This window comes from Pseudomonas sp. C 49-2, assembly GCF_003970195.1.
Taxonomy (GTDB): domain Bacteria; phylum Pseudomonadota; class Gammaproteobacteria; order Pseudomonadales; family Pseudomonadaceae; genus Aquipseudomonas; species Aquipseudomonas canadensis.
The window spans coordinates 57,672-115,342 of record NZ_RXYG01000008.1; the positions used below are offsets into that span (position 1 = coordinate 57,672).

49 protein-coding genes and 1 other RNA gene (2 of these 50 cut by a window edge) are annotated in these 57,671 nt (G+C 59.3%); 25 read left to right on the forward strand and 25 right to left on the reverse strand.

Annotated elements, in window-relative coordinates; all coding sequences use genetic code 11:
• The 6 genes from carB to grpE form a co-directional block, all read right to left on the reverse strand.
• Nucleotides 1–1,207 carry the 5' end (the start) of a carbamoyl-phosphate synthase large subunit gene (carB, locus tag EJ576_RS16990; protein ID WP_126570738.1) on the reverse strand. Its footprint begins 2,015 nt before the window's first position, so only the first 1,207 of its 3,222 coding nucleotides appear in the window; it begins with the start codon at nucleotides 1,205–1,207; its stop codon lies beyond the left edge, outside the window.
• Between the two features lie 105 nt (nucleotides 1,208–1,312).
• On the reverse strand, nucleotides 1,313–2,449 hold the full coding sequence (gene carA / locus EJ576_RS16995; RefSeq protein ID WP_068935247.1) for a glutamine-hydrolyzing carbamoyl-phosphate synthase small subunit: 1,137 nt from the start codon (nucleotides 2,447–2,449) through the stop codon (nucleotides 1,313–1,315).
• A 258-nt stretch (nucleotides 2,450–2,707) separates the two neighbouring features.
• Entirely contained in the window at nucleotides 2,708–3,514 is an 807-nt protein-coding gene (gene dapB, locus EJ576_RS17000; RefSeq protein WP_033898256.1) for a 4-hydroxy-tetrahydrodipicolinate reductase, read from the reverse strand.
• Between the two features lie 10 nt (nucleotides 3,515–3,524).
• Complete coding sequence (gene dnaJ, locus EJ576_RS17005) at nucleotides 3,525–4,649, reverse strand: molecular chaperone DnaJ (RefSeq protein ID WP_016976814.1); 1,125 nt, start codon at nucleotides 4,647–4,649, stop codon at nucleotides 3,525–3,527.
• Nucleotides 4,650–4,967: 318 nt separating this feature from the next.
• Nucleotides 4,968–6,884: a molecular chaperone DnaK gene (dnaK, locus tag EJ576_RS17010; protein ID WP_028617977.1), complete on the reverse strand. Its 1,917-nt coding sequence runs from the start codon at nucleotides 6,882–6,884 to the stop codon at nucleotides 4,968–4,970.
• 102 nt (nucleotides 6,885–6,986) lie between these two features.
• Nucleotides 6,987–7,547 carry a nucleotide exchange factor GrpE gene (gene grpE / locus EJ576_RS17015; protein ID WP_016976812.1) on the reverse strand — a complete coding sequence of 187 codons (561 nt, stop codon included), beginning with the start codon at nucleotides 7,545–7,547 and terminating at the stop codon, nucleotides 6,987–6,989.
• A 254-nt stretch (nucleotides 7,548–7,801) separates the two neighbouring features.
• Between grpE and recN the strand changes: the two genes are divergently transcribed.
• Complete coding sequence (gene recN / locus EJ576_RS17020) at nucleotides 7,802–9,475, forward strand: DNA repair protein RecN (RefSeq protein WP_122728084.1); 1,674 nt, start codon at nucleotides 7,802–7,804, stop codon at nucleotides 9,473–9,475.
• Between the two features lie 86 nt (nucleotides 9,476–9,561).
• Here recN and fur read toward each other — a convergent pair whose 3' ends face one another.
• Nucleotides 9,562–9,966: a ferric iron uptake transcriptional regulator gene (gene fur / locus EJ576_RS17025; RefSeq protein WP_003194220.1), complete on the reverse strand. Its 405-nt coding sequence runs from the start codon at nucleotides 9,964–9,966 to the stop codon at nucleotides 9,562–9,564.
• A 98-nt stretch (nucleotides 9,967–10,064) separates the two neighbouring features.
• On the opposite strand from fur, the gene EJ576_RS17030 reads away from it, so the two are divergent.
• Nucleotides 10,065–10,592 (forward strand): outer membrane protein assembly factor BamE, encoded by a 528-nt coding sequence (locus tag EJ576_RS17030; RefSeq protein ID WP_016976810.1) that lies wholly within the window; start codon nucleotides 10,065–10,067, stop codon nucleotides 10,590–10,592.
• A 78-nt stretch (nucleotides 10,593–10,670) separates the two neighbouring features.
• Here the strand turns inward: EJ576_RS17030 and EJ576_RS17035 are convergent, their stop codons facing one another.
• Both EJ576_RS17035 and EJ576_RS17040 read right to left on the reverse strand, forming a co-directional pair.
• Entirely contained in the window at nucleotides 10,671–10,973 is a 303-nt protein-coding gene (locus EJ576_RS17035) for an RnfH family protein (protein WP_126570739.1), read from the reverse strand.
• Entirely contained in the window at nucleotides 10,966–11,400 is a 435-nt protein-coding gene (locus tag EJ576_RS17040; RefSeq protein WP_005791512.1) for a type II toxin-antitoxin system RatA family toxin, read from the reverse strand. Before EJ576_RS17040 ends, EJ576_RS17035 begins: the two co-directional genes overlap by 8 nt.
• Nucleotides 11,401–11,568: 168 nt before the next feature.
• On the opposite strand from EJ576_RS17040, the gene smpB reads away from it, so the two are divergent.
• A complete protein-coding gene (gene smpB / locus EJ576_RS17045; protein WP_005791513.1) occupies nucleotides 11,569–12,051 on the forward strand; it encodes an SsrA-binding protein SmpB in 483 nt (160 codons plus the stop codon).
• Between the two features lie 36 nt (nucleotides 12,052–12,087).
• Here smpB and EJ576_RS17050 read toward each other — a convergent pair whose 3' ends face one another.
• Nucleotides 12,088–12,855 carry an FCD domain-containing protein gene (locus EJ576_RS17050; protein WP_122728080.1) on the reverse strand — a complete coding sequence of 256 codons (768 nt, stop codon included), beginning with the start codon at nucleotides 12,853–12,855 and terminating at the stop codon, nucleotides 12,088–12,090.
• 249 nt (nucleotides 12,856–13,104) lie between these two features.
• Between EJ576_RS17050 and EJ576_RS17055 the strand changes: the two genes are divergently transcribed.
• The 5 genes from EJ576_RS17055 (at nucleotide 13,105) to EJ576_RS17075 (ending at nucleotide 19,237) form a co-directional block, all read left to right on the forward strand.
• Nucleotides 13,105–14,799: a lactate permease LctP family transporter gene (locus EJ576_RS17055; protein WP_122728078.1), complete on the forward strand. Its 1,695-nt coding sequence runs from the start codon at nucleotides 13,105–13,107 to the stop codon at nucleotides 14,797–14,799.
• A gap of 57 nt (nucleotides 14,800–14,856) precedes the next feature.
• Nucleotides 14,857–17,667: an FAD-binding and (Fe-S)-binding domain-containing protein gene (locus EJ576_RS17060; RefSeq protein WP_126570740.1), complete on the forward strand. Its 2,811-nt coding sequence runs from the start codon at nucleotides 14,857–14,859 to the stop codon at nucleotides 17,665–17,667.
• Nucleotides 17,668–17,817: 150 nt separating this feature from the next.
• Complete coding sequence (locus EJ576_RS17065; protein ID WP_010206635.1) at nucleotides 17,818–18,096, forward strand: hypothetical protein; 279 nt, start codon at nucleotides 17,818–17,820, stop codon at nucleotides 18,094–18,096.
• Between the two features lie 104 nt (nucleotides 18,097–18,200).
• Nucleotides 18,201–18,597: a transfer-messenger RNA gene (gene ssrA, locus EJ576_RS17070) on the forward strand.
• Between the two features lie 388 nt (nucleotides 18,598–18,985).
• The gene (locus tag EJ576_RS17075) at nucleotides 18,986–19,237 is read left to right on the forward strand and encodes a DUF6124 family protein (protein ID WP_122728074.1); all 252 of its coding nucleotides are present in this window, start codon (nucleotides 18,986–18,988) and stop codon (nucleotides 19,235–19,237) included.
• Nucleotides 19,238–19,279: 42 nt separating this feature from the next.
• Here EJ576_RS17075 and EJ576_RS17080 read toward each other — a convergent pair whose 3' ends face one another.
• From EJ576_RS17080 to EJ576_RS17090, 3 genes are all read right to left on the reverse strand, one after another.
• Nucleotides 19,280–21,688, reverse strand: coding sequence for a TonB-dependent siderophore receptor (locus EJ576_RS17080; protein ID WP_126570741.1), 2,409 nt, complete (start codon nucleotides 21,686–21,688; stop codon nucleotides 19,280–19,282).
• 109 nt (nucleotides 21,689–21,797) lie between these two features.
• Entirely contained in the window at nucleotides 21,798–22,766 is a 969-nt protein-coding gene (locus EJ576_RS17085; RefSeq protein ID WP_126570742.1) for a DUF4880 domain-containing protein, read from the reverse strand.
• Nucleotides 22,763–23,272, reverse strand: a complete 510-nt coding sequence (locus EJ576_RS17090; RefSeq protein ID WP_122728068.1) for a sigma-70 family RNA polymerase sigma factor — start codon at nucleotides 23,270–23,272, stop codon at nucleotides 22,763–22,765. Before EJ576_RS17090 ends, EJ576_RS17085 begins: the two co-directional genes overlap by 4 nt.
• Before the next feature lie 406 nt (nucleotides 23,273–23,678).
• On the opposite strand from EJ576_RS17090, the gene EJ576_RS17095 reads away from it, so the two are divergent.
• The 4 genes from EJ576_RS17095 to EJ576_RS17110 all read left to right on the forward strand — a co-directional run bounded on the left by EJ576_RS17095 (nucleotide 23,679) and on the right by EJ576_RS17110 (nucleotide 27,338).
• Nucleotides 23,679–24,266 (forward strand): DUF433 domain-containing protein, encoded by a 588-nt coding sequence (locus tag EJ576_RS17095; protein ID WP_178083552.1) that lies wholly within the window; start codon nucleotides 23,679–23,681, stop codon nucleotides 24,264–24,266.
• A complete protein-coding gene (locus tag EJ576_RS17100) occupies nucleotides 24,263–24,670 on the forward strand; it encodes a hypothetical protein (RefSeq protein WP_071493603.1) in 408 nt (135 codons plus the stop codon). Before EJ576_RS17095 ends, EJ576_RS17100 begins: the two co-directional genes overlap by 4 nt.
• Nucleotides 24,671–24,762: 92 nt before the next feature.
• The gene (locus EJ576_RS17105) at nucleotides 24,763–25,788 is read left to right on the forward strand and encodes a hypothetical protein (RefSeq protein ID WP_122728064.1); all 1,026 of its coding nucleotides are present in this window, start codon (nucleotides 24,763–24,765) and stop codon (nucleotides 25,786–25,788) included.
• Nucleotides 25,789–25,904: 116 nt separating this feature from the next.
• Nucleotides 25,905–27,338 (forward strand): glycosyltransferase family 39 protein, encoded by a 1,434-nt coding sequence (locus EJ576_RS17110; RefSeq protein WP_126570743.1) that lies wholly within the window; start codon nucleotides 25,905–25,907, stop codon nucleotides 27,336–27,338.
• A gap of 15 nt (nucleotides 27,339–27,353) precedes the next feature.
• On the opposite strand, the gene EJ576_RS17115 is transcribed toward EJ576_RS17110, so the two are convergent.
• Nucleotides 27,354–27,842: a TIGR00645 family protein gene (locus EJ576_RS17115; RefSeq protein WP_017253710.1), complete on the reverse strand. Its 489-nt coding sequence runs from the start codon at nucleotides 27,840–27,842 to the stop codon at nucleotides 27,354–27,356.
• A gap of 166 nt (nucleotides 27,843–28,008) precedes the next feature.
• On the opposite strand from EJ576_RS17115, the gene EJ576_RS17120 reads away from it, so the two are divergent.
• Entirely contained in the window at nucleotides 28,009–29,832 is a 1,824-nt protein-coding gene (locus EJ576_RS17120) for a hypothetical protein (RefSeq protein WP_126570744.1), read from the forward strand.
• Between the two features lie 3 nt (nucleotides 29,833–29,835).
• Here the strand turns inward: EJ576_RS17120 and EJ576_RS17125 are convergent, their stop codons facing one another.
• Both EJ576_RS17125 and EJ576_RS17130 read right to left on the reverse strand, forming a co-directional pair.
• Nucleotides 29,836–30,144 carry a hypothetical protein gene (locus EJ576_RS17125; RefSeq protein WP_126570745.1) on the reverse strand — a complete coding sequence of 103 codons (309 nt, stop codon included), beginning with the start codon at nucleotides 30,142–30,144 and terminating at the stop codon, nucleotides 29,836–29,838.
• A 367-nt stretch (nucleotides 30,145–30,511) separates the two neighbouring features.
• Entirely contained in the window at nucleotides 30,512–32,950 is a 2,439-nt protein-coding gene (locus tag EJ576_RS17130; protein ID WP_126570746.1) for a Lon protease family protein, read from the reverse strand.
• 267 nt (nucleotides 32,951–33,217) lie between these two features.
• On the opposite strand from EJ576_RS17130, the gene EJ576_RS17135 reads away from it, so the two are divergent.
• The 4 genes from EJ576_RS17135 (at nucleotide 33,218) to EJ576_RS17150 (ending at nucleotide 36,758) form a co-directional block, all read left to right on the forward strand.
• Complete coding sequence (locus EJ576_RS17135) at nucleotides 33,218–33,706, forward strand: DUF3015 domain-containing protein (RefSeq protein WP_016976782.1); 489 nt, start codon at nucleotides 33,218–33,220, stop codon at nucleotides 33,704–33,706.
• 92 nt (nucleotides 33,707–33,798) lie between these two features.
• The gene (locus EJ576_RS17140) at nucleotides 33,799–35,652 is read left to right on the forward strand and encodes a DUF4105 domain-containing protein (protein WP_126570747.1); all 1,854 of its coding nucleotides are present in this window, start codon (nucleotides 33,799–33,801) and stop codon (nucleotides 35,650–35,652) included.
• A gap of 191 nt (nucleotides 35,653–35,843) precedes the next feature.
• Nucleotides 35,844–36,200, forward strand: coding sequence for a hypothetical protein (locus EJ576_RS17145; RefSeq protein ID WP_126570748.1), 357 nt, complete (start codon nucleotides 35,844–35,846; stop codon nucleotides 36,198–36,200).
• Nucleotides 36,201–36,269: 69 nt separating this feature from the next.
• Nucleotides 36,270–36,758, forward strand: a complete 489-nt coding sequence (locus tag EJ576_RS17150; RefSeq protein ID WP_126570749.1) for a GreA/GreB family elongation factor — start codon at nucleotides 36,270–36,272, stop codon at nucleotides 36,756–36,758.
• Here the strand turns inward: EJ576_RS17150 and gdhA are convergent.
• The gene (gdhA, locus tag EJ576_RS17155; protein ID WP_126570750.1) at nucleotides 36,755–38,092 is read right to left on the reverse strand and encodes an NADP-specific glutamate dehydrogenase; all 1,338 of its coding nucleotides are present in this window, start codon (nucleotides 38,090–38,092) and stop codon (nucleotides 36,755–36,757) included. The two genes, EJ576_RS17150 and gdhA, sit on opposite strands and share 4 nt — an antisense overlap.
• Nucleotides 38,093–38,338: 246 nt before the next feature.
• Nucleotides 38,339–40,003, reverse strand: a complete 1,665-nt coding sequence (gene ettA / locus EJ576_RS17160; protein WP_028618004.1) for an energy-dependent translational throttle protein EttA — start codon at nucleotides 40,001–40,003, stop codon at nucleotides 38,339–38,341.
• Between the two features lie 159 nt (nucleotides 40,004–40,162).
• Between ettA and EJ576_RS17165 the strand changes: the two genes are divergently transcribed.
• From EJ576_RS17165 to EJ576_RS17180, 4 genes are all read left to right on the forward strand, one after another.
• Nucleotides 40,163–40,774 (forward strand): LysE family translocator, encoded by a 612-nt coding sequence (locus EJ576_RS17165; protein ID WP_126570751.1) that lies wholly within the window; start codon nucleotides 40,163–40,165, stop codon nucleotides 40,772–40,774.
• 116 nt (nucleotides 40,775–40,890) lie between these two features.
• Nucleotides 40,891–44,742 carry a bifunctional diguanylate cyclase/phosphodiesterase gene (locus EJ576_RS17170; protein WP_126570752.1) on the forward strand — a complete coding sequence of 1,284 codons (3,852 nt, stop codon included), beginning with the start codon at nucleotides 40,891–40,893 and terminating at the stop codon, nucleotides 44,740–44,742.
• Between the two features lie 230 nt (nucleotides 44,743–44,972).
• Nucleotides 44,973–46,226, forward strand: a complete 1,254-nt coding sequence (glyA, locus tag EJ576_RS17175) for a serine hydroxymethyltransferase (protein WP_017737423.1) — start codon at nucleotides 44,973–44,975, stop codon at nucleotides 46,224–46,226.
• A gap of 152 nt (nucleotides 46,227–46,378) precedes the next feature.
• Nucleotides 46,379–46,879, forward strand: coding sequence for a hypothetical protein (locus EJ576_RS17180; RefSeq protein ID WP_122728044.1), 501 nt, complete (start codon nucleotides 46,379–46,381; stop codon nucleotides 46,877–46,879).
• A 31-nt stretch (nucleotides 46,880–46,910) separates the two neighbouring features.
• Here the strand turns inward: EJ576_RS17180 and yjiA are convergent, their stop codons facing one another.
• From yjiA to EJ576_RS17195, 3 genes are all read right to left on the reverse strand, one after another.
• A complete protein-coding gene (yjiA, locus tag EJ576_RS17185; protein WP_126570753.1) occupies nucleotides 46,911–47,870 on the reverse strand; it encodes a GTPase in 960 nt (319 codons plus the stop codon).
• A gap of 78 nt (nucleotides 47,871–47,948) precedes the next feature.
• Nucleotides 47,949–48,146 carry a YbdD/YjiX family protein gene (locus EJ576_RS17190; protein WP_033901562.1) on the reverse strand — a complete coding sequence of 66 codons (198 nt, stop codon included), beginning with the start codon at nucleotides 48,144–48,146 and terminating at the stop codon, nucleotides 47,949–47,951.
• Nucleotides 48,147–48,161: 15 nt separating this feature from the next.
• The gene (locus EJ576_RS17195; RefSeq protein ID WP_122728040.1) at nucleotides 48,162–50,228 is read right to left on the reverse strand and encodes a carbon starvation CstA family protein; all 2,067 of its coding nucleotides are present in this window, start codon (nucleotides 50,226–50,228) and stop codon (nucleotides 48,162–48,164) included.
• 174 nt (nucleotides 50,229–50,402) lie between these two features.
• Between EJ576_RS17195 and EJ576_RS17200 the strand changes: the two genes are divergently transcribed.
• Nucleotides 50,403–50,768, forward strand: coding sequence for a PilZ domain-containing protein (locus tag EJ576_RS17200; protein ID WP_126570754.1), 366 nt, complete (start codon nucleotides 50,403–50,405; stop codon nucleotides 50,766–50,768).
• On the opposite strand, the gene radA is transcribed toward EJ576_RS17200, so the two are convergent.
• From radA to katB, 3 genes are all read right to left on the reverse strand, one after another.
• A complete protein-coding gene (radA, locus tag EJ576_RS17205) occupies nucleotides 50,757–52,124 on the reverse strand; it encodes a DNA repair protein RadA (protein WP_016976768.1) in 1,368 nt (455 codons plus the stop codon). The genes EJ576_RS17200 and radA overlap by 12 nt on opposite strands.
• Before the next feature lie 35 nt (nucleotides 52,125–52,159).
• On the reverse strand, nucleotides 52,160–52,699 hold the full coding sequence (locus EJ576_RS17210; RefSeq protein ID WP_123475689.1) for an ankyrin repeat domain-containing protein: 540 nt from the start codon (nucleotides 52,697–52,699) through the stop codon (nucleotides 52,160–52,162).
• Between the two features lie 107 nt (nucleotides 52,700–52,806).
• Nucleotides 52,807–54,348, reverse strand: a complete 1,542-nt coding sequence (katB, locus tag EJ576_RS17215) for a catalase KatB (RefSeq protein ID WP_122728034.1) — start codon at nucleotides 54,346–54,348, stop codon at nucleotides 52,807–52,809.
• A 287-nt stretch (nucleotides 54,349–54,635) separates the two neighbouring features.
• Here katB and mscL point away from each other — a divergent pair, with 287 nt between their 5' ends.
• Nucleotides 54,636–55,055, forward strand: a complete 420-nt coding sequence (gene mscL / locus EJ576_RS17220; protein WP_010206685.1) for a large-conductance mechanosensitive channel protein MscL — start codon at nucleotides 54,636–54,638, stop codon at nucleotides 55,053–55,055.
• Between the two features lie 44 nt (nucleotides 55,056–55,099).
• Here the strand turns inward: mscL and EJ576_RS17225 are convergent, their stop codons facing one another.
• Nucleotides 55,100–55,876: a ferredoxin--NADP reductase gene (locus EJ576_RS17225; protein WP_122728032.1), complete on the reverse strand. Its 777-nt coding sequence runs from the start codon at nucleotides 55,874–55,876 to the stop codon at nucleotides 55,100–55,102.
• Nucleotides 55,877–56,272: 396 nt separating this feature from the next.
• On the opposite strand from EJ576_RS17225, the gene EJ576_RS17230 reads away from it, so the two are divergent.
• Both EJ576_RS17230 and EJ576_RS17235 read left to right on the forward strand, forming a co-directional pair.
• Nucleotides 56,273–56,983: a LuxR family transcriptional regulator gene (locus EJ576_RS17230; protein ID WP_126570755.1), complete on the forward strand. Its 711-nt coding sequence runs from the start codon at nucleotides 56,273–56,275 to the stop codon at nucleotides 56,981–56,983.
• 157 nt (nucleotides 56,984–57,140) lie between these two features.
• Nucleotides 57,141–57,671, forward strand: partial view of a methyltransferase gene (locus tag EJ576_RS17235; RefSeq protein WP_122728028.1) — the 5' portion only. Its footprint extends 594 nt past the window's final position; only the first 531 of its 1,125 coding nucleotides appear in the window; its start codon is at nucleotides 57,141–57,143; its stop codon lies off the right edge, out of view.

Consider the following 57,671-nt stretch of genomic DNA (forward strand, 5'->3'; position numbering starts at 1 on the left):
CCAGACCGCGCAGGGCTTTCTGCAGGGATTCCTGGAAGGTCCGGCCGATGGCCATGACTTCACCGACCGACTTCATTTGAGTGGTCAGGCGTGCGTCGGCTTTCGGGAATTTCTCGAACGCGAAACGTGGCAGCTTGGTGACGACGTAGTCGATCGATGGCTCAAAGGACGCCGGAGTAGCGCCGCCGGTGATTTCGTTCTGCAGTTCGTCCAGGGTATAGCCGATCGCCAACTTGGCAGCGATACGCGCAATCGGGAAACCGGTAGCTTTAGAGGCCAGGGCCGAGGAACGGGATACCCGCGGGTTCATCTCGATGACTACCATGCGCCCCGTGTTCGGGCATATGCCGAACTGGACGTTGGAGCCGCCGGTTTCCACGCCGATTTCACGCAGTACCGCCAGCGAGGCGTTACGCATGATCTGGTATTCCTTGTCCGTCAGGGTCTGCGCCGGCGCAACCGTGATCGAGTCACCGGTGTGCACGCCCATCGGATCGAAGTTTTCGATGGAACAGACGATGATGCAGTTGTCCTTCTTATCGCGGACAACCTCCATCTCATACTCTTTCCAGCCGATCAGGGACTCGTCAATCAGCAGCTCTTTGGTCGGCGACAGGTCCAGGCCACGAGAACAGATTTCTTCGAACTCTTCACGGTTGTAAGCGATACCGCCACCGGTGCCGCCCATGGTGAAGGACGGACGGATAATGCACGGGAAGCCCAGCTTCTCGAGCACTGTGTTGGCCTCTTCCATGCTGTGGGCGATGCCCGAGCGCGGGCAGTCCAGGCCGATGGACTTCATCGCCTTGTCAAAGCGCGAACGGTCTTCGGCCTTGTCGATGGTGTCGGCATTGGCGCCGATCATTTCTACGCCGAATTTCTCCAGGACGCCTTCGCGCTCCAGATCCAGGGCGCAGTTCAGAGCGGTTTGACCACCCATGGTTGGCAGCAGCGCGTCCGGACGCTCTTTCTCGATGATCTTGGCAACAGTCTGCCACTTGATCGGCTCGATGTAAGTGGCGTCAGCCATGTCCGGGTCGGTCATGATGGTGGCCGGGTTGGAGTTCACCAGGATGACGCGGTAACCCTCTTCGCGCAGGGCTTTACAGGCCTGCGCGCCGGAGTAGTCGAATTCGCAGGCCTGGCCGATCACGATCGGGCCAGCGCCGAGAATCAGGATGCTTTTTATGTCTGTACGTTTTGGCATGGGTTTGTCACTCAAATCCGCAGGTCAGTCGGCAAGCCGTCTTGAACAATCTTTGAAGAGCCTGCGGGGGCCGCCGACGTTCGGGGCCGCCCGCAGGCCGCTCAGTCAGCGTCGCTTGGCCATCTCATTGATGAAACGGTCGAACAGCGGCGCTACGTCGTTCGGGCCCGGGCTCGCTTCAGGGTGGCCCTGGAAGCTGAACGCGCTCTTGTCGGTGCGCTCGATGCCCTGCAGGGAACCGTCGAACAGCGACTTGTGAATGGCGCGCACGTTGCTCGGCAGGGATGCTTCATCTACCGCAAAACCGTGGTTCTGGCTGGTGATCATCACAACACCGGTGTCCAGGTCTTGAACCGGGTGGTTGGCACCATGGTGGCCGTGGCCCATTTTCAGGGTCTTGGCACCGGAGGCCAGCGCCAGCAGTTGGTGGCCAAGGCAGATACCGAACACCGGAATCTCGGTTTCCAGTACTTCCTTGATCGCCTGGATGGCATAGTCGCATGGCTCAGGGTCACCTGGGCCGTTGGACAGGAACACGCCGTCCGGCTGCAAGGCGAGCACTTCGCTGGCAGGCGTTTGCGCCGGTACCACGGTCACGCGGCAGCCGCGCTCGACCAGCATGCGCAGGATGTTGTATTTGACGCCGTAGTCGTAGGCCACTACGTGGTAAGGCAGGTCCGCAGCTTCGATAGTTGCATGGCTGTCGGTCTTCAGGTCCCAGACAGTGGAGCGCCACTCGTACTTCTCTTTGGCACTGACGACTTTGGCCAGGTCCATGCCTTTCAGGCCTGGGAAACCTTGCGCTGCGGCAATCGCCGCCTCTTCGGAGATATTGTCACCGACCATGATGCAGCCGTTCTGCGAGCCTTTTTCACGCAGGATGCGCGTGAGGCGGCGGGTATCGATACCGGCGATCGCCACAACGTTGTTGGCTTTCAGGTAATCGGACAGCGACATCGTGTTACGCCAGTTGCTCGCAACCAGTGGCAGGTCACGAATAACCAGACCGGCCGACCAGACGCAATCAGACTCGACGTCTTCCGGTGTAGTACCGGTGTTGCCGATGTGCGGATAAGTCAGGGTAACGATCTGTTGGGCGTAGGAAGGATCGGTAAGGATTTCCTGATAGCCGGTCATGGCAGTGTTAAACACTACCTCTCCAACGGTCTGACCGTCGGCTCCAATGGCTTCGCCGCGAAAAATGCTGCCATCAGCAAGGGCGAGTATGGCTGGCTTAGTCAAGAAGACCTCCCGTAAATAAAGCCTGAAAGGGCGATCGCAGGTGTAAAAAAGCGGAGTGACGTATGGACACGTCACTCCGCTTATTCACTGAATTATTCTGCGCGCTTTTAGTGAACACACTAAAGCTGTAGCTTACAGAAAAAGGCTTTTTTGGTCCACCGCTAATGAGCCTAAAAGGCAGGGGAATGCGACAGGACGTCGCTTAGCGGGTAAAAACGGGGCCTCAGCATAAGCTTGAGGCCCTGCTTTAGCTACTGATCAGTGCAGATCCAGCACATCGCGCATGTCATACAGACCAGGCGTACGACCTTCCAACCAGAGCGCCGCACGTACCGCGCCCTTGGCAAAAGTCATGCGACTGGAGGCTTTGTGCGTGATTTCCAGGCGCTCACCTTCAGTGGCGAACAACACAGTGTGATCACCCACAACATCACCACCACGCACGGTTGCGAAACCAATGGTGTCCCGCGCCCGCGCACCGGTATGACCTTCACGGCCGTACACCGCGACTTTCGACAGGTCACGACCCAACGCATCGGCAATCGCCTCACCCATGCGCAGCGCAGTGCCCGACGGCGCGTCGATCTTGTGACGGTGATGGGTTTCGATGATCTCGATATCCGCCTCATCACCCAGCACGCGCGCCGCCAGATCCAGCAGCTTGAGCGACAGATTCACACCGACACTGAAATTGGCGGCGAACACGACAGGGATATCCTTGCCCGCCTCCACCAGCAACTGCTTCTGCTCAGCCGTCAAACCGGTGGTGCCGATCACCATGGCCTTGCCCGCCTTGCGGCAGAACGCCAGGTTTTTCAGCATCACGTCCGGCAGGGTGAAATCGATCAGCACATCGAATTCGTCCGCCACCTGCTCCAGATTGCCGGACAACGACACACCAATGCGCCCCAACGATGCTAGCTCACCAGCATCCGCACCAATCAATGTGCTGCCAGGACGAACAATCGCTGCAGTCAGCCCAGAGGCCGGCGAGCGCTGCTGCACCGCCTCGACCAGTGTCTTGCCCATGCGCCCGGCAGCGCCCATTACGGCTATACGTCGCATACTCAATTCCTTACAGGTCGCCGAAGAAGCGCTTCACGCCATCGAAAAAGCCCGCAGTCTTCGGCGAGTGGGAGTCATCACCCTCCATCGAGCTACGGAACTCTTCAAGCAATTCACGCTGACGACGGTTCAGGTTGACCGGTGTTTCTACCGCCACACGGCACATCAGGTCGCCAGCACCGCCGCCGCGCACCGGCGCAACGCCTTTGCCACGGATACGGAACTGCTTGCCGGTCTGGGTACCCTCAGGGATCTTGAGCTTGACTCGACCATCCAGAGTCGGAATTTCCAGCTCGCCGCCCAAGGCAGCATCGACAAAACTGATAGGCACTTCACAGAACAGGTGCTTGCCGTCACGCTGGAAGATCGAGTGCTCGCGCACATTGATCACCACGTACAGGTCACCCGTCGGACCGCCCTGAGTACCGGCTTCGCCTTCACCCGACAGACGAATGCGATCACCCGTGTCCACGCCCGCTGGCACTTTCACCGAAAGGGTTTTGTACTCTTCGACGCGACCTTCGCCGTGACAGGAATCGCACGGATCGGAAATGATCTTGCCCTGGCCATGGCAGCGCGGGCAGGTCTGCTGCACCGAGAAGAAGCCCTGCTGCATGCGGACCTGACCAATACCACCACACGTCGGACACGTGATGGGCGAGGAGCCCTTCTTGGCACCCGAACCATCGCACGGTTTGCAGTTGACCAGCGTCGGCACACGGATATTGACGCTGGTGCCACGCACGGCTTCTTCCAGGTTCAATTCCAGGGTGTAGCGCAAGTCGCTGCCACGCTGGGCGCCGCCACGCTGACCACCGCGGCCACCGCCGAAGAAGTCGCTGAACACGTCACCGAAAATATCGGAGAAGTTCTGACCGCCAAACCCGGCGCCGCCGCCACCCATGCTCGGGTCGACGCCGGCATGGCCGTACTGGTCGTACGCCGCACGCTTGTTGGGATCAGACAGACATTCGTAGGCCTCATTGGCCTCTTTGAACATTTCTTCGGATTCTTTGCTATCCGGATTACGGTCCGGGTGGTGCTTCATCGCCAAGCGACGGTAGGCCTTCTTCAGGTCCGCCTCGCTGGAACCGCGCTCCACACCCAATACTTCGTAATAGTCACGCTTTGCCATAAGTCTTTGCACTCTTAAGGACGTTCAGCCAGACCCTCCTGAGCCTTGCCAAACTCGTTGAGCCCCAATACAGGCCCGGACCCAACTCACGTCAATTCAACGATCCTGGTCGTTACTACTTTTTAGCCAGGGACCCGGCCAAAAGTGCGGTATTTACTGCTCGGAAAGCAGGAGCATTCCCGATCACACCGCCAGCATCCGAACACTGTCGCATGCTGTAAAAATTCGCATACCCCAGACACGCCAACGCGGGAGCAAGCTCCCGCGCGGCGACATCCTACCAGTCACCGCTTGATAGCGGTCAACCGGGTGACCAACTTACTTCTGGTCTTTGACTTCTTCGAACTCGGCATCGACAACATCGTCGTGCTTGGCTTCAGGCTCTGCCTGTTGCGCAGCACCGTCAGCTGGCTGACCTTGTTCGGCGTACATTTTCTGAGCAACCGGTGCAGAGACTTTCGACAACTCTTCGATCTTGGCTTCGATAGCGGCCTTGTCGTCGCCTTTAACAGCAGCTTCCAGGGCAACTACAGCAGCTTCGATGGCGGTCTTCTCTTCAGCCGTTACTTTATCGCCAGCGTCAGCGACCATTTTGCGAGTCGAGTGAACCAGTGCATCACCCTGGTTACGGGCGCCAGCCAGCTCGGCAAACTTGGCATCCGCATCAGCGTTGGCTTCAGCATCACGGATCATCTGTTGAATTTCTTCATCAGACAGACCGGAGTTGGCCTTGATGGTGATCTTCTGCTCTTTGCCAGTCGCCTTGTCTTTCGCGCCGACGTGCAGGATGCCGTTGGCGTCGATGTCAAAGGTTACTTCGATTTGCGGCACGCCACGTGGTGCTGGTGGAATCTCGGCCAGGTCGAACTTGCCCAGGGACTTGTTCTGAGCAGCCTGCTTACGCTCACCTTGCAGCACGTGGATGGTCACGGCGCCCTGGTTGTCATCGGCAGTCGAGAACACCTGGGATTTCTTGGTAGGAATCGTGGTGTTTTTCTCGATCAGCGCAGTCATTACGCCGCCCATGGTTTCGATACCCAGGGTCAGCGGGCTGACGTCCAGCAGCAGCACGTCTTTCACATCACCGGCCAATACCGCGCCCTGGATGGCAGCACCCATGGCAACCGCTTCGTCCGGGTTCACGTCTTTACGTGCTTCTTTACCGAAGAACTCGGTCACTTTCTGCTGAACCAGTGGCATACGGGTCTGACCGCCGACCAGGATCACGTCGTTGATAGAACCAACGTCGATACCAGCGTCTTTCAGCGCAATGCGGCAAGGTTCGATGGTGCGCTGAACCAGGTCTTCAACCAGAGCTTCCAACTTGGCGCGAGAGATCTTCACGTTCAAGTGCTTAGGCCCGGTGGCATCTGCAGTGATGTACGGCAGGTTCACGTCGGTCGACATGCTCGAGGACAGCTCGATCTTGGCTTTCTCAGCAGCTTCTTTCAGGCGCTGCATCGCCAGCGGGTCACCCTTGAGGTTCATGCCGCTTTCTTTCTTGAATTCGTCAACGAGGTAGTCGATCAGACGAATGTCAAAGTCTTCACCGCCCAGGAAGGTGTCACCATTGGTGGCCAACACTTCGAACTGGTGCTCGCCATCAACTTCAGCGATCTCGATCACCGAGACGTCGAACGTACCGCCACCCAGGTCATAAACGATCACGGTGTGGTCGCCTTTGGCCTTGTCCATACCGTAAGCCAGAGCAGCTGCGGTTGGTTCGTTGATGATACGTTTTACGTCCAGGCCCGCGATGCGGCCGGCGTCTTTGGTCGCTTGGCGCTGGCTGTCGTTGAAGTAAGCCGGAACGGTGATCACCGCTTCGGTCACAGCTTCACCCAGGTAGTCTTCGGCAGTCTTCTTCATCTTTTTCAAGACTTCAGCCGAGATCTGCGGTGCCGACATCTTGTTGCCATTTACTTCTACCCAGGCGTCACCGTTGTCAGCCTTGGCGATTTTGTAAGGCACCATCTTGATGTCTTTCTGCACGACTTCTTCATCGAACTTACGGCCGATCAGACGTTTTACCGCGTACAGGGTGTTGTGCGGGTTAGTGACAGCCTGGCGCTTGGCCGACTGACCAACCAGGATCTCGCCATCATTTGCGTAAGCAATGATCGACGGCGTAGTACGCGCGCCTTCGGCGTTTTCGATAACTTTGGCTTTGCCGTTTTCCATGACGGAGACACAGGAGTTGGTGGTCCCCAGGTCGATACCGATAATTTTGCCCATGATTTACTCTCCCGAAACTTGAATTTGGATGCCGCAGCAGTGGTGGCTAACTGCGGTAGCACTTAAACGCTTGACTTATAGATGGGGGCCTTGCGGCGTATTTCAAGCCTGCTCATCAATAGAAGGCGAAACCGGTGCAGGCGCCTTGCTCACTACGACCATCGCCGGGCGCAGCAAGCGACCATTGAGCAGATAACCCTTCTGGAACGTTTTGAGCACGCTGTTCGGCTCCAGGTCATGGCTTTCCTGCATGGCCATGGCCTGATGATGCTCAGCGTTGAACGGTTCGCCGCCTTGTGGATCGATCGCTTCCAGCTGATAACGCTTCAGGGTGTCCTGGAACATTTTCAGGGTCAGCTCGATCCCTTCGCGCATCGGGCGGATGTTTTCGTCGTCCGGGTTGGACAATTCAAGGCCACGTTCCAGGCTGTCGATGATCGGCAGCAAGTCATTGGCGAATTTTTCCAGCGCGAACTTGTGAGCCTTTTCTACATCCTGCTCGGCACGGCGGCGGACGTTCTGCAGATCAGCGGCAACACGCAAAGACTGGTCCTGCGCAGCGGCCAATTGCTCTTCGAGCACTTGCACACGAGTCGCCAGCTCATCGCCGACAGCCGAATTGGCGTCTGGAGTTTGCGTATCCTGCGTCTGTTCGTCAGCCATAGTTTTCTCCTTTCAAAATCATGCGCGAACTCAACTCGCGCTTCTGTTCGGGTATATGGGGCCACAATTTCCAGGTTCAAGGGCGCAAGCGTTACCAAAAGTCTTTCGACTGACCTTCATCAATTCCTGCTTGATCATTCCTGGTTGCGCTAAAAAAAATCCAGGTTCAAGCAAATCGAGCTAAGCACCAGGATTGTCAGCCTCAGACAAAACACTGTATAAATAACCAGACCTAAAGCCTGGGAGCGGCCGTCATGCTCGTGCACCTGTCCGTACATAACTACGCCATTGTTGAACACCTGGATCTCGAGCTGGATCGTGGGATGAGCGTAATCACAGGCGAAACCGGCGCCGGCAAGTCGATCATGCTCGACGCCTTGGGCTTAACCCTGGGTGATCGCGCCGACAGCGGCGTGGTGCGCCCCGGTGCGGACAAGGCCGACATCCTGGCCACCTTCGACCTGGCGGATATTCCCGAGGCAGAGGCCTGGCTGGCCGAGCGCGACCTTAATAATGAAGGCCCGTGCATCCTTCGGCGGGTCATCACAGCGGAAGGTCGGTCCCGCGGCTACATCAATGGCACCCCCTGCCCGCTTGGCGACCTAAAAGCCCTGGGCGAACTGCTGATCGATATCCACAGCCAGCATGAACACCAGTCCCTGCTGAAAACCGATACCCATCGCCGCCTGCTTGATGAGTACGCTGGCGCCACAGACCTTGCCCGCCAGGTGCAACTCGCCGCCCAGCGCTGGCGCCAGACTCGCCAGGAGCTGGAGCGACTCTCCAACTCCGGCGATGAACAACGAGCTCGCCATCAATTGCTCAGCTATCAACTCGAAGAGCTGGAAAGTCTGGGCTTGGGCGAAACCGAACTGGAGCAGCTTGAGCAGGAACACAAGAACCTCACCAACGCGGAAACCTTGCTGGGCATTTGCCGCCAAGTGGTAGAGCAATGCAGTGAGAGTGACTCCGGCAATGTACTTAACGCACTGACCGCCAGCCTCAATCGCCTCTCTAGCGTGAACAGCGCCTCCGGCTCACTCAGCGAGGCCACGACCCTGCTCACCAGCGCACAGATTCAAGTAGAGGAAGCCGTCGGTGAGCTGAATCGCTTCCTGGACCACTTCGATGCCGACCCCGCACGCCTTCAGGACATAGAAGAACGCCTCGACACTATCTATACCCTGGCGCGCAAACATCGCATCCAGCCCACCGAAGTGGCGACGATGCAGCAAAAGCTGCTGGATGAAATCGAGACCCTGAACGCCAACGATGAATCCATCGAGCGCCTGGGCGACGAGCTCGCCTCTTTCGCTCGCCATTACCAAGAGAAGGCGCGCGAACTCAGCGACTTGCGCCAGCAAGCAGCGACGAGCCTGGCCAGCGCGGTGGAGCTGGAGATCCAACGCCTGGGCATGCCCGGCGGTCGCTTCACCATTGAATTGCGCACCAACGCCAGTAACGAACTGCAGCCCCACGGGCTGGAGCAGGTCGAGCTACTGGTCAGCGCCAACCCCGGGCAACCGCTCAAGGCACTGGCAAAAGTGGCCTCCGGCGGTGAACTGTCGCGAATCAGCCTGGCTATCCAGGTGATTACTGCGCAAACCTCTCGGGTGCCGACACTGGTGTTCGACGAAGTCGATGTGGGGATCGGTGGGCCGACAGCAGAAATTGTTGGCCAGTTGTTGCGACGCCTGGGGGATCGTGGCCAGGTACTGACGGTCACCCACTTGCCACAGGTTGCAGCCCAGGGGCATCAGCACCTGTTTGTGCACAAGGTGCGCGGCAGCGATGCAACACACACAGCCGTGTCCAAGTTGAATAAGTCGGAACGCGTTGAAGAAGTGGCACGCATGCTAGGCGGGATCGACTTGACCAAGGAGTCCTTGGCGCACGCGAAAAAAATGGTCGTGGCGGCGAAGGCCTGACCGGATAATTTTCGCTTCTATAGAAAGCACGAAGGCGACCCTGAGGTCGCCTTCGATCATTTTGCAGCGCGAATCTGCAGCGCTTGTTACTTTTTCTTACGGATGTACAAGACCAGATTATGGTCAACCAGATCGAAGCCATGCTCCTCAGCAATCTTGTGCTGCAGCGCTTCGATTTCCGGACTGGTGAACTCGATAACCTCATTGGTATCCAGGTCAACCATGTGGTCGTGATGACCACCGTCAGCCAGTTCAAATACTGCATGACCGCCGTCGAAATTATGACGAACCACCAGCCCTGCGGCTTCAAACTGGGTCAGTACACGGTAAACCGTGGCCAGGCCGACGTCCTCGTTAGACTCCATCAGCGCCTTATAGACATCCTCGGCACTCATGTGACGCTGCTCAGCAGAATCGAGCATTTGTAGAATCTTGACTCGTGGCAGAGTCACTTTGAGACCGGCTTTGCGTAGTTCGCTATTTTCAACCATGGTTAGCTTTCTCGCGGATGCTGCTTCGCAGCTTCTCTTAATACGGGTATGATCGGCGTTTACGTTGTCCCAGCCAAGATAGTGGAAGTCGCCCACCGATGCAAAACACCAAGCTCTTGCTAACCAGTTTCACCTTTGTGGGACTGCTCGCACTCGCCGGTTGTTCATTCCCCGGGGTTTACAAAATCGACATCCAGCAGGGCAATGTCGTCACGCAGGACATGATAGACCAGTTACGCCCCGGAATGACCCGACGGCAAGTACGGTTTATCATGGGTAACCCCCTGCTGACCGACACATTCCATGCCGATCGCTGGGATTATCTCTACAGCCTGCAGCCTGGTGGCGGTGAACGCCAACAGGAGCGCGTCAGCGTCATTTTCAATGGCAATGACCAGCTTGTCAGCCTGTCAGGCGACTTCATGCCCGGCGTAAGCCGTGATGAAGCCTTGCTTGGCAAAGACAATGGCACCAACGTCACTGCGCCGGCGCAGGAAGGCGAGAAGCCGAAGTCCGAAGTGCCGGCCAAGCCAGGCTCTCTGCTCGACAAGATCCAGAAAGACGTCGACGGCGTGGAAACGGTTCCCGTCCCGACGCCACAGCCTCTGGATACCAGCCCGCAGTAATCCAGCCCGCAGTAATTTTGCGGCGCTCAACAAAAAGCCCGGCATGCCGGGCTTTTTGTTGCCTGCCATTTGGCCGACCTATGAATTCTGTTGCTTGGCCAGCGCCGCCTTGGCTGCGCGCAACCTGCGTATTTCTTTTGGGTCTGCCAGCAAGGGGCGGTAAATCTCAATGCGCTCACCCGCCTGCACACAACGCACTTCAGCGTCCGCGACCACTTTGCCGAATATACCCAAAACGCAGTCAGCCAGATCCAACTCAGGGAATTGCGCCGCAATACCTGACGCCTGCACCGCCGAACGCAGGCTAGTGCCGGCTGGCACCGTCACCGCCAATAGAACCTGGCGATCCACGCCGGCGTACACCACCTCAATCTCAACCATGCAGTTGCTTGGCTCGCTGACAGAATGCATCCACCAGGGTATTGGCCGCCTGATTGAACAAAGGCCCCAACGTCGCGCGCACGATAGGCCCCGCATAATCAAAGGAAAGGTCCAGGCTGATCTTGCAGGCCTTGTCCGTTAAGGCCTTGAATACCCATACCCCGTGGAGCTGGGTAAACGGCCCCTCCTGTAAATTCATTTCAATGGATTTCCCAGGCACCAGCACATTGCGCGTAACAAAATGCTGGCTCAGGCCGCCCTTCGCGACCCCCACACTGGCGACCATGTGCTCATCACTGCTTTCCAGCACCTCGGCCGTTGAGCACCACGGCAGGAATTCCGGGTAACGCGCCACGTCGTTGACCAGGTCATAGAGCGCCTGTGCCGGATAGGGCAGCAGCGCTGAACGTTGAATATGCGTCGTCATGTGTGCGTCATTTCCACAGCTGAGCAGCAAACATCGCGGAAGAACAGCCCGATCCGCGAAAGAAAAAAACCAGAGAACTGCCCGCATTGTCCGGGATTCGTCCAACACGCTCAAGCACGCAGGTTGACCGTAGCCGACAGGCTCGCAACTCCCTATAATGCCGCCCCTATGGCTAAACAAAAGAAACACCCCACAGGGACCATCGCGCAAAATAAAAAGGCGCGACACGATTACTTCATCGAACATCGGTTCGAGGCTGGTCTGGTCCTGGCCGGCTGGGAAGTAAAGAGTCTGCGTGCCAGCAAGCTGCAACTGGTCGACAGTTACGTGCTGCTCAAGGATGGCGAGGCATGGCTGCTTGGCAGTCATATCACCCCGCTGACCACTGCGAGCACTCACGTGATTGCCGATCCGGTGCGCACGCGCAAGCTGCTGCTCAATGCCCGCGAACTGGAAAAGCTCGCCGCCGCCGTACAGCAGAAGGGCTACGCCTGCGTCTGCCTGTCCTGGTACTGGAGCAAGCACCTGGTCAAGTGCGAGATTGCCCTGGGCAAGGGCAAGAAGGAATACGACAAGCGCGATACCGAGCGTGAGCGCGACTCCAATCGCGAATTGCATCGCGCCGTGCGCAACAAGGGCAAGGAAGACTGATCCTTGCCGTGATGTAGCCTTGGGAGGCCCCCTCGGCTACATCCCCTTGCGCCGCTCCGCACGCGCCACGCGCTGAACTTCCTGACGCACTTCTTCCAACACTTCCTGCACATACAGCAGGTGACGTGTTGAGACTTCCCGCGCCTGCTCGGCGCGCCCTTCGAGAATCGCCAGGTACAGATCCCGGTGCTGACTGATCAGCATGTCGCGGGTTTCCGTTCGCTGCTGATACATGCCGCCGATGTTGGTTACCACGTTACGTTTGAGCAGGTCGAACAGACCGCGAATGGTGTGCAGCAACACGGCGTTGTGGCTGGCCTCGGCGATAGCCAAGTGAAACCGCGCATCCGCTGCGCCCTCCTCGGCCCGACTCACCTCATCGGACCGGGTGTAGCAATCCTGTAGCGCTTCGAAGGCAGCCGTAAGGCGCTCGCGATCAACCTCCGTCGCGCGCAACGCGGCGTAGTAGGCGCAAGAGGCCTCAAGGGTCTGACGAAACTCCAGCAGATCACGCTGAGCCTCGGGGTTGTTCTCCAACAGGTGCAACAGCGGGTCACTGAACGTAGAGCCCAATGATTCAGCCACGTAGTTACCACCGCCCTGGCGGCTGACGAGCAAACCTTTGGCTGACAGTTTCTGGATCGCCTCCCGCAAAGAAGGGCGCGATACCCCGAATTGCTCAGCCAACGCACGCTCGGCCGGCAAGCGCTCACCCGACTTCAGCGTGCCCTCAAGGATCATGCCCTCAAGCTGCTCGACAATGTCATCGGACAAGCGGCGCTGACGCACCTGATCAAACCCCATCACTTACTCTCCACCATCCCGACCACTCGCCGGGGCCCTATTCTGGCGTATCGCAGCGCCTGCGGCACCTATCAGAACGTCTTCATTTCAACCGATCAGAACTCCTGCACACCGACCTACGACCAAAGTTTCGCAAGCGGCAAATTGACACGCCCCTGGCAAGGCTTTTACTCTAGCCAACAGCGATTGTAAATTGGTATTACCAATTATCCAAGCTGACCAAACAACAACAATCAGGGGCCACCCCATATGCAAACCTGGCAACAGCTCTACAGCCCGCTCGGCAGCCTCGGCCTGTCCGCACTGGCGGCCGTCATCCCGATCGTATTCTTCTTCCTGGCCCTGGCCGTGTTTCGCCTCAAAGGCCACGTGGCCGGCAGCATCACCCTGGCGCTGTCGATCCTGGTGGCGATCTTCGCCTTCCAGATGCCGGTGGACATGGCACTGGCCGCCGCCGGTTACGGCTTTGCCTACGGCCTGTGGCCCATCGCGTGGATCATCGTCGCGGCGGTGTTTCTCTACAAACTCACGGTCAAAAGCGGCCAGTTCGAGATCATCCGCAGTTCGGTCCTGTCGATTACCGATGACCAACGCCTGCAAGTGCTGCTGATCGGCTTCTGCTTCGGCGCCTTCCTGGAAGGTGCGGCCGGTTTTGGCGCCCCCGTGGCGATCACCGCAGCGTTGTTGGTCGGCCTGGGCTTCAACCCGCTGTACGCCGCCGGCCTGTGCCTGATCGCCAACACCGCGCCTGTCGCATTCGGCGCCTTGGGCATCCCGATCATCGTGGCCGGGCAAGTCACCGGCATCGACGCGTTCAAGATCGGCGCCATGACTGGCCGCCAATTGCCGCTGCTGTCGCTGTTCGTGCCGTTCTGGCTGGTGTTCATGATGGACGGCGTGCGCGGCGTGCGTGAAACCTGGCCGGCCGCTCTGGTTGCTGGTTTGAGCTTTGCCATCACCCAGTACTTCACCTCCAACTTCATCGGCCCGGAACTCCCGGACATCACCTCGGCCCTGGCCAGTCTGATTTCCCTGACGTTATTCCTGAAAGTCTGGCAGCCAAAACGCACCGCAGGCGCACAAATCGCCGGCGCCACCTCCAGCGCGGCGGTCACGGCCAGTGCTGGCGGTTTCGGCCTGCCACGCAACACCATCGTCTCGCCCTACAGCCTCGGGCAGATTTTCAAGGCCTGGTCGCCGTTCCTGATTCTCACCGTGCTGGTCACCATCTGGACCCTCAAGCCGTTCAAGGCGATGTTTGCTGCCGGGGGCTCGATGTACAGCTGGGTATTCAACTTCGCGATCCCACACCTGGACCAACTGGTGATCAAGGTCGCGCCGATCGTGACCAACCCCACCGCGATTCCGGCCGTGTTCAAACTGGACCCGATTTCGGCGACCGGCACTGCGATTTTCTTCTCCGCGCTGATCTCGATGCTGGTACTGAAAATCGACATCAAGACTGGTCTTACCACTTTAAAAGAGACCTTCTACGAACTGCGCTGGCCGATCCTGTCGATTGGGATGGTGTTGGCCTTCGCCTTCGTCACCAACTACTCCGGCATGTCTTCGACCATGGCACTGGTATTGGCCGGCACGGGCGCAGCCTTTCCGTTCTTCTCGCCGTTCCTCGGCTGGCTGGGGGTTTTCCTGACAGGCTCTGATACCTCATCCAACGCCCTGTTCAGCTCCTTGCAGGCCACCACCGCGCACCAGATCGGCGTCAATGACACGCTGCTGGTCGCAGCCAACACTAGCGGCGGCGTCACCGGCAAGATGATCTCGCCTCAATCCATCGCCGTGGCCTGCGCCGCTACCGGCCTGGTGGGCAAGGAGTCCGACCTGTTCCGCTTTACTCTCAAGCACAGCCTGTTCTTCGCCACCATCGTCGGGCTGATCACCCTGGCCCAGGCCTACTGGTTCACCGGTATGCTGGTGCACTAAGACCTGCACGTAATGCCGCCGGATACGATTCCGGCGTCAGCTATTTCTGGAGGACCGATGAGCCTGCCTGCTGCTTTCCTGAGCGACGTCGCACAACTGATCCCGAAAGATCGACGCTTCGACGACCCCCTTTCCACCCTCGCTTTCGGCACTGACGCCAGCTTTTACCGACTGATCCCACAACTGGTGATCCGCGTGGAGTCAGAAGACGAAGTCGTTGCCTTGCTGCAACTGGCTCAGCGCGACCACGTACCGGTGACCTTCCGCGCCGCCGGCACCAGCCTGTCCGGGCAAGCCATCAGCGATTCGGTACTGATCGTGCTGGGCGACAACTGGAATGGCCGCGAGATTCGCGGGCAAGGCACGCAAATCCGCCTGCAACCCGGTGTGATCGGCGCCCAGGCCAATGCGTGGCTGGCGCCGTTCGGGCGCAAGATCGGGCCGGACCCAGCGTCGATCAATGCCTGCAAGATCGGCGGTATCGTCGCCAACAATGCCAGCGGCATGTGCTGCGGCACCGCACAGAATACCTACCACACCCTGGCCGGCATACGCCTGGTACTGGCTGACGGCAGCCGACTGGATACTGAAGACGCCACCAGCGTTAAGGCGTTTCGTGAACACCACGGCGCGCTGCTTGAGCGGCTGGCGACATTGGGTCGCGAGACGCGGGCCAATGCCGAATTAGCGGCCAAGATTCGCCACAAATACCGTCTGAAAAACACCACCGGGCTGTCACTCAATGCCCTGGTGGATTTCGATGAACCGCTGGATATCCTCAGCCATCTGCTGGTGGGTTCCGAGGGCACCCTTGGTTTTATCAGCGCGGTCACCTATGACACCGTGATCGACCACCCGAACAAAGCCTCGGCGTTGATCGTATTTCCAGATGTCGAGACCTGCTGCAATGCAGTCACCGTCCTCAAAACCCAACCGGTCTCGGCCGTCGAGTTATTGGACCGACGCAGCATGCGCTCGGTACAGAACAAGCCGGGCATGCCCGATTTCGTACAGCAACTCTCGGAAAATGCCTGCGCCCTGTTGATCGAATCCCGCGCAGCATCGTCGTCTCTGTTGCATGAGCAACTGGCGCTGATCATGGCCTCCCTGGCCCCATTCCCGGTAGAAAAACAGGTCGACTTCACCGAAGACCCCACCGAGAACGCCCGACTGTGGGCAATCCGCAAAGACACCTTCCCTGCCGTCGGCGCCGTGCGCAAAACCGGCACCACCGTGATCATCGAGGACGTGACTTTCCCGGTTGAGCAACTGGCAATCGGCGTCAATCGCCTGATCGAACTGTTCGACAAACATCACTACGACGAAGCGATCCTTTTCGGACATGCGCTGGAAGGTAATCTGCACTTCGTATTCACCCAAGGCTTCAACAGCGCGGAAGAAGTCACACGCTACCAAGCGTTCATGGACGACGTGGCGCAATTGGTGGCGGTGGAGTTTGGAGGTTCGCTTAAAGCCGAACACGGCACCGGGCGCAATATGGCGCCGTTCGTGGAACTGGAATGGGGCAGCGACGCCTATCAATTGATGTGGCAACTCAAGCGCCTGCTCGACCCTAACGGCATTCTCAACCCGGACGTGGTGCTCAGCGAAGACCCGCAAATCCACCTCAAGCACCTCAAACCACTGCCCGCTGCCGACGAGCTTGTGGATAAGTGCATCGAATGCGGCTTCTGCGAACCGGTGTGCCCGTCGAAAGGCCTGACCTTGAGCCCGCGCCAGCGCATCGTGATCTGGCGCGACATCCAGGCGAAGAAACGTGCCGGTGTCGACACCACTGAGTTGGAAGCTGCGTATCACTACCAAGGCATCGACACCTGCGCGGCGACCGGCCTTTGCGCCCAGCGCTGCCCTGTAGGAATCAATACCGGCGACCTGGTGAAAAAACTCCGCAGCCGTGACGCCGACCGTACGAAAACCGCCGAGTGGCTCGCCACCCACTTCTCCACCGCCCTGCAAGGCGCGCGCTTTACCCTGCATGTGGCCAACGGCGCCCGCATGCTGCTGGGCGCACCGCGCCTGGCGAAGCTATCAGCCAGCCTGACCAAGCTGTCCAAGGGACAAATTCCGCAGTGGACCAATGCCATACCGCAGCCGGAAAAAGCCATCCGTTTCAGCCCGGCGGTGACGGACGAACGACCACGGGTGGTCTACCTGGCCGCCTGCGTTTCACGTGCCATGGGCCCCGCAGCGGGGGATAAGGAACAGATGTCGCTGTACGACAAAACCCGCAGCCTGCTGGAAAAAGCCGGTTACCAAGTCGTGTTCCCCGACAATCAGGACAGCCTGTGCTGCGGCCAGCCTTTCGCTTCCAAGGGCTACGCCGAACAGGCCGAACACAAGCGCCAGGAACTGATCGGCGCCCTGTTGCACGCCAGCCGTGGCGGGCTTGACCCGATCTACTGCGACACCAGCCCCTGCACCCTGCGCCTCGTGCAGGACCTGGGCGAAACGCGGCTGGACCTCTACGATCCCGTGCGCTTTATCCGCACCCACTTGATGGACCGTCTCGACTTCACACCCCAGGAAGCCCCCATCGCCGTGCACGTCACCTGCAGCACCCAACACCTGGGCGAGAGCCAGGCCCTGATCGATCTGGCTCGACGCTGTTCCAACAGCGTGGTCATCCCTGAAGGCATCCATTGCTGCGGATTTGCCGGTGACAAGGGCTTCACCACACCGGAACTCAACGCCCACTCACTGCGCATCCTCAAGGACGCGGTGCAATATTGCAGCGAAGGCATCTCCACCAGCCGCACCTGCGAGATCGGTCTGAGCCAGCATGGCGGTATTGATTATCACGGGTTGGTCTACCTGGTTGACCGCGTCACTCAAGCCCGCGCCCACTGATCCTGCAAAAATGAACCTGCATAAAAACAGAACCCTCGCGCGCCGGCGTAGTCATCTGCATAGGCCTCGACAAACGAGGCTCATCAGTGATGTCGCTGGCAGCCGTTGAACGCCAGCAGCGTCGAGCCCTTTTGTGCAAGGAGATACCCTATGAAGCGTTCCGCTCTTGCTGGCTTGTTCATTACCGCTGCGATGCTGGCTTCCCCTGTGTTCGCTGCGGGCGAGCCAGATTTGTGCAAAATCAATCTGGACAAAATCAACAACGGCAAAGCGCTGCTCGCCACTGACACCAGTGGCAAAAGCGGCGAGATAGACACTGCCGTCTCCCAAGCCAAAGCGGCCCACGCCGCGGGCGATGACAAAAAGTGCATCGAGATCACCTCGAAGGCGCTGCAAGACCTGCAGAACAGCGAAAAAGGCGGCCAATAGGCTGCTCAGTCACGGAAGACCAACCTTCGGGTTGGCCTTCCGTGACGGTTTGGCGTACACTGCAAAGGCTTGTCACTCACTATGAAACAACGAGTTACAAGCACGGGGCCGTTTAGGATTCGACGCCGGTTGCGAAACTTTAGGTGCATGCCGAGTTGGTAACAGAACTCGTAAATCCACTGTTGCAACTTCTTATAGTTGCCAATGACGAAAACTACGGCCAGGAATTCGCTCTCGCTGCGTAAGCAGCCTTAGCCCTGAGCTTCTGGTACCTTCGGGTCCAGCAATCACCAGGGGATGTCTGTAAACCCAAAGTGATTGTCATATAGAACAGAATCGCCGTGCAGTACGTTGTGGACGAAGCGGCTAAAACTTACACAACTCGCCCAAAGCACCCTGCCCTTCGGGTCGCTGAGGGTTAACTTAATAGAAACGGCTACGCATGTAGTACCGACAGCGGAGTACTGGCGGACGGGGGTTCAAATCCCCCCGGCTCCACCAATTCGAAGCATCGACAGAACCCGCCTAGTGCGGGTTTTGTTGTTTCTGGGGTTTGGAAAGCTCGACAGAATGAACCCTCGGAATTTTCCTTCAAGATATCGCGCCATTGATGAACTGGTGCAACGCCCCCCACGCAGATAGCCTCCTCCAGTCGCTGCAAAATCAGCGACCGGGTTTAGCAGCTCGTTTACTATCAAGGCTTGCAAAGCCACCATTCGGTTCTAGCTATGCTTTCAGCATCCGCTGGTTCGTATTATGGCGGCTGTGCGTGGGGCACTTTCGGGTGCGCCGGGTTCCTTGATTCCTGGTCTGCTAACCCGCGTACAGTCGCCACCCTTTTCGTTTAGCAGCGATGTCTGGCGACTCCATCAATCAAGGAGTTTCAGCCATGAAAAAGATCACCCCCAATCCACCCTCGACAACCCTCTTCACCCTCGCCCCAGACATCTCCCCCGAAACCCTGCTGATCCAAGCCAGCGAAACCCTCGCGTCACTCAACGCCATGACCACCGACCTCGCCTTCGAACTCGAAGGTGCCAGCCGTCATAAGCTACTGGCCAGCCAACAGTTGATCGTGCTGGGCGAACTGTTGGTGGAACGGGTGCTGGTCCTCACACAAGCCCCCCAAACAATCCAGTAACAAAAAAGGCCGAGGAAACTCGGCCTTTTGCTGTCATCTGCCTCAGAAATCCCAACGCGTCGTGACCATCACATTGCGTGGGTCACCGTAATACGCCGAGTCATAGAAGCCGATATTGGTGAAGTACTTCTTGTCGAACACGTTGTTGACGTTAAGCGTGGCCGACAGGTTCTGGGTCAGTTGATAACGCGCCATCACGTCCACCAGCCAGTACGGGTCCTGGGTGAATTTTTCCGAACGGCCGCCACCGGGATAGCCCCAGTTGCGCACGGTTTGCCAGCCCGCGCTCTGCCAGCGTGTGCCACCACCGAGGGTGAGTTTGTCCAGGCTGCCTTGGAGTTTGTAGCTGGTGTATAGGGTGACCTGATCCTCGGGCTCCCAGGTCGCCACTTTCTTGCCATCCGCATCGCGAGCGATCTTGTGGGTGTAGCCGGCCTGCAACTGCCAGCCTGGCGCGAGTTCGCCGGAGATTTCGGCTTCGTAGCCTTTGGTTTTGCTCTCGGTGCCGATGTACGCGTAATCAACGGCCGGCTGCGAGTTCCAAACGGTATCGGCGATTGGGCGATTGGTCTCGTGCACCTCGAAGTAGGCGAGGCTGGCATTCAGGCGGCCATCGAAGAATTCGCCCTTGAGGCCTATCTCGTAGTTTTTGCCCTCGTCGGGTTGAAGCATGGTGTTGGTTCGATCGCGATACTGGGTCTGCGGCTTGAAGATTTCGGTGTAGCTGGCGTAGGCGGTGAAGTTTTCGTTGAGGTCGTACGTCAGGCCGGCGTACGGCACTACTTTGCCGCTTTCTTCGGTGTCGCTGGTGCCGGTGACTTGATAGTTGGCAACCCGCGTGCCCAGCAACAGGTGCAGCGCATCGGTCAGGCTGAAGCGCCCGGTGACATAGGTGCCGGTCTGGCGGGTGATTTCATCACTGAAGCGGGAAGCCTTACCCCACGCAGGCTCAATGGCCTCGCCGTGCCAGTTGTAGAAATCATAGGAATTGTCGAAGTAGACGGGATTACGGTAGTCCTTGCCCTTCCACCTTGAGCTGGAAACGGACTGCCCGATCACCAGTTCATGCTCGCGTCCGAACAGCTCAAACGGCCCCGACGCGTAAACATCCAGGCTGTCGCTGGTGGTGTCGCCGGTGTATTTGGCCGCATAGATCGAACTGGCTGTCGCGGAATCCTGGGAGATGTAGCCCAGTGGCGCGTCATAGCCGTTGACCTGATGGTTGTACTGGCCTTTGGTGACCCAGCCGTTGTCGAAGCTGTGTTCCAGGGTGGCGAAGACAGTGTGGCTGTATTGTTGCCATGAGCCCCATTTTGGCCCGTTGTTGAACGAGCGCGGCAAGTCGAGTTTGTTGCCGGTGGCGTCGAAGATGGTACGGGTGCCAGTCCAGCTGGAACCTTTGGGGTCGCTGTCCTGGTAGTCGGCGCCCAGGGTCAGCAGGGTGTCCGGGGTCAGGTCGACTTCGAGAATGCCGTAGAGCACGCTGGTCTTGCGCGAGTAATGATCAAGGAACGACTTTTTGTCCTGATACGCCGCCACGGCGCGACCACGCACGTTTCCGGTGTCGGTCAGGGGGCCGCTGACGTCGACCTGGGAACGGTAGTTATCCCAGGAGCCCGCACCCAGTTCGATGCTGCTTTTGAACTCGGAGGTCGGCTTCTTGCGGATCAAGTTAATGGTGCCGCCAGGGCCGCCGGCACCGGTGAGTAAACCGGTGGCACCTTTCAGCACTTCAACGCGGTCGTAGATCGCCATGTCTGTCATGGTCTGGCCTGCCGAGTATTGGGCATCACGCAGGGTCGGTATACCGTCGTACTGGAAGTTCTCGATGGAGAAACCGCGCGAGTAATAGTTGGTGCGCTCGGTGTCATAGGTCGACACGGTGATGCCCGGCGTGTGGCGCATCACGTCGTCAATCGACTTGAGGCCGAAGTCATCCATGACCTGGCGGGTCACCACCGAGATTGATTGCGGGGTTTCTCGTGGCGTCAGCACCAGGCGCGTGGCCGTGGCAATGGTGCCAGGGGTGTACGAGCCCGTGCCCTCGGTGACAGTGCCCAGTTGGTTGGCGCTGACTTGGGTGGTTTGCAATTCCACCTTGCCATCCTGGGAGACCGGTTTGGCCACCACGCGATAGCCGCCCGGCTCACGCTCTGCCTGTAAATTCGCCGGACCCAGCAGGCGCTCAAGGCCTTCATCCACAGAGAAACTGCCCTTCAAACCCTTGCTCTGAATGCCGGCAGCCAGCGCGGAATCGATACCGATCATCACACCCGCTTGCTGCCCAAACGCACCCAACACACGGTCAAGACTGCCGGGCGAAATATCATACGCCTGAGGCTGGGATTGTTCCTGGGCGGGCGCCGCCGTGGTGGCCATGACACTGTGACTGGCGGTTGCCACCGATAAACCGAGGATAACGGTGCGCAAAGCGCTGACGCGGCTGAGCATAAAGACTGTCCTGTCGTGAAAGGGTTGGGTGGACGCTTTTTTCTGCGTCTTACCTGTCTTGATGCTCGAGACGGAAAAACCTGCCACGCGATGCAAAAATAATTTCAGGTCAGGCCGGCACGACAGTGGCCAGGTAGCCAAACACCCGTTGCACACGCACGGGCAACACCTTGGCCAGCAGGTCCAGGCTGGCCTCGGGCTGATCCTGCGAGAACGAACCGGATACCTGCAAGCCCGCCACTGCGGGATCGCAGCGCAGCACGCCGCGACGGTAGCGATCAAGCTGCTCAAGCACCTCGACCAGCGGCGTGCGTTCGGCGATCAACAGACCTTTAGTCCAGGCATCGGCAGTAGATGACAGGGCTGTCGACGGCCCACTCTGAAGACGGTTGAAGCTCATTTGCTCGCCCGCGCCGAGCCGGGTGCTGACGCCGTGCACGGGTTCGACAGAGGCGCTGCCTGAAAGCATCTGCACGAGCGTGCCCGGTTGACGTGGCAGATCGTGGCTGAGGACCAATCGCGACGATGCCGACGGCCGTACCCAGCCATTGGCCGTCTGGATCGCGGTGTCGGCGCGGGTGCCGGTGGTCAACAACAACCGACCGAGGTTCAGGGTCAACCGGGCGCCCCGAACATCCATAGCGGTGCGGGCATCCAACTGCAATTCGCCAGCATGGGCCAGGCTCAGGCGCTGTCGTTCGCCGGTGGCGGTGTGGTAATCGCTGAACAGCTCCGGCAGCAAAACGCGCTCACGCACACTCAGGCCAAGGGCAGTCGCCACGCCAAGACCGGCGAAACCCTTGAGCAGGGTGCGCCGCGATGGAACACCCCGTGCGTGCAGCAACTGCCGGGCCGTTGGCGCCGGCAGCGCGTGGGTATTGAGGCGCATGTCGCGGCTCAGCCCGGCCAAGCGCTGCCAGGCCAATTCATGCTGCGGATGCTCGTTGCGCCATTGTTGACAGGCGTGCTGCTCGGCGGCGCCGCTGGTACCGGATTGCAGGGCGACCATCCAGTTCAGGGCCTGGTCCAGCACCTGCTCGTCCAAGGGTTGATCGTTGGCGGACTTGAAGCGATTCATGCCGCGTACACCGCCAGGTAGCAGTGGCGATAGGCTTTGAGCATGGCCTTTTGCACCACATTCACGCTGAGGTCCATCCGCTCGGCGATCTGTGGATAAGTCAGGCCATCGAGCTGCGAGAGCAGGAAAATCTCGCGCACCTTGCTGCCCAGCCCGTCCAGCACCTGGCCTACGGCATCCAGCGCTTCGAGTACCAGCAATCGGGTTTCCGGCGAAGGCATGTGTTCGGGTTCGAGGATTGTCAGCGACTGCTCATAGGCACGTTCCAGCGCCTGGCGACGGAAATACTGCCCGCATAAACGGCTGGCGACGGTCGTGAGGTAGGCACGCGGCTCGCGGAAAACCGGCGCAGTGCCACTGCTCAAGATACGTACGAAGGTATCCTGCGCCAGATCCAGGGCCTGTTCCTGCCCGCCCAACTTGCGCCGCAGCAACTGCACCACCCAGCTGTGATGTTGGGCGTAGAGTTCGCCCACGACCTGATGGGCAGAAGAAGATGAGGCCATCGGTGCGATATCCAGGGGACGGCTAAGGAAAGTCACACATGATAATACTTCTCATTAGAGACGGGTTAGGAGTTTCTTCCCTGCTTTAAGAAGGTGTTTAGCTGTCACGGATTATCGACACAGACTACTTGCGCCGACGTAAGCCGCCGGAAAAGTCCTGCACGTTGGCGCGACTGGGATGAACTGGCGCGGATTGAATTGCTCGAATACGCTTCAAACGACTGCTCGTCTGCCGATGATTGAACGCGATCACTTGAGCACGCACACTCCAGCACGCCAACCCACGACAAGGAGGCCGTTCATGCAAAGCATCATTTCGCCCAGCCCCCTGGTGGGCGTTGGTCTCTATACGCCCAGTGAAGCGTCCCTCTACACCGGCATTCCTGCCTCAGATATTCGTAGATGGTTGTTTGGCTATCGTGCCAATGGCATTCATCATCCAGGCCTCTGGCAGTCGGAACTCAGGGATGTGAACGATTGCATACTGAGTTTCCACGACCTGCTCGAAATCCGCTTCGTGCACGCATTTCGTCAGCATGGAGTGAGCTTGCAAGCCATTCGCTGCGCCTCTCGGCAAGCCTCTGAACTGTTTGGCCAATCCTATCCATTTACCTGCAAACGCTTCCAAACAGACGGCCGCAACATTTTCGCCACTGTTCTGGATGAAACAGGCGACGAGACACTGCTGGACCTGATCAAAAAACAGTACGCGTTCAAGCAGGTGATCAGCCCATCGTTGTACGAAGGGATCGACTACACCGGCAAGGGCTCTGCCCAGCGCTGGTATCCGATAAAACGCAGCAAGGCAATCGTCCTGGACCCCGCCAGAAATTTCGGGAAACCAGTACTGACGGGGACCGGTATCGACACTGCCGCACTGTTCAGTGCTTATGAGGCGGAAGAACAGGATACGAAACGTGTTGCCCTGCTCTATGAGATCCCCACATCTGCTGTAAAGGCCGCTATCGACTTCGAACAAAGGCATGCGGCTTGAACTTCCTTCTGGACCACAACCTGCCACCTGCGCTAGCGCGAGCCTTGAATGAGCTTTCACACGTCCATGAGCATGGCGTAGTCCCACTCAAGGATAAATTCCCTCAGAGTGCGAGTGACATTTCCTGGATATCAGTGCTTCGCGATGAAGGCGACTGGGTTGTTATCTCTCAAGATCGATTTACCAAAGGGCATGCTGAAAAGCAGGCATTCCGAGACTGCGGGCTGCCCATTTTTTGCCTAGCGAAACATTGGAGCAGCGAGACCTACTGGAATAAAGCTCACAATCTTGTTCGCTGGTGGCCGGCAATCATGAAGCAATCAGCGTTGATAAGGGGAGGCGCCGCGTTCAGCGTGCCGTGGCGTTTTTCTGCGCCGGGTAAATTTGACCAGATAAAGATGTAAAGCCTTCAGCGCAAAACAGTCCCTGTCTGGAATCCCTCCGCACTTCCCATTACCCTGACCCTCTCTATCAGACAACCGGAAGTCCGATACCCGTGTTCAAGCCACTCGCCGCTCTCGCCCTCGCCTGCGCCCCTCTGCTCGCAACCGCCGCCGAACTGGCCGGTGTCTGGACGGGCACCTTGGGCAAATCCGCGATCACCGTCTGTTTCAACGGTGCCCACGGCGCCAATGGCAGTTATTACTACCAACGGATTCTTACGCCCATTCAACTGACCCAAGCCAACGCCAGCGAGCCCTGGGTGGAAGAGGGCCAAACCGGTTTCTGGCAGTTGGACGACCCGCAGGGCGATACGTTGACCGGCACCTGGAGCAAAGCCTTGGGCGGCAAAAGCCTGGTGCTGATGCTAAAACGCGCGGACACGGACAGTTGCGCCAGCGACACCTACAACAACCCGCTGGAGGCGACGCCGCCTGCGGTGAAGGTCGAGAAGAAGACGTTCGCCGAACACGCCTATCAGGTGAAGACCCAAGGCGGGCAGGTCATCCTGAAACTCGAGGGCGACGGGGAAGCCATCGATAAGATCAACCGGGATCTCGCACGCATGGCCATCAATCCAGACGGCCAGACCGATTTTTATAGAGAACGGCGCAACTCATTGGACCAGGGCGGCAGCACCGCGACCAGCGAGATCACGGTGGAACCGTTCTACTGGTCATCACAGTGGATCACCGTGCGTTTCTATCGCTGGTCGGCGGGGTACGGGCGCGGCGGAATCAGTTGGGGCCTGCACAGTTGGAACCTGCAAACCGGTGAAAAGGTCGACCCCTGGACGTGGTTGGGCGGCCATGAGCAATGGGACACGCCCTACTCGGGCCAGGTCAAACTGCCGGCCGCTTTCAGCACCTGGTTGGCCAAGCAGACCACCACGGACGAAGGATGCCCGGCCGTGACCAGCTATTCCTCGTTCGACTTGAGCTTCAACACCCAAGGGCTGCAACTGTCGACACCCGCTCAGGGCGATGGCTGCGATAACGAGCTGAGCTTCACTTGGGAGCAACTGCAGCCCGTGCTGAGCCCGCAAGGTCAAGCCGCATTGCCTAGCTTGATGGCTCCCTGACCCACCTTACAAAAAACCAACACTCGTTCACGAAATATTCAGAAACGCCCACGGATACTAGCCCATTGCAATGACCGTTCCCCCGGACGGTCCTCCTGCCCTGGTAGCCACACTCCATGACGCGCCCTGCTCCCCTGCTGCTCCTGCTTGCTGGTCTGTTGTTCTTCTTTGCCTTGGGCAACCATGAGCTGCAAGGCTCCACCGAAGCCCGCGTCGCCGGAATCGCCATGGCCATGCACCTGGACAATAACTGGGTAGTGCCCCAGTTGTTTCGCGAGCCCTTCCTGGAAAAACCGCCCCTGAGCCTGTGGATAGACGCCGGGGCGATTCGCCTGTTCGGCGGCACCACTTGGGCGGTACGCCTGGCCTCGGCGTTTGCCGGGTTGTTCAGCGTGATGCTGCTTTACACGATGCTGCGCCGGTTCGGACGACCGCAGACGCTGGCGTTCAGCGCCGCGCTGATCCTGGCGACCATGGCCAGCTATTGGAGCAATGCGCGCGGCGTCGGTGAGGATTCGCTGCTCACCCTCGGCGTGACCACCGCGCTGCTGGCGTTCTACCAGGCCGTGCGGCCTGATCGCCAGGGCCCCAGCACAGGCGCCTGGGCACTGTTTACCGCCGGGATGGTGATCGCCACACTCAGTAAAGGCGTGCTGGGCCTGGCCATGCCGGGCATTGTGATTTTTGTGTACCTGGCCAGCACCAGCCTGATGGACAAACGCCTGCAGATTGGCAACTGGCTCAAGCCAGCGCTGTTTACCTTGCTGGCGCTGGTGCCGCTGATGATCTGGCTGGGGTTCCTGTTCCAGCGTGGCGGCATGCAGGCGGTGGCCGAAGTGTTGCTGACCAACAGCGTCGGCCGGTTCAGCGGCTCGTTTGTCGAGGCCGGGCATTACGAGCCGTTCTACTACTACATCGCCAAGCTGCCCGAAGCGTTCCTGCCGTGGAATATCCTGGTGTACCTGGGCCTGTGGCACTTCCGCAAAAGCCTGGTGCGCAACCGCTACCACCTGTTCTTCAGCGTCTGGCTGGTGGCACAGTTCACCCTGCTGACCCTGGCGTCGAGCAAACGCACCGTTTACCTGATGGCACTCGCGCCAGCCGCCGCCGTCTTGGCAGCGGAATATGCGCGGGTGCTGCTGGACTGGCTAAAAACCCACAAACCCGCGCTGCATAAGCATCACAGAACGGTAGTGGGCAGCGTGTTCACCCTGGCCGTGGGGTGCTACCTGATCGCCGCCTTCTGGTTCGCGCCCAAAGCGGATGTGCGCCAGTCGTTCGTACCGGTGATGAGCCAGGTTCAGACGTTGAAAGATGAAGGCAGGGAGGTGGTGCTGTACCGGCCCAACGAGCGCATCGCCGGGGCCAGCGTGTTTTACCTGCAGGCCTATTTACCGATTCTGCAAACCGAGGCCGAGTTGCACAGTTACCTCGGCGCCAAGCCCGGCAACGTTGCGCTGCTGGACCATACCGATGACCTGGCGACCCTGGTGAAGGTGATCAAGCAAATGTCGATCAATCGCCAGCCTTACTACTTCGTGGAGCAGTAAGGCCAGCGCAGGGCATCAGTGCTTGGTGACCTTGTCCAGGTAACCCATGGCAAACGCCGAGATCACAAACGTCATGTGGATGATCACGTACCACATCAAGTGCTGCGGATCGACGTTCTTGGCGTCCATGAAGATGCGCAGCAAGTGGATGGAGGAAATCGCCACGATGGAGGCCGCCACTTTCATCTTCAGCGACGAAGAATCCATGGTGCCCAGCCAGTTGAGCTTTTCCTTGTTTTCATCGATATCCAGCTGCGAGACAAAGTTCTCGTAGCCGGAAATCATCACCATCACCAGCAAGCCACCGACCAGTGCCATGTCGATCAACGACAGCAGCACCAGGATCAGCTCGGACTCGGCCATCGAGAACACGCTCGGCAGCAGGTGAATCACTTCCTGGAAGAATTTCAGCGCCAGCGCCAGCAACCCCAGGGACAAGCCGAAATAAATAGGCGCCAGCAGCCAGCGCGAGGCGTACATAGCATTTTCGATAAAGCGTTCCATTGGATCTCACACAGCTAGGCTAGAAATGGCGGCGAGTATACCAGCCGCTACAAGACACCTGTAACCACGAGAAAACTGACCTGTGCGGCATCTGTAAGAGAATTTTTCTGCTAGTGTCGAGCCCAATAACGACTCCGCTCGATGACGTCGGACAGGAAAAACTCAGATGATGGATGTGCGATCCCCTTTGGCCGGTATCGGCCTGTGCGCGGCATTGCTGCTGGCTGGCGGCTGCTCCCCCAGCGACGAGCAGAAGCAAACCACCCTCGAAGAGAAAACCGCCAAGTTCGAACAATCCCTCGACAGCATCCAGGACCCCAAGCTGCGCGACGCCGTCGCTGACCTGGGAGGGTCGCTGCTGTTGCTGGAGCGGGCGCGGGTCAAGCTCGCCACCAAGCCCATCGAAACCGAATACGGCGACGACACCCTGGCCCTGCTCAAGCACTACCCCACGCCCCAGGCGCTGGTGGACACCTACATCAATGGCCTGTTCGTGCTGCGCAAGACCTCCCATTCCGACTATCTGACGGATTTACAGCCGGTCTTCCCCTTTAACTTCAACGTCCCCGACCAATTCCCCTTCCCCCATGGACTGGAATGGCAATCGGTGACCCTGAGCAACAACAAGGTGATCCCCTTCCAGCCGGAATGGTCGGAAACCGATCCGGGCATCCAACTGAGCCCCAGCAGTTCCAACCTGACCAACCCCGATGACCTGACGGTGACCTACCCGTTCATCGAGGGCATCGAGACGGAAAACAAGAGCCAGCCACAGCCTGTCAGCCTCAAGGGCACAGTTGAAGTGGTCGCGCCGGGCAAGGTGCTGACCTTTGATCTGTCGAAAAAGGACGTGGGCCACAAGCGCACCGAAGGCAACATCACCCTCAACCTGGTCTTGCTGGAAAAAAACTACGCCGAGATCGAGTTGACCAACAGCCAGCCACTGGCATCGGAAGTCGGCGACGAATCGCCTAACCCTCTGCTGGTGCAGGCGCGGGACAGCACCGGGCAGTTCCTCACACGCTCGGGCTCGATCAACGAAAGCAACGCCCAAGTCACGTTCTACGAGAAACAACTGGCCGAAATGCAAAAGCAGAAGGCTTGGACGGAGGCGTTCGAAAAACAGCTGACCGATGAGCAGAAAGCCTTCGAACGCAAGCAGAGCAGCCATTACGCCAAGGTGTACTTCAATGGCGTGATCGACAACCTGCAAGTCAACGTGCTGGATTTTTCCACCGCCACACGCACCCGCAAAGACCTCGACCTGCCAGTGCTGCGCTTCGACAAGAACAGCTTGCAGAAAACCGTGCAGGCCCTGCCAATGCCAGTCACCGTGTATGACGACAGCGCCGCCAACTGGCTCAAAGACGCGAGCATGACCGAGGACCAGCTGAAAAACAGCGTCACCATCAGCCAGTCAGTCGAAGACGCCAGCGCGGCGCACATCGTGTTCGACCACCCATTCACCTTCAATGACGACCTGGTGGGCAGCGAGCGCAACAGCAGTGAATCACCGGTGACCTTCTTCACCGCCGACGAAAAAGGCGAGCGCGGCGAGCCGATCGAGCTGCCGACCGAGGCCTTTGAGCTGAACCCGGCACGCGGCACCCTGACCTATGACCTCAACCTATTCCCGGAAAACCCGGCCTTTGTGGTGGGCTCGATTCCGCTGTTCCTGGCGAACATCGATAAAAACGAGATTGACGCAAGCAAGCTGCCCAAAGGGCTCGAACTCAAAGACAACGCGCTGATCGTCGACCAGAAAGCCTTTCCCGCTGACAGCTGGCGTTTCTACGCCAAGGACGCCAGCGGCAATTACCTCAAGGAAATCCTCGGCGTCAGCCACCGCGCCGAGGAATACGGCACAGCGATGTTTGACGTGCATTACTTCTACGGCCAGCCGACCACCCTGGAAAGCTACCAGCGCACTGACCTGAGCACCGTGCAATATGGCTTCGAGGTCAAGCTGGACAAGCCCGAGAGCAAGTAGCGGTCAGTGGTGGGTGTCACCGTTGAGCTGTCGCAGATGGGCCTGCATGTGCAGGCACCAGATCTGCGGGTCACCCGCCTTCTCGTACCCGTGCTGGGTCAGGCTGTCCACAATGGATTCCAGAATATTTTCCGCCGCGAAGGGCCCGGGGAACGGGCCTTGGGACTTGATGGTGGAAGGTTGTTCACCGGTCATTCCAGCGGCAAACAACAACGTCCACATCCCTTTATCCCCCGCGAGAGGGCGAATGGAACATTCGATACGGGTGACCAGGCCGAAGCACTGGCGGGTAAGGCAAAGGTTGCGCGGCATGGCGGCGACCCTCGGTAGATCGGTATTCAACCTGCGCCTGTGGCGAGGCTGTCTCTATCCAGCGACTCCTGTGGATATCCCTTGAGCACAGAATAGAAGAAAACCACGACAAACCAAGGTTGTAGGGACCAACGGCCATTGGCCCTACAGCTGCGCCAATTTTGTGACGGTTTTGCCCGTAATGTGGTGAGCGGGCTTGCCCCGCGCTGGGCTGCGAAGCAGCCCCAGTGGGACCGGTGCGGTGTGCCAGTGAGATTGAATTGTCTGGTTTTGGGGCTGCTTCGCAGCCCAGCGCGGGGCAAGCCCGCTCACCACAACAAGCGTGCTCACCACCACAGCCCACCAGTCACGACAACTCGCTCAGCCATCAGGTGGGCTTGGCTTCGGCCAGCGCCTGCTGTGCCAACTCCTTCTCCGCTTCCTTGAGGTCTTCCTCGCTGATCATCTCGGCAATCGCGCGCAACCGCTCCACCACGCGCGCGTTCACCGTGCCTTCCGGGAACTGCCCCTCGGCATCCGGCTCACCGGCATCCTCGCCCACCAGCAGGCTCAGCGCCTCATCCGCCTGGCGCACGGCATAGATGTGGAACTGCCCGGCGCGCACGGCCTGCAGCACCTTCTCATCGAGCATCAACGTGGCGACGTTGGCCTGGGGAATGATCGCCCCCTGTTCACCGGTCAAACCGCGCGCTTCACACAGGCGGAAGAAACCTTCGATCTTCTCGTTGACCCCACCCACCGCCTGCACTTCACCAAACTGGTTGATCGAGCCGGTGATGGCAAAGCACTGCTTGAGCGGCGTTTTCGACAAGGCCGAGATCAAGGTGCACGCCTCGCCCAAGGACGCACTGTCGCCGTCCACATAACCGTAGGATTGCTCCAGCGCGATGCTCGCCGAGATCGCCAGCGGGAATTCCTGGGCATACCGGCTGCCCAGGTAACCCGTGAGGATCATCACGCCCTTGGAGTGAATCGGCTGGCCGAGGTTGACCTCCCGCTCGATGTCGACAATGCCGCTGCCACCCGGATACACCGTGGCGGAAATCCGCGCCGGCACGCCGAAGGCCGAGTCACCGACTTCCAGCACCGTCAGCCCATTGCACTTGCCCACCGCCGCACCGGCGGTGTCGATGAGGATGACCCCGGCGAGCATGTCGTCGAGAATCCGCGCCGACACGCGCCCGGTGCGCGTGGCCTTGGCCTTGAGGGCGCGCTCGATATGGCCGGCATCGGTCATCTCGTCGCCCGCCAAGTGGCGAATGAAGTCTGCCTCGCTGACTAACTGGAACAAGTCGCCAATACGCGCCGACAAACGGCCCTGATGCTCGGCCAACCGCGCGCTGTAAGTGGCCAACCGCGCCACTGCATCCGAGGTCAGCGGCGCCATGCCTTCTTCCGAGGTACGGGTTTTGAGCAACTGCGCAAACTGCTCCAGACTTTCGTCGACCATCGGGATGTCTTCGTCGAAGTCCACCAGTACGCGGAACATCTCCTGGAAATCCGGATCGGCGTCCTGCAACGCGTAGTACAACTGGCGCGAACCGATGATGATCACTTTGACCTGCAACGGAATCATCTGCGGGTTGAGGGTCACGGTGGCCAGGCGGCCCAGCTCGCCCAACGGTGATTCCATCTTCAGTTTGCGCGACTGCAGGGAACGCTTGAGCGCGTCCCACACAAACGGTTCGCTGAGCATTTTCTCGGCTTCCAGGATCAGGAAGCCGCCGTTGGCACGGTGCAACGCGCCCGGACGCAACTGGCGATAAGTGGTGTAGAGCGCGCCCTGGTCGGTGCTGTATTCGATGCGGCCGAACAGGTTGTCGTAGGTCGGGTGCGGTTCAAACACCACCGGGGCGCCGCCGTTGACCGGATGCCCTACCACCAGGCTTGGGCAATATTGCTCTTCCAGCAGCTTGCGCGCCTGGGCGTCGGTCTTGGCGTCGTCGACCAATTGCTCGACCACGGTCTTGAGCAGATACACCTGCATGGCTTGCAGGTAACCGCAGACGGCCGCATTTTCCGCGTACTTTTCCGACAGCGGTGCAAGCAAAGGCTGCAGGGCCAGGGTGATGGTTTCTTCGTTGAATTGGCGCAGTTGGTTATTCGACTCACGCTTCCACTGCGGCAGGCTGGCCAGTTCTTCGTTGAGGCGCTCTTCCAGCTCGGAAATGTCCGTGTGGAAACGCTCGCGGTCGGCTTCCGGCAACTGCGAGAACTCGGCCTCGTCGAGCGCCTTGCCGTCGAGCATCGGGGTAAACGCGATGTTGCTACTGTCGCGGTACAGCGCCACGTCCTTTTCCAGGGCCAGGCGTTCGATCACGTCCAAGGCCTTGTCGTAGCGCTGGTTGAAGGCGCGGTCGATGGCGCTTTTGCGCTGTTGATAGGTCGGGTGTTCGAAGACCGCCGGAAAGGTGGCGACGAGGTTGTCGACCAAACCGTTGATGTCGTTGATGAACGCCGCCGCCGCGCCGCCGGGCAATTCCAGGGCGCGCGGTTCGCGAGGTTCATCGAAATTGTTCACATAGACCCAATCCGCCGGGGTCTGCAGGCGCTTGCCTTCGGCTTTCAGGTAGCGTTTGACGAACGAAAAGCGCCCGGTACCGGGCTCACCCATGACAAACACGTTGTAACCGGGGCGTGGCATGGCCACACCGAACTGCAAGGCTTCAACCGCACGTTCCTGGCCAAGCACACCGCGAAAGGGCTCCAAATCATTGGTGGTCGAGAAGCTGAACTGTTCAGCGGAGAAAGGGCGAGTCAGCGCTTCGGGCGCTAGACGCAAGCTGGCAGCAACAGGATCAGGCATCGGGCTTCCTTACATCAGGCGGGGCAGATGACGGCATTCTGGCTCCCGGTCACGCGCTCTGGCAAGGCGCGCTTTCGGGAAAGCATAGACGTGGGAGATGAGCTGCAGAAATATCGCGACATCGCGGATTGTTTTATAAAAATGCACGGAACCCTTGGAACGTGCCTAAACTCCAAACTGCGCGGGTTGGACTAATAACTGGCCCCTAGGGCGCTGCGACGCGCCTGAACCCTTGTCCATTGGTTTGCACACAAAGAGAACAAAGCTATGAAACGGATCCTTCTCGGTACTCTCTTCACCGTCGTCTCCCTCAATGCAATGGCAGAAGCACCAGGTGGCCCGAACTGCGGTTGGGGCAACATGTTGTTCGAAGGCCAGCGCGGCACGCCAGCTCACTTCCTGGCTTCCACCACCAACGGTACTTCGGGTAACGCCACGTTCGGCATGACCTCGGGCACCAACGGCTGTAACACCAACAGCGCCCTGACCTACGGCGGCAAGTCCTGGATTGCCATGAATGGCATGATGAACGAGCTGTCCGAAGACATGGCCAAGGGCAACGGCGAAGCGCTGACCACCTACGCCGTGGTACTGGGCGTGGCACCGGAAGATCGCGAGCACTTCGCGGCCGTGACCCACGAGCACTTCCAGCAGATCTTCAGCAAAGCTGACGTGACCGCTGACGACGTGCACAACAACACCATTGCGGTACTGAAAAGCGATGCCCGTCTGGCGAAATACGCAACCCAGGCTTAAGCTCGATCCGCCCGCGCCTGCTTAAGGCGCGGGTTTTATTTTGGACCCGCCTCCCCTTTGGGTCTCTTTTATATCCGACTTAAGTTGCCCCTATGCTCAAACGCTTTGCCTGGATGGCACTCTTCGCCTGCGCCCCGCTGTATGCGGCTCCGCACCTTGATGATCAACGTTTGCAGCAATTGGCGAATGATCCGTTCTGGCTTTCCCTGGGCCATTACGAAGCCGGCAAGATCAGTGGCTGGCGCAGTTACGTCAGCGACAAAAAGTTCTTCCTCGCGGCCGATGGCGCCCACCACCCGGACGCCGAGCTCAAGGCCACTGTTGATGCGCTCTACGCACCGACCAGCCTGGGTGAAAAACACGCCCAATGCGTTTACCCAGCACGGACCCGCTGGCTCAAGGATCAGTTGCACCTCACTGACCTGCCTGCCGTGGACTGCACAGAATTCAAGCAATGGTTCAAGGACGTCGCCCCCCATAGCGCGGTGATGATCTTCCCAGCGGCCTACCTCAACAGCCCGTCGTCGATGTTCGGCCACACGTTGCTGCGCATCGACCAGGCCGACGTGCAGAGCAACAATACCGCCCTGCTCAGCTACGCGATCAACTTCGGCGCCTACATCGAAGGCTCCGACAACAGCATTCTCTACGCCTGGAAAGGCCTGATGGGCGGTTATCCCGGCCTGTTCGCGCTGGTGCCTTATCAGGAAAAGCTGTCGGAGTACCGCAGCCTTGAGAACCGCGACCTGTGGGAATATCGCCTCAACCTCACTCAAGTCGAGACCGAGCGCATGGTCGAGCACGTGTGGGAGCTCAAACAGATCCAGTTCGATTACTTCTTCTTTGACGAAAACTGCTCCTATCGCCTGCTGGAATTGCTGCAAGTGGCGCGTCCCGGCCTGCGGTTGACCGAACAGTTCCCTCTGACCGCCATCCCGACCGACACGGTCAAGGCGGTTAAAGATGCGGGGTTGGTGGAGAAGATTGATTATCGCCCCTCCCGTGAGCGCGAGCTGCTGGAGCGTGCCAAGCCGCTCGACAGCGACGAGCAACAATGGGTACTGAAGATCAGCGACGACCAGAAACAATTGCAGGAGCCCGCCTTCAAGTCTCTGCCCCGCGAGCGCCAGGCCCTGATCATCGACGCCGCCTACCGCCTCGGCCGCTACCGCGCCAATGGCCTGGAGCGGGACACGGCCCGCTCCCAGCGCAGCTTCGAATTGCTGCGCGCGATCAACCAGAACCCGGCGCCCGACCTCAAGATCACCCCGCCCGGCCTGCCGGAAAACGGCCATGAATCACGCACCTGGCAAGCCGGCATCGGCACCCGTGGCGACAAGGCCTTCGGTGAATACGGCCTGCGCATGGCCTACCACGACCTCAACGACAACGCCGAAGGTTTCCCCCTGGGTGCGCAGATCGAAATCCTGCAGATGAAACTGCGCCAGTACGAAGGCAACCACTGGCAATTGCAGCAGCTGGACCTGGCCACCATCCGCTCCCTGACCCCACGTAACGCGCTGTTGCAGCCGTGGTCATGGCAAGTCACTGGCGGCCTTGAACGTGTACCGGGCAAACACGACGACGAAACCCTGGTCGCCCACGTCAACGGTGGCGCCGGCGGCACCTGGCAACTGAGCGATGACATGCTCGGCTTCGCCCTCGGCACCGTGCGCGTGGAGCACAACAATGACTTCAACGAAGCCATCTCCCCCGCGGCCGGCTTTAACACTGGCGTGCTGTGGAAAAACCCGCTGGGTAACCTGAGCCTGGAAGCCAAGGGTGATTTCTTCACCAATGGCGAAGTGCGCCGTAGCATCAGCCTGAACCAGCAGTGGGAATTGTCGCGCAACCTCGGATTGCGCCTGAGCGCTCAGCGCGAATACAGCCACCTGTCGACGCCGGTAAATGAAGTGATGCTGGAAGTGAAGTGGTACCACTATTGACCACAGGACCTGTAGGAGCCGGCTTGCCGGCGACCGCATCACCTCAGAGCGACTGATACACCGAGGTGCCTGCATCGCCAGCAAGCCAGCTCCTACACAACAACAGTATTCTCACCTCCCTTTCACACCTCCCCGACAAATCCCCTTCTAGACTCTTCCCTATCAGCCGTGAAACGGCCAGGGAGTAAGCCATGTGGCGGTCTGCGGTATTGCTGTGTGCAGTGATGTGGTTGGCCGGCTGCCAATCGACCCATGAAAATTTGCTGGCCAAAGGTTACCCACCGGCCTTTGCCGACGGTTTTGACGATGGCTGCAGCAGCGGTCGCCAGGCGGCTGGCGTTATCAGCGGTGAGTTTCGCAAGAATGTGCCGCGTTATCTGAAAGACCGCGAATACGCTGAAGGCTGGGAAGACGGTTTCCGCCAGTGCAAGGCCATGCGTGAGAACGAAGAGTTGCGTGACTACAAGGACAACCACTGGGATGACCGCGAGCGCGCCTGGGAACAGGAGAAAAACCGCGACGCCGCCAGGGCCTATCGTTCGCAATAGGTCGTTTCCAGACATCCAGCGAAACTAAAGCGCGGCGACCATGGCCCAACTCCAGAGAGGGAGAACGTCATGAGCCGAGCTTTTGTAAATGAGGACAACGCTGCCGCCCAGGCTGATCAGCCGGTGGAGCGTCAGGTCAGTGAGCAGCCCAATCGCCTGACTGCGCAAGGTTTGGCGCAATTGCAGGCCAAGGTTGCGCAGTTGCAGCAGGCTTACAGCCTCGAATCCGCCAAGGGCGATAAACAGCGCCAGGCGGACCTTGAGCGGGATTTGCGCTACTTCAACCAGCGGGTGCAAAGCGCCCAAGTGGTCGCGCCGGCCACCTCCACCGACAAGGTGCAGATCGGCAGTTGGGTGACTTTCGCCAATGAACAGGACGAACAACAACGTATCCAGTTGGTCGGTGAAGACCAGGCCGATGCGAGCGCAGGCCTGATCAACTGGGGTTCGCCCCTGGGCCGCGCCTTACTGGGCGCCCAGGTGGGTGACGAGGTACTGTGGCAGCGCCCCGTCGGCGATCAGTTGATCGAAGTGCTGCGGATTGAGCCCGAGTTTTAGACGATGCCTTGGGCCAGCATCGCGTCGGCGACTTTGACGAAGCCGGCGATGTTCGCGCCTTTCACGTAGTTGATCCGGCCGTTTTCTTCGCCGTAGTGCACGCAGGCATGGTGGATCGACTGCATGATGTTGTGCAGCTTGCTGTCCACTTCACCGGCGTTCCACAGCAGGCGCATGGCGTTCTGCGACATTTCCAGGCCGCTCACGGCGACGCCGCCAGCGTTAGAAGCTTTACCCGGCGCGAACAGGGTGCCCGCCTCGATAAAGATATCCACAGCCTCGAGCGTGGTCGGCATGTTGGCGCCTTCGGCCACGCAGATGCAGCCATTGCGCAGCAAAGCGCGGGCGGCGTCGGCATCGAGTTCGTTCTGGGTCGCGCAGGGCAAGGCGATGTCGCAAGCCAGTTCCCATGGCGTCTGGCCTTTGCGGAATTCCAGGCCGAAACGCTCGGCCAGTTCGCTGATGCGACCGCGCTGGACGTTTTTCAGCTCCAGCAGGGCCGACCATTGCTCTTCGGTCAAACCGCTTTCGGCGTACAGGGTGCCTTCGGAGTCGGACAGGGAAATCACCTTGCCGCCCAGGTCCATGACCTTGCGCGCCGCGTATTGCGCCACGTTGCCGGAGCCTGACACCGCCACGCGCTTGCCCTCAACCCGCTGGTTGTTGCGCTTGAGCATCTCTTCAGCGAAGTACACGCAGCCGAAACCCGTGGCTTCCGGGCGGATCAGGCTGCCGCCGTAGGTCATGCCCTTGCCGGTCAGCACGGAGGTGAACTGGTTGCTCAGACGCTTGTACTGACCGAATAGGAAGCCGATCTCACGGGCGCCCACGCCGATATCGCCGGCCGGCACGTCCACGTCCGCGCCGATGTGGCGATACAGCTCACTCATGAAGGCCTGGCAGAAGCGCATGACTTCAGCGTCGCTCTTGCCTTTGGGGTCGAAGTCCGAGCCGCCTTTGCCGCCGCCCATGGGCAGCGACGTCAGGGAATTCTTGAAGGTCTGCTCGAAGGCGAGGAACTTCAACACGCCCAGGTTCACCGATGGATGGAAGCGCAAGCCGCCTTTGTAGGGGCCGATGGCGCTGTTCATCTGGATACGGAAACCGCGATTGACCTGGACCTTGCCGTGATCATCCACCCACGAAACCCGGAAGGTAATCGCGCGTTCTGGCTCGCAGATGCGCTCCAATATGCCCGAGGTCAGGTAGTGAGGATTGGCTTCCAGAAACGGCCACAGACTGCGTAGGACTTCTTCTACGGCCTGGTGGAATTCCGGCTGGTCCGGGTCGCGTTTCTTGAGACGGGCAAGGAAGGATTCGACGGATTCGATCATGGAAAGTCTCGGCAAATTTTTAGTTGTTAACGGAGATTGAGCCGGACTTTATCAATTCATTCCGCACTGCGACAGGACAAAATGTCGCCTTTGTGAATTTAAATGGTGCGTTTTATATAACTGTATCCAGTTTTAGGGGCTTTTATGCACCCTTTCAGGGATTCATATCAAACCACGCGCACCATCAAATTCCAGGCAAAAAAAGCGGAGCCCGAAGGCTCCGCTCTTTCAAACCACCAACCCGAATCAGGCCAGTTTTTTGTGACGCACACGGTGCGGCTGGGCAGCAGCGTCGCCCAAGCGTTTTTTACGGTCCGCTTCGTACTCGGTGTAGTTACCTTCGAAGAACACCGCTTGGGAGTCGTCTTCGTACGCCAGGATGTGGGTCGCGACGCGGTCAAGGAACCACCGATCGTGAGAGATCACAATGGCAGCGCCCGGGAAGTCCAGCAGGGCTTCTTCCAGGGAACGCAGGGTTTCAACGTCGAGGTCGTTGGACGGTTCGTCGAGCAGCAGGACGTTGCCTCCCTCTTTCAGGGTCAGGGCCAGGTGCAAGCGACCGCGTTCACCACCGGACAGGTCCTTGACGAACTTCTGTTGGTCGCCACCCTTGAAGTTGAAACGGCCGACATAAGTACGCGACGGGATTTCATAGTTGCCGATGCGGATCTGGTCGGAACCGTCGGAAATCTGCTGGAACACGGTCTTGCTGCCATCCAGGTCTTCACGGCTCTGGTCCACACAGGCCAGCTGCACGGTTTCGCCGACTTCGATGGTGCCCGAATCCGGGGTTTCCTTGCCCATCAGCATGCGGAACAGCGTGGATTTACCCGCACCGTTACCACCAATAACGCCGACGATCGCGCCTTTTGGCATGGAGAACGACAGGTTGTCGATCAGCACGCGGTCGCCATAGCCTTTGGAAACGTTCTTGAACTCGATGACCTTGTCGCCCAGGCGCGGACCGGCCGGGATGTAGATCTCGTTGGTTTCCGAACGCTTCTGGAATTCCTGCGACTGCATTTCTTCAAAGCGTTGCAGTCGGGCCTTGGATTTGGACTGGCGGGCCTTGGCGCCTTTGCGCACCCACTCCAGTTCTTCCTTCATGGCTTTTTCATGGGCCGATTGCTGCTTGGATTCGGCGGCCAGACGGTCGGACTTGGCTTCCAGCCAACCGGAGTAGTTGCCCTCGTAAGGGATACCGGCGCCACGGTCGAGCTCGAGGATCCAGCCAGCCACGTTGTCCAGGAAGTACCGGTCGTGCGTGATCGCGACCACGGTGCCTGGGAAGTCGTGAAGGAAATGTTCCAGCCAGGCGACGGAATCGGCGTCCAAGTGGTTGGTCGGTTCGTCGAGCAGCAGCATGTCGGGGGCCGACAGCAGCAGGCGGCACAGGGCCACGCGACGCTTTTCACCACCGGACAGGAATTCGACCTTGGCGTCCCACGCTGGCAGGCGCAGTGCGTCGGCGGCGACTTCCAATTGGCGCTCCAGGTTGTGACCGTCGCCGGCTTGCAGGATGGCTTCGAGTTTGGCCTGTTCGGCGGCCAGTTTGTCGAAGTCGGCATCTTCTTCAGCGTAGGCCGCGTAGACCTCATCCAGGCGCGCCTGGGCGTTCTTGATCACGCTGACGGCTTCTTCAACCACTTCACGCACGGTCTTGGTCGGGTCCAGGATCGGCTCTTGCGGCAGGTAGCCGATGTTCAGTTCTGGCATCGGGCGGGCTTCGCCTTCGAACTCGGTGTCGACGCCGGCCATGATTTTCAACAGGGTGGATTTACCCGAACCGTTGAGGCCGAGCACGCCGATCTTGGCGCCTGGGAAGAAGGACAGCGAAATGTTTTTCAGGATTTCCCGCTTCGGAGGGACAACTTTGCCCAGCCGATGCATGGTGAAGACGTATTGAGCCAAAATGTGGACCTCATAAAAGTAAGAACAGGCCTACGTAGCGTCATGGCGCTGTACATAGTGTTGCGAATCTTCAAGGTTAACCTAAGTGACCGAGCGTATCGAAGCCTATCTGTTAGATTAGCCGGCCAAAACCCTCAGGGGTTCCAGGAGACACCCTTCATGCTTGGCGTCCTATCCGCACTCGGGCTACTGCTATTAATGCCGGGGCCTACCAACACGCTGCTGCTGCGCTCGGGATTACTCGCGGGGTTCCGGCGCGCCTGGCCGCTTAGCCTGCTGGAGTGCCTGGCCTACCTGACGCAGATCTCGTTCTGGGGCTACTTGCTCAGCCATATCGGCGACAACGCGCCCTGGAGCCTGAAGCTCGTGCAGTTCGCTTCGGTCTGCTATTTGATCAGGACTTGCTACCTGCTGTGGCGCCATCCCGACGAAACACTCCACACCGAGGCGGAGGCACGGATTTCCACGCTGAATTTCTTTTTGCTCACGCTGATCAACCCCAAGGGATTACTGATCGTGTCGTTTATCGTCCCGATGCAGACGTTTATCGACTTGACCTTGTACGTGCATTTCGTCGCACAGTTCAGCGCCGTGGTGATACCGGTGGGCTGCGTCTGGGTGCTGCTGGGGGCCCGCATCAAACGAGGCGGGTACGCGTGGTTGACGCCGCACACCATCAACCGCACGGCCTCTGTGGTTATCAGCCTGTTCACGCTGGCGATCCTGACCCGGCTGGCGGACAGCCTGATCCACACCGGCGGCGCCCTCTAGTGCCCGCCAGGCGGGGCTGGCACTTTGCCACAAGTCAAGGCATGCTAGCCGCCCTCCGGGCGTCCGGCTTATAGTGCACGTCGCGCGCCAGTCCAGCCAAACCGCAGGATCACAGCTTGTCCAAAGTCACGCCGCCAACTCCCCTGCGCGCCGCTCATATAGCGCCGGGAGCGCCCCTGCACGGCACCCTCAAAGGCGCATTGGCGACGCTCGTCCTCATGTTGCTCGCGTTATTGTTCTGGCAGTTGCTCGACCAGTTGCAGCAAAACCAGAAGAACCAGCAGCAATACACCATCGACTACAGCGCCGACCTGGCTGAACAGATCAGCCTGAACATGGCCCTCAGCGCGAAAATCGCCCTGAACCTGCTGCCGATGGTCGAGCCGCCGCGTGACAGCGAACAGCAACAGGCGCTGATGCGCACCTTGCAACGCTCGCTACCCGAGCTGCGCAGCGTCGCCCTGCTCGCCCCCAGCGGCGCGATGATCAGTGACAGCGCCACCGACAGCCAGGACGCCGCCTGGTTGGCAGAGCTGGTGCAACGTAGCCACGCGCAGTCCTATTACCTGAGCAACAGCAACGATGGCACCCTCATCTATCTGTTGCTGCACCAGCCCAGCGGTGGCTCACGGATGTATTGGGCGCTGCGCCTGGCACCCAACTACCTGAGCAACCTCACCCGCCAGGACGGCCAGGGCCAGCGCCCGCTGTGGGTCATCGAGAATCGCATCAACCACCGGGTTGTCAGCCGAGACAGCGGCATGCCGGCGCAGTGGGCGTCTGCGCTAACCCCGGACGAGCTGAATAAAAGCGTACTGGTCACCCCTCTAAGCAAAAGCGACTGGCAACTGCGCGGGCTGTTCGACCGTACTGCGGTGCTGGAGCAACTGCTGCCGGCCTTCATCGGCAAATGCCTGCTGGGCCTGGCGTTCTCGCTGATCCCGGTGATCGTGCTGCTGAACATGCGCCGCCGCCAGCGACAGGTGCATGAAGGCCGCCGGCGCTACCAGGACATTTTCGAAGGCACCGGCGTGGCCCTGTGCGTGCTCGACTTGTCGGGCCTGAATGCGTTCTTCGACAAGACCCGACTGGAGACCCGCGAGCAACTGCACGCCTGGCTGCAGGACAACCCCGACGAACGCCAGCAACTGCTCAAGGAGCTGCGCATCACCGAGGTCAACCAGGTGGCGGTGCGCCTGTTGAACGTGGGTTCCTGCGAACAAGCCTGGGAGCGTCTGATCGATGACTCCCCGCGCAATGCCACGTCCATCGGCTACCAGATACTTGAGGCGGTACTGACCCAACAGAACCAGTTGGAACTGGAAATCCAGCTCAAGGACGTGGCTGGCAACGAGCAATACCTGTGGCTGGTGATGCGCTTGCCGGAGCAGCAGGACGACTTCAAGGCAGTGATCCTCAGCATCAGCGATATCACCAGCCGCAAGCTGATCGAGCTGTCGCTGGTGGAGCGTGAAAGCTTCTGGTCGGACGTGGTACGCACCGTGCCTGACCACCTGTATGTGCAGGACGTGATCAGCCAGCGCATGATTTTCAGCAACCATCATTTGGGCCACACGCTCGGCTACAACAAGGCCGAACTGCAGCAAATGGGCGAATACTTCTGGGAAATCCTGCTGCACCCCGAAGATGCCGAGCATTACCACGATTTGCGCCAGCAGCAGCGCCAGATCGGCTACACCACCCAATTGCAATGCCAATTGCGCTTCCGCCACCGCAACAACCAATGGCGGCGCTTTGACATCCGCGAGCAGGCCCTGGCCCGCGACAAGACGGCGCAGATCACCCGCATCATCGGGGTGGCCAAGGACATCACCGACCAGATCGAGGCCAGCGAATCCCTGCGTGACAGCGAACAGCGCTACCGCATGCTGGCCGAAAGCATCAGCGACGTGATCTGCTCCACCGACAGCCAGTTGGCCCTCAACTACATCAGCCCCTCGGTCAATGCCGTACTCGGTTATGACGTGGACTGGGTGTTCAAAAATGGCTGGCAGTCGATCATCGCCAACCCGCAGCAGCTGACCGGCATTTACAGCCTGATGGAACAAGTCAGCCGCGCGCTGGGCAACATCGAGGCACTGAACACGCTGCGCGACGAGGTGCAGACCCAATTGTTCCTGTTCGACTGCCTGCGCGCCGATGGTCGCAAAGTGCCGATCGAGCTGCGCCTGGTGCTGGTATGGGACGAACACGGCGCCTTCGAGGGCGTCCTCGGCGTGGGCCGCGACATCAGCCAGCAACGCCGCGCCGAAAAAGACCTGCGTATGGCGGCCACGGTATTCGAGCACTCCACCTCGGCGATTCTGATCACCGACCCCGCCGGTTATATCGTGCAGGCCAACGAGGCGTTCAGCCGGGTCAGCGGCTATGCGGTCAGCGATGTGCTCGACCAATTGCCGAACATGCTCACCGTCGACGAACAGCAGGAAGCCCACCTGCGCTACGTACTCAAGCAGTTGCACCAGCACAGCACATGGGAAGGCGAAGTGTGGCTCAAGCGGCGCAACGGCGAGCATTACCCGGCGTGGGTCGGCATTACCGCCGTGTTCGACGATGAAGGCGACCTGGCCAGCTACGTGTGTTTCTTCAGTGACATCAGCGAGCGCAAGGCCAGCGAGCAGCGCATCCACCGCCTGGCCTACTACGACGCCCTGACCCACCTGCCCAACCGCACGCTGTTCCAGGACCGCCTGCATACCGCGTTGCAGTCGGCAGAACGGCAAAAGTCGTGGGTGGTGCTGATGTTCCTCGACCTCGACCACTTCAAACCGATCAACGACTCCCTGGGCCACGCCGCCGGCGACCGCATGCTCAAGGAAATGGCCACGCGCCTGCTGGGTTGCGTGGCCGAAGACGACACCGTGGCGCGCATGGGCGGCGACGAGTTCACGCTGCTGCTGCAACCGCGGATCAGCCGCGAAATGGCGTTGAACCGTGCGATTCATGTGGCCGAGCAGATCCTTGCCAGCCTGGTGAAGCCGTTCGTGCTGGAAGGCCGCGAGTTTTTTGTCACCGCCAGTATCGGTATCGCCCTGAGCCCTCAGGACGGCAACGAGCTGAGCCAGTTGATGAAAAACGCCGACACCGCGATGTATCACGCCAAGGAACGCGGCAAGAACAACTTCCAGTTCTACCAGGCCGACATGAACGCCAGCGCCCTGGAACGCCTGGAGCTGGAAAGCGACCTGCGCCACGCCCTAGACCAGAACGAATTCGTGCTCTATTACCAGCCCCAGTTCAGCGGCGACGGCAAACGCCTGACCGGTGCCGAAGCCCTGCTGCGCTGGCGCCACCCGCGTCGTGGCCTGGTGCCGCCGGGGGACTTCATCCCGGTACTGGAAGAGTTGGGCCTGGTGGTAGACGTCGGCGACTGGGTGATCAGCGAAGCCTGTCGCCAGCTCAAGACCTGGCACCAGAACAAGGTGCGCGTGCCGAAAGTCTCGGTGAACATCTCGGCGCGGCAATTCTCCGACGGCCAGTTGGGCACCCGTATCGCCACCATCCTCAAGGACACCGGGCTGCCGCCGGCATGCCTGGAGCTGGAGCTGACCGAAAGTATCCTGATGCGGGAAGTCAACGAGGCCATGCAGATCCTCGACAGCCTGAAAAACCTTGGCCTGAGCATTGCAGTCGATGACTTCGGCACGGGCTATTCGTCGCTCAACTACCTCAAGCAATTCCCCATCGACGTGTTGAAGATCGACCGCACCTTCGTGGATGGCCTGCCCTCCGGCGAACAGGATGCGCAGATCGCCCGCGCCATTATCGCCATGGCCCACAGCCTGAACCTGGCGGTGATCGCCGAGGGTGTGGAAACCCATGAGCAGTTGGACTTCCTGCGTGAGCATGGGTGTGACGAGGTGCAGGGTTACCTGTTCGGGCGGCCGATGCCGGCGAACCGGTTCGAGGCGCAGTTCAGCAATGATGCCCTCTTCATGTTCGACTGAGTTTTTTGCTGGGGCGGATGGCCTCATCGCAGGCAAGCCAGCTCCCACCCTTGAATGGGTTCACAGATCAAAATGTGGGAGCCGGGCTTGCCCGCGATAGGGCCGGCCCTGGCGCCGCTTATCCCCAGATGAGCCCCGCTTATCCGCGACATGATGTCCTTTCATATGCCATCTAAAACCCATTGGGTTAGAATGCCTTCCTTTTCTGCCCCCGATCCTTGAGGACCGCCATGTTCAGCCGTGATTTGACTATTGCCAAGTACGACGCCGATCTCTTCGCCGCCATGGAGCAAGAAGCCGTGCGCCAGGAAGAGCACATTGAGCTGATCGCTTCGGAAAACTACACCAGCCCTGCGGTGATGGAGGCTCAAGGTTCGGTTCTGACCAACAAGTACGCCGAAGGCTACCCAGGCAAGCGCTACTACGGTGGTTGCGAATACGTCGACGTGGTTGAGCAACTGGCCATCGACCGTGCCAAAGAACTGTTCGGCGCCGATTACGCCAACGTCCAGCCGCACGCCGGTTCCCAAGCCAACAGCGCCGTGTACCTGGCCCTGCTGCAAGGCGGCGACACCATCCTGGGCATGAGCCTGGCCCACGGCGGTCACCTGACCCACGGCGCCAGCGTTTCGTCCTCCGGCAAGCTGTACAACGCCGTTCAGTACGGTATCGATGCCAACGGTCTGATCGACTACGACGAAGTCGAGCGCCTGGCAGTTGAACACAAGCCAAAAATGATCGTGGCCGGTTTCTCTGCCTACTCGCAGATCCTAGACTTCCCACGTTTCCGCGCTATCGCCGACAAGGTTGGTGCGTACCTGTTCGTCGACATGGCCCACGTGGCCGGTCTGGTCGCCGCTGGCGTCTACCCGAACCCGGTGCCTTACGCTGACGTCGTGACCACCACGACCCACAAGACCCTGCGCGGTCCACGTGGCGGCCTGATCCTGGCTCGCGCCAACGCCGACATCGAGAAGAAGCTGAACTCCGCTGTATTCCCAGGCGCCCAAGGCGGCCCGCTGGAGCACGTGATCGCCGCCAAAGCGATCTGCTTCAAGGAAGCCCTGCAGCCTGAGTTCAAGACCTATCAGCAACAAGTGGTCAAGAACGCCCAGACCATGGCCAGCGTGTTCATCGAGCGCGGCTTCGACGTAGTCTCCGGCGGTACCGAGAACCACCTGTTCCTGCTGTCCCTGATCAAGCAGGACATTTCCGGTAAAGATGCTGATGCTGCCTTGGGCAAAGCCTTCATCACCGTAAACAAGAACTCCGTGCCGAACGACCCACGTTCGCCGTTCGTCACCTCCGGCCTGCGCTTCGGTACCCCGGCTGTGACCACGCGTGGCTTCAAGGAAGCAGAGTGCAAGGAACTGGCTGGCTGGATCTGCGATATCCTGGCTGACCTGAACAACGAAGCCGTGATCGACGCGGTGCGTGAGAAGGTCAAGGCCATCTGCAAGAAGCTGCCGGTGTACGGCGCTTGATTGCAGTTGCTTGAATGAAAAGCCCGGCTCTTGAGCCGGGCTTTTTTATGGCTGTGACTCAGGCCCCGTGTCCCGGCGCCCTGCATATGTAACGCCATCGCCCGGGATGCGAAATGCCAACCTCTTCACTTCCAAACCGAAGAGATCACAGCATGAGTACCAACCGCCAAAAATCTTTTATCGCAGAACTGGCAACCAACATGGGCCACTTGCACTTTCCGCAACTGACAAGCGGTGGAGAAGATGCGTCCAACGTCCTTTGCATCGACCCTGACAAAACCCGCGCTAGCGTGAAGTTCTATTTCAGGTGCACGAACAACTTTTACCACCTTTACCTTCGAACACCGGGCAACTACTACGGTAAAATCTTAGGGGTAGACAACGGGGGTCGTGTTATTGCGACAAACAATAATGCGGCGGCGACCTTCAACTTGATCGATGCAAAAAACAGGATTGTCACGCTAGACGATTTGGCAGCCGACAAACAAACCCTGAGAATCCGCAACACCCGAGTAATAGCCACACTGTCACGAATGAATCGGCCTGGGCGGGGATACCTCATCCATGGCCTCGGAGGTGGCGTGCGCCTGGATTTCTATCTGAATATCCTTGAGCGCAACTCCGCGTACCTCGATAGCCCTGATGAGGTTTGACCTCTGTACGCTTTGCAAGGGTGCTGCCTGATCAGACAGATGACACCCGTGCAAAGCCGTCGCGGATCTTCTGCTCCGGCAATTCATCTGCAATAAACACAATCACACTCTCCCGCGCCTCGCCCTCTTCCCACTCCGTGTCCCAATCAAAGCCGTAGAGCTTGAGCACGCCCTGGAACACCATGCGCCGGTCTTCACCGGCAATATTCAGCACGCCCTTGTAGCGCAACAGCTGCTTGCCGTGGTCTTCCAGCAGTTCGTTCATGAACTCGCTGAGGCGGTCGATATCCAGCGGCTGATCGGTACGCAATACCAGGCTGGAAATACGGTCGATGGACGGCGCAGCGCGCACCGGGCGCAGGCTCATGCCGGCGTTGAGGTTGAAGCCGCGCACATCGAGCAGTTCCGCCAGGTCGATGTTGCCATGGTCCACCACACGGATTGGCGCGCGGCGGTTGATGCGGGTGAGGCGTTCGCTGAGCGCGTCGAAGGTGGCGTCATCCACCAGGTCGCGCTTGCTCACCAGCAGGCGGTCGGCAAAGCCGATCTGGGCCTGGGCGATGGTTTGGGTGAGGTGCTGCTCGGCGTGGGCCGCGTCTACCAATGTGATGATGCCGTCGAGGATGTAGCGTTCGCGCAACTCCTCGTCGATAAAGAAGGTTTGGGCCACGGGTGCCGGGTCGGCCAGGCCGGTGCACTCGATCACCAGGCGGTCGAAGGCAATCTCGCCGCTGTCCAGGCGTTCGAGTAGCAGATACAGGGCTTTGGTCAGGTCGGTGTGGATGGTGCAGCACACGCAGCCGTTGGACAGGGTCATGACTTGCACTGGCTCGGCGCCCAGCAGCTGGGTATCGATACCGGCGTCACTGAATTCGTTTTCGATCACGGCGATTTTCAGGCCGTGCTCGGCTTTTAGCAGGTGGCGCAGCAAGGTGGTCTTGCCGGCGCCGAGGAAGCCGCTGAGGACGGTGACTGGGATGGGAGAGGACAAAAGCAGTTCTCCTTCAATAAACAGAAATAAAAATGGGAGCCCATTGGTATGGGCTCCCACAGGGGCCTGCCTAGCAGGTCAACAGCACTTGGGCCCACCCTTGCCGCCGTAACGGGCTTCCTGGCGCTCTCGGAAGAACGCCTTGTAGTCCATCATCGGCTTGTCCGGGTGTTTGGTTTGCATATGCTCGACGTACGTATCGTAGTCGGGCATGCCGACCATCAGGCGCGCGGCCTGACCGAGGTATTTACCGAGGCGATTGATGTCATTGAACATGGTTGCAATCCTCGATCACGCGTCCGGAACAGCCTGGAACGGGGCTTCTTTATCCGTACGTTCTTTGTTGCCCCAGGCAGCGACGCCGACCTTGAGCGCATAGAACAGGATGCTGAAGACCACGAACAGGAACAGCGCCGTCAGCGTTGCGTTGGTGTAGGCGTTCCAGATCACGTGCTGCATCTGGTCGATGCTCTTCGCCGGGGCAAGGATCTGGCCGTTGGCCAATGCATCGCTGTACTTCTTCGCCAGCGACAGGAAGCCAATCGCCGGGTTGGCGTCGAACAGCTTGATGAAGCCCGCAGTGGTGGTGCAGATCAGCAGCCAGACAGCCGGCAGCATGGTCACCCAGATGTAGCGTTGGCGTTTCATTTTGATCAGCACAACGGTGGCCAGCATCAGCGCGATACCTGCCAGCATCTGGTTGGAGATACCGAACAGCGGCCACAAGGTGTTGATGCCGCCCAGTGGGTCGATCACGCCCTGGTACAGCAGGTAACCCCACATCGCCACGCAACCCGCGGTCGCGATCAGGTTGGCGGTCCACGACTCAGTGCGTTTCAGCGCCGGCACGAAGGAACCCAGCAGGTCTTGCAGCATGAAGCGACCGGCACGGGTACCCGCATCCACGGCCGTGAGGATGAACAGCGCTTCGAACAGGATCGCAAAGTGATACCAGAACGCCATGGTGTTTTCACCCGGCAGCACACTGTGCAGGATCTGCGCGATACCCACCGCCAGGGTAGGTGCACCGCCGGCACGCGCCAGGATGGTGGTTTCACCGATGTCGTGGGCGACGGCTGACAGCGCCTCAGGCGTAATCGCAAAACCCCAGCTGCTGACGGTCTGCGCCACGGTGACCACGTCCGAGCCGACAATCGCGGCCGGGCTGTTCATGGCGAAGTACACGCCTGGCTCGATCACCGACGCGGCAACCATGGCCATGATGGCCACGAACGACTCCATCAACATGCCGCCATAACCGATGTAGCGCGCATGGCTTTCACTGGCCAACAGTTTGGGCGTAGTGCCCGACGAGATCAGTGCGTGGAAACCCGATACCGCGCCGCAGGCAATGGTAATGAACAGGAACGGGAACAGGCCGCCCTTCCACACCGGACCGGTGCCATCGATGAACTGGGTCAGCGCCGGCATTTTCAGGTCGGGCATGGTCACCAAGATGCCGATCGCCAGGGCGATGATGGTGCCGATTTTGAGGAAGGTCGACAGGTAGTCACGCGGCGCCAGGATCAGCCACACAGGCAGCACTGCGGCGACGAAACCGTAGCCGATCAGCATCCAGGTAATTTGAATGCCGGTGAAGGTGAAGGCCTTGGCCCAGACCGGGTCAGCGGCAATTTGCCCGCCCAGCCAGATCGAACCCAGCAGCAACAGCACGCCGATGATCGAGATTTCACCAATGCGACCCGGGCGGATGTAGCGCATGTAAATGCCCATGAACATCGCGATCGGGATGGTCGCCATCACCGTGAAGATCCCCCATGGGCTCTCGGCCAGGGCCTTGACCACGATCAACGCCAACACCGCGAGGATGATGATCATGATCAGGAAGCAGCCAAACAGCGCGATGGTCCCGGGAATGCGGCCCATCTCTTCGCGCACCATGTCCCCCAGGGAACGGCCATTGCGACGCGTGGACAGGAACAGGATCATGAAGTCCTGCACCGCACCGGCCAGCACCACGCCGGCAATCAGCCAGAGCGTGCCGGGCAAGTAGCCCATTTGCGCCGCGAGCACCGGGCCGACCAGCGGGCCTGCACCGGCAATCGCCGCAAAGTGGTGACCGAAAAGGATGTGTTTGTTGGTCGGCACATAGTCCAGACCGTCATTATTGACCACTGCGGGGGTGGCCCGCCGTGGATCGAGTTGCATCACGTTGTTAGCGATGAACAGGCTGTAGTAACGGTACGCAACCAGGTAGATGGCCACTGCCGCGACCACAATCCACAAGGCGTTGATCGCCTCGCCGCGGCGCAAGGCCACTACGCCCAGGGCGCACGCTCCTACGATTGCCAGCACCAGCCAGGGTAAGTGGCGTAGCAGGCTATTATTATTTTTCATTTTTATATTCCAGCCAGGGTGGACAGAAAGGACAGCCATCCCGAGTTTAGCGCTGTTGGCCTCAAAGGCCACCCCCCTACGTTGGTCTAGAGCCTCCTGCGCACAAAAAAAGCAGAAATACCGGGCCAATGATGGCGCAGGGCTACAATTCCCGTATCTCCAGAGGGTTTCACCATGACCGAGCAACCGTCTGACCGCCGCCATTTCCGCCGCATCGCCTTTGACGCCAAGACAGAATTCCGGCAAACCGGCCGCGAATGGACGGTGCGATTGGTGGATTTGTCGTTAAAAGGCTTGTTGATACAACGCCCCGACGACTGGAAGGGCAACAAGGCGCTGCCGTTCGACGTCGATATCCGTCTAGACCCCAAGGCGCATATAAAGATGCAAGTGCGACTGACCCATGAGGATCACGGGCAATTGGGTTTTGTGTGCCAGCACATCGACCTGGACTCGATCAGCCATTTGCGACGATTGATCGAGTTGAACCTGGGTGATCAGCAAGAGTTGGAGCGCGAGCTGGGCGCCCTACTCGAATAGTGCATCCAACGCCTGTTCCAGTCGCGTCACGCCAATGATCTTGATCCCAGGCGGCGACTCTTTGGGCGCATTGCCTTTAGGTACGATTGCCCGTTTGAAGCCGTGCTTGGCGGCTTCCTTCAAGCGTTCCTGGCCACTGGGCACCGGACGCACCTCGCCCGACAGGCCCACTTCACCAAACACCAGCAAATCATGGGGCAACGGCCGGTTACGCAGGCTGGACATGACTGCCGCCATCAGCGCCAGGTCGGACGCGGTTTCCAGCACCTTGACCCCGCCGACCACGTTGAGGAACACGTCCTGGTCGTGGGTCGGAATACCGCCGTGACGGTGCAATACCGCGAGCAACATCGCCAGTCGATTCTGATCCAGGCCCAAGGTTACGCGGCGAGGGTTGGCCAGATGGCTGTCATCCACCAGCGCCTGCACTTCCACCAGCATCGGGCGGGTGCCTTCCCACGTTGCCATCACCACACTGCCTGGGACTTCTTCCTGGGCACGCGTGAGAAAAATCGCCGAAGGGTTGGAGACTTCTTTAAGCCCCCGGTCAGTCATGGCGAACACGCCCAATTCGTTGACCGCGCCGAACCGGTTCTTCACCGCCCGCAGCAAGCGCAGACGGCCGTCGGATTCACCTTCGAAGTACAGCACGGTGTCGACCATATGCTCCAACACCCGTGGCCCTGCCAGTGCGCCCTCTTTGGTCACATGACCGACCAGGAAGATAGCGGTGCCGCTCTGCTTGGCATAGCGCACCAGCAGCGCCGCACTTTCACGCACCTGGGATACGCCGCCCGGCGCCGACTGCAATTGCTCTGTGAAAATCGTCTGGATCGAGTCGATCACCATGACCTTGGGCTTTTCAATACGCGCCGTGGCAATGATGCTTTCGATGCAGGTCTCGGTCATCACCCGCAGTTGATCCTGAGGCAGCCCCAGGCGACGGGCGCGCATGGCCACTTGTTGTTGGGATTCCTCGCCGGTGACATACAGCGCTGGCATGCGGCTAGCGATGCTGCACAGGGTTTGCAACAGGATCGTCGATTTGCCGATGCCCGGATCGCCGCCGATCAGCACCACCGAGCCGTCCACTAGGCCGCCGCCCAGCACCCGGTCCAATTCACCGGAGGCTGTGGAGAAACGCGGGATCTCTTCGACGCTGACTTCGGCCAGCGTCTTGATCTGCGCCTGTTGCCCGGTCCAGCCGGCGCGGCCGGTGGGGGCCGCAGCGCCGCCGCTTTCGATCATGGTTTCAGTCAGGGTGTTCCATGCACCGCACTCGGTGCACTGGCCGGCCCACTTGGGAAAGGTCGCGCCGCACTCCGTGCAGCCGTACATGCGCTTGGCCTTTGCCATTTGAGAACCTCCAACCGAAAAACCGCGATGATAGCTCAGCGCGGCGTCGGGGTCCGGATTTCACCACTGGCCAATCGTGAAGCGCTGTTGCCGATCGGGTCTTCGGCGTTGAGGTCGGCGCCCTTGGCCTTCAATTCATCCAGCAACTCGACGCGCTTGAACAGCCCGGCGTACATGGCCGCCGTCTGCCCGGCGCCGTTGCGTTGGTCGGGGTTGCAGTCGGTCGCCAGCAAGCGTTGGGCGATTTTCAACTCGCCCTTGAAGATCGCGCCCATCAGCGCCGTGTTGCCGCGCTTGTCCTGCACGCAAGCGTCGGCTCCGGCATTGAGCAAGCGCTCCACGAACGGGCCCTGGCCGTGGTAAGCGGCGAGGATCAGCGCGGTGTAGCCCTTGTCATCCTGGGTGTTGAGGCTGTAGCCGGAGTCAATAAAGGTGTTGAGCATATCGAGGTCGCCGCGGCGGGCGGCGTCGAAATAGTAGTCCTGTAGTTGTGTCTTGAGCTTCGCAGGGTCGGCCGGTTCGGCCCACGCGCCGAACGCCAGGCATGCCAACACAGCGCCTATGAAAATTCGCATAGCCAATCCTCCGTATTACCCCCCCCTTTGTAGGAGCCGGCTTGCCGGCGATGGCGTATTCGAGGACGCCATCGCCGGCAAGCCGGCGCCTACAGGGGGTTGCGTGGTCAGTCGGTGAGTTTGTCCGCCAGCGCCTTCACGCGCGCCAGGTCACCCTTGGCAACCTTGGCCACGCCGGTGCCATATTCCGGGTCGGCCTTGTACAGGAACGACAGGATGATGTGCTTGCTCTCGTCATCGGTGGTCGCCAGCGAGCCACCAAAGTTCTCGATCAAGTCCTGACGCTCTTTCTTGGTGAAGGAGCGGTACAGATCACCGGCCTGCTTGAAGTTCTGCTCGCGCTGGATCTTCGCCTGCTGGGTGCTGCCCGACAGGGCTGACTGGCTGTAGCGCGCGGTTTGCGGCTCGTCCCGTGGCAGCAGACGACTTGGCTGGTAGTTCACGCCAGTGGTGGTCTTGCCGAAGTTCATCGCGCCGTCCTGGTTACCGTTGTTGACGGTCACCCGCGGGGCGTTGATCGGCAGTTGCAGGGCGTTGGCGCCCAGGCGGTACATCTGGGTGTCGGCGTAGGAGAATACGCGACCTTGCAGCAGGCGGTCCTCAGACGGCTCGATGCCCGGCACCAGGTTGGCCGGGGCCATGGCCACTTGCTCGGTTTCCTGAAACACGTTGGCGGGGTTGCGGTTCAGCACCATCTGCCCGACTTTGCGCTCAGGCACATTCGGCCAGATCTTGGTGGCGTCCAGTGGATCGAAGTCGAACTTGGCCAGGTCCTCAGGCTTGAGCACCTGCACGTACAGGTCCCACTTGGGGAAGTCGCCCTTGTTGATATGCGTGACCAGATCGTTGGTCATGTGGCTGTAATCACGGCCCTGCACTTCGGTGACTTGCTTGGGATCAAGGTTCTTGATGCCTTGCAGGCTCTTCCAGTGGAACTTGACGTAGTGCACCTCACCCTTGGCGTTGATCAGCTTGTAGGCATGCACGCCGTTGCCGTCCATTTCCCGATAGCTGGCCGGGGTGCCGGAGTCGGAGTACAGCTCGGTCAGCGTGCGCGTGGACTCGGGCACGTGGGAGAAGAAGTCGAAGCGACGGGAATCGTCATCCAGGTTGGTACGCGGGTCCGGTTTGAAAGCGTGGACCATGTCCGGGAACTTGATGGCATCGCGGATAAAGAACGTCGGGAAGTTGTTGCCCACCAGGTCCCAGTTGCCATCGGCGGTGTAGAACTTGGTGGCGAAACCACGCGGGTCGCGCAGGGTTTCCGGGGAGTGGTTGCCGTGGACCACGGCGGAGAAGCGCACGAACACCGGGGTGGCTTCGCCGGCCGCGAACACCTTGGCCTTGGTCAGGTCGCTGAGGTTGTCGGTGACGGTGAAAGTACCGTGGGCGCCGGTACCACGGGCGTGGACCACGCGCTCAGGGATGCGCTCGCGGTCGAAGCGCTGGAGCTTCTGGATCAACTGCACGTCTTGCAGCAACACCGGGCCATTGGCGCCGGCGGTCTGCGAGTTCTGGTTGTCCCCCACCGCAGCACCGTTATCGCGGGTCAGGTTGGCGGCGTGTACGGACAGGGAAAGCAGGCTGGCGGTCGCCAGTACCAGCGCGTATCGCGCTGAAACAGGCGCGCGGCTCATTGGATTCTTCATCGAGGTTTCCTCTGGTTTTTTTAGTGCACATTCAGTTGTGCTTGCCAGAGGCTAGTGACCCGAGAGTCAGAAGATAAATAGAAAACTCACAACAACCCGATTAACAAAATAATCTGTTAAGTCGCTGATATCAGGCGTATTTCGCGCGCGACTGGTGGCACTTTGCAAACTATTTGCGTTTTAATGTGTCGATAAAAACTAACAGTGTTAAGGGTTGTGTCGGGCAAGCCCGCTACGACTGTCTTACACTGAGTCCCACCCTTCTCATCTGTAACAAGGAATAACCTATGGGCGTGATCAGTGAGTTCAAGGCCTTCGCGGTCAAAGGTAATGTGGTCGACATGGCCGTCGGTATCATCATCGGCGCAGCCTTCGGCAAAATTGTTTCCTCGTTTGTAGGCGACGTGGTGATGCCGCCAATCGGTCTGTTGATCGGTGGCGTGGACTTCGGTGACCTGGCGATAACGCTCAAGGCAGCACAGGGCGATGTGCCTGCGGTGGTGTTGGCCTACGGCAAGTTCATTCAGAGCGTCATCGACTTTGTGATTGTCGCGTTTGCGATTTTCATGGGTGTGAAAGCGATCAACCGCCTGAAGCGTGAAGAGGCCGTGGCGCCAAGCCTGCCGCCGACGCCGACCAAGGAAGAAGTGTTGCTGGGTGAGATCCGCGATCTGCTCAAGGCACAGAATGACAAGCCGCGCCTGTAAAGACGGCTTGAGAAAAAAGGCGCCTGCTAGAGGCGCCTTTTTTATTACCAGTAGTTTTCCACCGCGACTTGGCCGGGGCGGCGGCTCAAGCTCAGGTTCATGTCACGCAGCTTGAGCAACTGGCGCGTGTCATCGACCATCTGCGGGTTACCGCAGATCAGCACGCGCGAATGCTCCGGGGTCAACTCGACGCCGGCTGCACGTTCAAGCTCGCCATTTTCGATCAGTGTGGTGATGCGCCCATTCAACGCGCCAGGATGCTGCTCACGAGTGACGGTGGGAACGTAGGTGAGTTTGTGTGCGTACTCGGCGAGGTATTCACGCTCACCCAGTTCCTTGATCAGCGTCTGGTACGCGAGTTCCTTGGCTTCCCGTGCGCTGTACACCAGGATGATGCGCTCGAATTTCTCCCAGACCTCGAAGTCCTGCAGGATCGACAAAAACGGCGCCACCCCGGTGCCCGTCCCGAGCATCCACAAATCGCGGCCATCAACGAAGCGGTTCAAGGTCAGGAAACCCGTGGCTTGGCGCTCCACCATCAAGGTATCGCCTACCCGCAGGCGGCTCAGTTCGCTGGTGAACTCTCCGCCGGGGACGACGATCGAGAAGAAATCCAGATGCTCATCAAACGGTGAGGACACCAGCGAATAGGCGCGCCATACGGTGCTGCCATCCGCCTTGGTAACCCCCAACCGCACAAACTGCCCCGCCGTGAAACGAAAGCCCGCATCGCGGGTAGTGCGCAGGGTAAACAGGCTGGGGGTCAGCGATTGCACGTCGAGCAATGTCTGGCGGGTAAATTTCTCAGCGCTGGCCGTCATGGGGGGCTCCGTTCTACAGGTGCCCTAGTGTCCCTCAAAGTGACGAGCGCAAACACCGCTGATTTGTACTGGCATTCGCGCTTGTCAAGGCGTCGGCATATGGACCGAGACTAAACATTTGGCTATTAGCAAGTACTAAATGACCTCAGATGATGCAGTGCTTTTAATAGCCATCAATTTGACAGCACTGACAACTCTCTAATTCGTATTAAAAAAATTAAACACGCGCGCAACCTATACAAACCTTTACTCTTTGCACAAGGCGAGACTTCTTCAAAACAAAAGATTTTTAACTTTTTTCACTTAAATATGTAGGCCATATCCTACAATCAATCTCGTGCAGCTGCGGGGGTAAGGACGTACCCGCAGCCAGTAGGATCTCATGGAGAGTGACCAATGATTAGCTGGCGCAACACAAGACTCCCCAAACTGGAAGGCGAGAACCAGATAACCAGTGTTTTTGAAATGGCCCTCAATCACACGTTAGAACTTGGCTTCCAATTTTGTTCCTTTACGATGAGTTCTCAACTACCCAATAACCAAACAAAACCAATCCACATAAACAACTACCCAAACGAATGGAACAACCTCTACAAACGAGCACACTTTTTCGATGTAGACCCCGTTGTAGCCCATTGCAAACGTTGCGTACTGCCCATCCTCTGGGAAGAAAAGGCATTTGGTGCCGCACCCAGTTTATGGCAACTGGCCCAATCCCATGGCGTGCACCTAGGCTGGACTCAAGCAGTACATGATTTCCAGGGTGTCTTCAGCATGCTGACCCTGGGTCGTAGTAAAGGTGAAGTCAGCCCGGAAGAGTTGTATGAAAAAGCCGGCCAGGTGCTGTGGCTGTGTCATGCCCTGCATGCGGTGGTGGCACAGAAATTTGCCGACGAACCCAGTTTCAAACCTCCCTGCAAACTGACCCCGCGGGAAACCGAAATCCTCAAATGGTCAGGCTTGGGCAAGACCGCCGCAGAAATCGCCACAATCCTGTGCCTGTCAGAGCGTACGATAGGGTTTCACATCGCCAGTGCACTCAAGAAACTGGGGGTCAATAACAAGATCGCCGCAGTGCTCAGGGCATCCCAAATGGGCTGTTTTTAATTGCCTGGAAACACCGCATGTAATCCCTCTGGAAAAAAAGTAACATTTACAGTCAATTCTGAGTGTTGATGCTGCCCCCCGGCCCGCACCGTAGTTCACTCAGAGGGTTCTGCAGCGATTGCCGGACTCCCATCGACGACCCAGAGCCTCCCCCGCCATGCCCCTGCTCGAAAGCCCCTTCGCCCAACTCGACCTGATCCGTCAGCCAGAGCAACATAACGATCCGCTACAAGCCTTCGATGCCGCCGACGAATACCTGCTCAACTATCTGGCCGAGCAGCAACCGACTGCTGGGACTCGCGTGCTGGTGCTCAATGACAGCTTCGGCGCGCTGGCCGCCAGCCTTCAGGGGCAGGTTCAGGTCACGTCCAGCGGTGATTCGTTCCTCGCTGCCCAGGGCCTGGAGAAGAACCTGGTACGTAACGGCAAGGCGTTTGATGCAGTGGCATTCATCCCCGCCAGCCAGGTTCCGGCTGGGCCTTTCGACTGTGTGCTGATCCGCGTACCGAAAACCCTGGCACTGCTGGAAGAGCAACTGATCCGCCTGCAGGGCCAACTCGCGCCGGGCGCTCAAGTTATCGCCGGGGCAATGATCAAGCACCTGCCACGGGCAGCGGGCGAGTTGCTGGAGCGTTACATCGGGCCGATGCAGGCATCGCTTGCGGTGAAAAAGGCGCGACTGCTGATT

What these genes read in the sequence shown, in the direction of transcription:
- EJ576_RS17165 (WP_126570751.1), top strand. Translation starts at nt 40,163, where the DNA reads ATGCTTGGCGTCCTATCCGCACTCGGGCTACTGCTATTAATGCCGGGG.
- EJ576_RS17090 (WP_122728068.1), bottom strand. Translation starts at nt 23,272, where the DNA reads ATGGCCTCATCTTCTTCTGCCCATCAGGTCGTGGGCGAACTCTACGCC.
- EJ576_RS17190 (WP_033901562.1), bottom strand. Translation starts at nt 48,146, where the DNA reads ATGTTCAATGACATCAATCGCCTCGGTAAATACCTCGGTCAGGCCGCG.
- EJ576_RS17200 (WP_126570754.1), top strand. Translation starts at nt 50,403, where the DNA reads ATGACCGAGCAACCGTCTGACCGCCGCCATTTCCGCCGCATCGCCTTT.
- EJ576_RS17085 (WP_126570742.1), bottom strand. Translation starts at nt 22,766, where the DNA reads ATGAATCGCTTCAAGTCCGCCAACGATCAACCCTTGGACGAGCAGGTG.
- EJ576_RS17030 (WP_016976810.1), top strand. Translation starts at nt 10,065, where the DNA reads ATGCAAAACACCAAGCTCTTGCTAACCAGTTTCACCTTTGTGGGACTG.
- EJ576_RS17230 (WP_126570755.1), top strand. Translation starts at nt 56,273, where the DNA reads ATGATTAGCTGGCGCAACACAAGACTCCCCAAACTGGAAGGCGAGAAC.
- EJ576_RS17080 (WP_126570741.1), bottom strand. Translation starts at nt 21,688, where the DNA reads ATGCTCAGCCGCGTCAGCGCTTTGCGCACCGTTATCCTCGGTTTATCG.
- EJ576_RS17125 (WP_126570745.1), bottom strand. Translation starts at nt 30,144, where the DNA reads ATGCCGCGCAACCTTTGCCTTACCCGCCAGTGCTTCGGCCTGGTCACC.
- EJ576_RS17120 (WP_126570744.1), top strand. Translation starts at nt 28,009, where the DNA reads ATGATGGATGTGCGATCCCCTTTGGCCGGTATCGGCCTGTGCGCGGCA.
- EJ576_RS17075 (WP_122728074.1), top strand. Translation starts at nt 18,986, where the DNA reads ATGAAAAAGATCACCCCCAATCCACCCTCGACAACCCTCTTCACCCTC.
- EJ576_RS17150 (WP_126570749.1), top strand. Translation starts at nt 36,270, where the DNA reads ATGAGCCGAGCTTTTGTAAATGAGGACAACGCTGCCGCCCAGGCTGAT.
- recN (WP_122728084.1), top strand. Translation starts at nt 7,802, where the DNA reads ATGCTCGTGCACCTGTCCGTACATAACTACGCCATTGTTGAACACCTG.
- EJ576_RS17115 (WP_017253710.1), bottom strand. Translation starts at nt 27,842, where the DNA reads ATGGAACGCTTTATCGAAAATGCTATGTACGCCTCGCGCTGGCTGCTG.
- EJ576_RS17055 (WP_122728078.1), top strand. Translation starts at nt 13,105, where the DNA reads ATGCAAACCTGGCAACAGCTCTACAGCCCGCTCGGCAGCCTCGGCCTG.
- EJ576_RS17060 (WP_126570740.1), top strand. Translation starts at nt 14,857, where the DNA reads ATGAGCCTGCCTGCTGCTTTCCTGAGCGACGTCGCACAACTGATCCCG.
- dapB (WP_033898256.1), bottom strand. Translation starts at nt 3,514, where the DNA reads ATGCGACGTATAGCCGTAATGGGCGCTGCCGGGCGCATGGGCAAGACA.
- grpE (WP_016976812.1), bottom strand. Translation starts at nt 7,547, where the DNA reads ATGGCTGACGAACAGACGCAGGATACGCAAACTCCAGACGCCAATTCG.
- katB (WP_122728034.1), bottom strand. Translation starts at nt 54,348, where the DNA reads ATGAAGAATCCAATGAGCCGCGCGCCTGTTTCAGCGCGATACGCGCTG.
- EJ576_RS17130 (WP_126570746.1), bottom strand. Translation starts at nt 32,950, where the DNA reads ATGCCTGATCCTGTTGCTGCCAGCTTGCGTCTAGCGCCCGAAGCGCTG.
- dnaJ (WP_016976814.1), bottom strand. Translation starts at nt 4,649, where the DNA reads ATGGCAAAGCGTGACTATTACGAAGTATTGGGTGTGGAGCGCGGTTCC.
- dnaK (WP_028617977.1), bottom strand. Translation starts at nt 6,884, where the DNA reads ATGGGCAAAATTATCGGTATCGACCTGGGGACCACCAACTCCTGTGTC.
- mscL (WP_010206685.1), top strand. Translation starts at nt 54,636, where the DNA reads ATGGGCGTGATCAGTGAGTTCAAGGCCTTCGCGGTCAAAGGTAATGTG.
- gdhA (WP_126570750.1), bottom strand. Translation starts at nt 38,092, where the DNA reads ATGATCGAATCCGTCGAATCCTTCCTTGCCCGTCTCAAGAAACGCGAC.
- fur (WP_003194220.1), bottom strand. Translation starts at nt 9,966, where the DNA reads ATGGTTGAAAATAGCGAACTACGCAAAGCCGGTCTCAAAGTGACTCTG.
- radA (WP_016976768.1), bottom strand. Translation starts at nt 52,124, where the DNA reads ATGGCAAAGGCCAAGCGCATGTACGGCTGCACGGAGTGCGGCGCGACC.
- EJ576_RS17140 (WP_126570747.1), top strand. Translation starts at nt 33,799, where the DNA reads ATGCTCAAACGCTTTGCCTGGATGGCACTCTTCGCCTGCGCCCCGCTG.
- EJ576_RS17035 (WP_126570739.1), bottom strand. Translation starts at nt 10,973, where the DNA reads ATGGTTGAGATTGAGGTGGTGTACGCCGGCGTGGATCGCCAGGTTCTA.
- glyA (WP_017737423.1), top strand. Translation starts at nt 44,973, where the DNA reads ATGTTCAGCCGTGATTTGACTATTGCCAAGTACGACGCCGATCTCTTC.
- EJ576_RS17050 (WP_122728080.1), bottom strand. Translation starts at nt 12,855, where the DNA reads ATGGGGTTTGATCAGGTGCGTCAGCGCCGCTTGTCCGATGACATTGTC.
- EJ576_RS17135 (WP_016976782.1), top strand. Translation starts at nt 33,218, where the DNA reads ATGAAACGGATCCTTCTCGGTACTCTCTTCACCGTCGTCTCCCTCAAT.
- EJ576_RS17195 (WP_122728040.1), bottom strand. Translation starts at nt 50,228, where the DNA reads ATGAAAAATAATAATAGCCTGCTACGCCACTTACCCTGGCTGGTGCTG.
- EJ576_RS17040 (WP_005791512.1), bottom strand. Translation starts at nt 11,400, where the DNA reads ATGACGACGCATATTCAACGTTCAGCGCTGCTGCCCTATCCGGCACAG.
- EJ576_RS17225 (WP_122728032.1), bottom strand. Translation starts at nt 55,876, where the DNA reads ATGACGGCCAGCGCTGAGAAATTTACCCGCCAGACATTGCTCGACGTG.
- smpB (WP_005791513.1), top strand. Translation starts at nt 11,569, where the DNA reads ATGGCTAAACAAAAGAAACACCCCACAGGGACCATCGCGCAAAATAAA.
- EJ576_RS17065 (WP_010206635.1), top strand. Translation starts at nt 17,818, where the DNA reads ATGAAGCGTTCCGCTCTTGCTGGCTTGTTCATTACCGCTGCGATGCTG.
- EJ576_RS17110 (WP_126570743.1), top strand. Translation starts at nt 25,905, where the DNA reads ATGACGCGCCCTGCTCCCCTGCTGCTCCTGCTTGCTGGTCTGTTGTTC.
- EJ576_RS17180 (WP_122728044.1), top strand. Translation starts at nt 46,379, where the DNA reads ATGAGTACCAACCGCCAAAAATCTTTTATCGCAGAACTGGCAACCAAC.
- EJ576_RS17145 (WP_126570748.1), top strand. Translation starts at nt 35,844, where the DNA reads ATGTGGCGGTCTGCGGTATTGCTGTGTGCAGTGATGTGGTTGGCCGGC.
- EJ576_RS17210 (WP_123475689.1), bottom strand. Translation starts at nt 52,699, where the DNA reads ATGCGAATTTTCATAGGCGCTGTGTTGGCATGCCTGGCGTTCGGCGCG.